The sequence below is a fragment of the Brevundimonas sp. GW460-12-10-14-LB2 genome, from assembly GCF_001636925.1.
In the GTDB taxonomy this organism is placed as follows: Bacteria; Pseudomonadota; Alphaproteobacteria; order Caulobacterales; family Caulobacteraceae; genus Brevundimonas; species Brevundimonas vesicularis.
In genome coordinates, this window is sequence record NZ_CP015511.1 from 733,708 (window position 1) to 791,378 (window position 57,671).

Sequence of the window (57,671 nt, forward strand, 5' to 3'; positions counted from 1 at the left end):
GAAAACCTTGGCGAGGTCATCGAAGTCGGCTCTGCCGTAGATCGCATCAAGAAGGGCGATCGCGTGTGCATGCCGTTCAACGTCGGTTGCGGTTTCTGCGAAAATTGCGAACGCGGGTTGACGGGTTTTTGCCTCACGACCAACCCTGGAACCGCTGGCGCAGCGTATGGCTTTGCCGAGATGGGTCCGTGGCAAGGTGGTCAGGCCGAGTTTATGCGCGTTCCTTATGCGGACTTCAATTGTCTGAAGCTGCCTGAGGACGCTGAGGAGAAGGAGGATGACTATGTCATGCTCTCCGACATCTTCCCGACGGGTTGGCATGGCGTCGAACTGTCAGGTTTCCTGCCTGGCGAAAGCATCGCGATCTACGGCGCCGGTCCGGTCGGTTTAATGGCCGCGCACTCAGCCGAAATCCGCGGCGCCTCTCAGATCTTCGTGGTCGATTCTCACGATGACCGCCTGAAACTGGCCGAGGCCATGGGCGCCATTCCGATCGACATGCGAAAGGGCGATCCCGCCCAGCAGATCCTTGACGCGACCGGCGGCCTCGGGACCGACCGGGGGGTTGAGGCGGTCGGGTATCAGTGTTGCGATCGCCACGGCAAGGAGCGCAGCAATTACACGATGAACTGCCTCGTCAAAAGCACGAAGGCCACCGGCGGAATCGGCGTCGTCGGCGTGTTCATTCCGGAAGACCCGAACGCGCCCGACGATCTCCAGAAGGAAGGCAAGATGGCGTTCGACTTCGGCAACTTCTGGTTCAAGGGCCAGAAGATCGGCACCGGCCAGTGCAATGTAAAGCACTACAACCGGCGACTGATGAAGCTTATCGAGCAAGACCGGGCCAATCCTGCCCAAATCATCTCGCACCGACTGCCGCTTGATCAGGCACCAGACGCCTACAAGCATTTCGACGAGCGCGATGCTGGTTGGACGAAGGTCGTGCTCAAGCCGGGCGCCTGACCTTAGTTTTCGACGGAATAGGAAATAAATTATGACTTTGGAAGGCAAATCAGTTGCCATTCTGATCGCACCCCGCGGGACGGAAGAACCAGAATTCTCGAAGCCCAAGCAAGCTGTCGAGGACGCTGGTGGCAAAGTGACCGTGGTCAGTTTTGAGCCGGGCAAGGCTCGCACAGTCAATAGCGATCTTGACGAGGGCGGCAGCTATACTATCGACAAGACGTTTTCCGAGGTCAAAGCCGACGATTTCGACGGACTTGTTGTGCCCGGAGGGACTGTCGGTGCCGACAAGCTGCGCGGCAGCGTCGAGGCAATTGGTTTCATCCGGGCTTTCTTCGATCAGAAAAAACCTGTTGCGGCTATATGCCATGCACCCTGGACATTGATCGAGGCGGGCGTGCTTAAGGGTCGCACCTTGACGTCCTACCCGACGCTGAAGGTCGATATCGAGAACGCCGGCGGTGCATGGACCAATGAGGAAGTCGTGGTCGACAACGGCCTTGTTACCAGCCGCGATCCCAATGATTTGCCCGCCTTCTGTGCCAAACTCGTTGAGGAGATCGCAGAAGGTGTGGCCGCGGCGCTCGCAGCAGGGAATTAAGACGGGGCGTTTCGACGAACCATGTGAGGGCCCTCTCCTTGGAGAAGGTCCGCACAAAGCAAGCGTGGCGGATGGCCAGCGATGGCCGTCCGCCACGCCGCGTATCGCACGAACACGGCACACCTGACGGGCACTCAAACCCTAAGCCGCGTCAACCGCGGTGACACATCGCCGGCTCCCGCTTCCAGATTCGACCCATTCCAACGTGTGGTTGAGATGCACCTGATCGAACGTGCATTCCGCCAGATTTACGACTACAGCGCCGCCTTGAGATAGCGGGCGGTGAGACTGCCTTCCGCTTCCGCAACGACGCCAGGGACGCCGCTGGCAACGATACGGCCCCCATCTTCCCCGGCCCCCGGTCCCAGGTCGATGATCCAGTCCGCCTGTGTGATGGCGCGCATGTCATGTTCGACGACTACGACGGTATTGCCGGCGTCTACGAGGCCCTGCAGGTGTTGCATGAGCCGGTCGCCATCGGAGGGGTGAAGCCCCGAAGTTGGCTCGTCGAGGATGTAGATCGTGTTGCCGCGTTGAGCGCGTTGCAGTTCAGTCGCCAGCTTGATGCGCTGCGCCTCCCCGCCAGACAGCTCGGTCGCCGGCTGACCGAGCCTCAGATAGCCAAGACCGATCTCCCGCAACACGTCGAGGGAGCGCATCACAGATGCCTCGCCAGCGAAGAAATCGCACGCATCGTCGACCGTCAGTTCGAGCACCTGGGCGATATTGCGCCCGTTCCATTCGACTTCGAGCGTTTGCGGGTTGTAGCGAGAGCCATGACAGGTCGAGCAGGGGGCAAAAACGCTCGGCAGGAACAGCAGCTCCACCATGACGTATCCCTCGCCCTCGCACACAGGGCAGCGGCCTTGCGCGACGTTGAACGAGAACCTTCCCGGGCTGTAGTGCCGCCGGCGGGCGAGCGGCGTATCAGCGAATATCCGTCGCACATGGTCGAACATGCCGCTGTAGGTGGATAGGTTCGAGCGCGGCGTGCGGCCGATCGGTTTCTGATCGACCCGGACCAGCCTGCGAACATGCTCCATGCCTGCGACAATGCGTCCTTCAGTGTCGTTCTGCGCAACATCGAGCAGCGGGTCGATATCCTCCTCCTCGGCCACGGGGGAGCCGCCGAGGTGTTCCGTGACGAGCTCGGGCAGCGCCTGACTGACAAGACTGGATTTACCCGATCCCGAAACGCCGGTGACAGCGGTGAAGCAGCCGATGGGAAACTCGACGTCGAGACCATGGAGATTGTTCCGTCTGATCCCTTCCAGGCGTAGCCATGCCTTGGGATCGCGCGGTGTGCGCTCACTGCGGAGCGGCTCTGCGAACAGGTAGCGGCGGGTGATCGAATTCTCGACGTCGGCAAGCCCCTCTATCGGCCCGCTGTAGAGGACTTCACCGCCCTTTTCCCCGGCTCCTGGCCCGACATCGACGAGCCATTCCGCGCGGCGGATCACGTCGAGATCATGTTCGACGACGAACAGGGAGTTGCCCGCCGCCTTGAGACGCTCGAGGATGGTGAGCAAGGCTTCGCCATCTGCCGGGTGCAACCCTGCCGAAGGCTCGTCAAGCACATAGACCACGCCGAAAAGCTGTGACGACAATTGCGTGGCAAGCCGCAAGCGCTGCAGCTCTCCGGAGGAGAGCGTCGGCGTGCTGCGGTCGAGCGAAATGTAGCCAAGGCCAAGATCGATGAGCGGCTCTAGCCGCTCGATCAATTCGCAGGCAAGGCGTTGGGCGGCGATCCGCTTCTCGTCGGAGAGATTGGGCGTGCGGCGTACGTCGGGCGCGCTCTTGTGCGCCGAGCCGCCCGCCGCAACCCGTTGTTCGACCGCTGCATCGCGGGCCGCTTTTTCCAGAACATGGCCCTTTGAGGGGGCGGAGACCGCCCCATACGCGCCATGCGCGACGGGGATCAGCAAGTCTTTCAGCTTGAGCACCGTCAGGTCGCCGAACTCGGCAATGTCGAGGCCGGCGAATTTGACCGACAGGGCTTCGCGCTTCAGGCGCTTGCCGTCGCAGGTCGGGCAATCGCGGCCGATGATATATTGCGAGACGCGCTTCTTCATCAGCGCGCTTTTCGTGTTGGCGAAGGTCTCCAGCACATAGCGGCGGGCGCCGGTGAAGGTGCCCTGATAGCTCGGTTCCATGCGGCGCTTCAGCGCCACGCGGGTCTGTTCGGGCGTCAGACCCGCATAGACCGGCACCGTCGGCGCCTCTTCAGTGAAGAGGATCCAGTCGCGATCCTTTTTCGGCAGGTCGCGCCACGGCGTATCGACGTCATAGCCGAGTGACACGAGGATATCGCGCAGGTTCTGGCCATGCCATGCCGCCGGCCAGGCGGCGACTGCGCGTTCCCGGATCGTCAGCGTGTCGTCGGGCACCATCGTTTCTTCGGTCGCGTCATAGACGCGCCCGATGCCGTGACAGGTCGGGCAGGCCCCCGCGACCGTGTTGGGGGAGAAATCCTCCGCATAGAGCATCGGCTGATGGCGCGGATATTCGCCGACGCGCGAATAGAGCATCCGCACCAGGCTGGAGAGCGTCGTCACGCTGCCGACCGAGGATCGCGCGTTGGCCGAGCCGCGCTGCTGCTGCAACGCGACCGCAGGCGGCAAACCGTCGATCGCGTCGACCTCCGGCACGCCGGCCTGGTCGATCAGGCGACGGGCATAGGGCGCAACCGATTCCAGATAACGCCGCTGGGCTTCGGCATAAAGGGTGCCGAACGCGAGCGATGACTTGCCCGAGCCCGATATGCCGGTGAACACCACGAAGGCGTCGCGCGGTACATCGACGTCAATATTTTTGAGGTTATTCTGGCGCGCGCCGCGAACCTGCACGCAAGCGGGCGGCCCCGTATGCCCATGATCGGTGGCCGGCGTCGTCGCGTGAATATCCTTGCTCTTCAATACAGTCTTCCTGCCCTATACGCCCGTGCGGCCCGTGGTTCATCACAGCCGGGTAACAGATGAATGCATTTCCGACTCAATACATCCAACGGCCAGGCTGGCCCGATGTTCGGTACCTTTGAAATATTTTTCCAGCATTAGACCAAAACCATTTTCCCGTTGGGTCGCGCGACGAGGCCAGACACACTCCGCTGGTAAGCGCCTGGGCCAGGCGGCCCTGGTCCGTGCCGCTATCGGCATGTAACGACCGCACTTCGGCGCTTGTTACCGCATCGCGACGCGTTGCCCATTTGCCAGAGCGCGCTTCATCATGGCAGGGGTCGGGACATGATGACGGCCGAGTTGTCGATCCGAGCGCCTCGCGCCGCTTCGGATCGGCGGGTCAGTAGTGAATGACCGTGCGGATCGACTTGCCTTCGTGCATCAGTGCGAAGCCCTCGTTGATCTCCTCCAAACCCATCGTGTGGGTTACGAATGGGGCCAGATCGATATCGCCTCTCATCGCGTCCTCGACCATGCCGTCAACTCCTCGCCCGGTTCCGGTCGGTCGCTTGTGGAGTGGCTACGCAGAAGCCGCTGTGCCGACCTATTCGTGCGAATCCGGCAAACCTCTCGGCTAGCCTGGACCGCAGAATACACTCCATCATGGTGGAGAAGCTCCAAGTTGATACTGATGTCGTTTGGGTCAAAGATGTCGTCGAAGGTCACAACAGACTGCGAAAGGCCTCGACATCACGAAAATTTTATTGATTAGAATTTCACCAATGTTTTCAATACCTCGAGATTTGTTCGGTCTACGGATCGGTTTCCTATCGATGTCGAACAAAAAATCCAAAACATTCAATGTTCTGGTCCGGCTTCAGTAATCGAGTGGGAATAGGGCAGGACGTCCGTCGGTTCTTTCAAGTGGCAGGTATTCTTCGAAACCGCACAGTGCGCCGGCGTGCAGGTTGCAACTACTTTCCCGCTTAACCCACGCTCTTCGACGAGATTACAAATCCACCATCAGGATCGTCGCCTGCTTGCGAGTCGCGGTCGAATATGACTAAACATGAATGACACCGGTAGCAGTCAAACGGCCAACTCGTTTTGACACCGGTGTCTCCCGTCAGCAGCGGGAGGCGTGAACGAGGGCGTTCGATCCTTGATGCGCAACACTTGGGAGGAGAAACTAGAATGATCCAACGCCACAAATTTGCGCGCCACGCCCTGGTCGCCACCGCGTCGCTGGGAGCCCTAGCTCTCGCAATGATGGCGCATGACGCTGCCGCTCAAACGGTCGAGGTCGCTGCGCCTCAGACGGGTGACGCTGCAGAAGTCGATGACATCGTCGTCACGGGCTTCCGGGCCAGCCTTCAGAACTCCTTGAACATCAAACGCCGCGAAGCCGGCGTCGTCGACGCCATTTCGGCGGAAGACATCGCGGATTTCCCCGACACCAATCTGGCCGAGTCGATCCAGCGCATTCCCGGCGTCTCGATCGACCGCGATGCGGGCGAGGGCCGGTCGATCACCGTCCGCGGGCTCAGCTCGGAATTTACCCGCACGCGGATCAACGGCATCGAGGCCCAGGCATCGACCGGCGCCACCGACTCGTCGGGCGGGGTGAATCGCGGTCGTGGCTTCGACTTCAACGTCTTCGCCTCAGAGCTCTTCAACAATATCACGGTGCGCAAGACCGCCTCGGCCGAGACGGAAGAGGGGTCGCTGGGGGCGACCGTCGATCTGCGCACCAGTCGTCCGTTCGACAAGACCGGCTTCCAAGGCGCGCTGTCGGGCCAGTATGGCTATAACGACCTGTCGCAGGACTGGAGCCCGCGCTTCGCCGGTCTGATTTCGAACACCTGGGCGGATGACCAGATCGGCGCTCTGTTCTCGATCGCCTACAGCGAGCGCGACAGTCTGGAGGAAGGTTTCAGCTCGGTGCGCTGGGGACCTGCCAGCGCCGACGGCGGTTTCCAGAATGGCGCTGTCCTGCCTAACGCCGCGCGCACCTACCACCCTCGCATCCCGCGCTATGGCAGCCTGGAGCACAGCCAGGAACGTCTGGGCGCGACGCTGTCGGTGCAAGCCCGGCCCGGCAACGGTCCGACCCTGTTCACGATGGACATGCTGTACTCAAAGCTGGATTCGACGCGCAGCGAAAACTTCCTGCAAGCCTGGTCGCTCAGCCGTGGCGCCGATCAGGGCGGCAAGCCGCAGGTCGACATCATGAGCTTTGAGATCGATCCCGACACGGGCGAGATGATCTATGCCCAGCTCGACGACATGGACATCCGCAGCGAGCAGCGGTTCGACGAGCTGGAAACCGAATTCAAGCAGATGACCTTTGGGGTCGAGCACGAGTTTTCGGATCGGCTGCGGTTCGACGGCTTGATCGGTCGCGCGGAATCCAGCTTCGCCAACCCGGTCCAGGTCAGCGCCATCATCGATCGCCAGAACGTCGACGGCTATTCCTATGACTTCCGTCAGAATCGCAATCTGCCGGCGATCAACTGGGGCTTCAATGTCGCCGACCCCACACAGTGGAGCGTCGTCGGGCCTACGGGCGCGCAACCTCGCTCGGAGCTGCGCATCAGCTCCAACTTCCAGGAAAACGTTTATACGACGGGTGAGGCCAACTTCGCCTTCGACGTAAGCGATTGGCTCACACTGAAAGCGGGGGTCAGCCGCAAGGAATATGAGTCGAGCAGCCGCGCCTTCGCGCGCCCAAACAACGCCAACGGTTCGCCAGCGCTGCCGGCGGGCACGAGCATGGCTTCGGTCACCAATCTGCTAAGCGGGTTCGGTCGCAATCTCGATCTGCCGTCGGGCGCTGCGACCAGCTGGGTTCGGCCGGATCTGGCTGCGTTGCAAACAGTCTGGAGCTACAACTGCAACTGCGACACGGGCGTAGCAGGCGGTGATTTCCGGCTGATCGGCCTTAATGGCAATCCGTCTACCTATGGCAACTGGCGTGACGTGACCGAGACCGACACCGGCGCCTATGTGCAAGCCGACTGGGACACGGAAATCATGGGCGTGCCGTTCCGAGGCAACGTCGGTGTACGTCAGGTCAAGACCGAGGTCGACGCCTTGGGTTATTCGAACGTCGGTGGTGTTGCGACGCCGGTTCGGGGCGAGAACGAATATGACGACACCCTGCCGTCGCTGAACGTCTCGATCGAGCCGATGAAGGATCTGATCGTGCGCGTGGGCGCCGCCAAGGTCATGGCGCGACCGCCTGTCACCAGCCTCGTTCCGGTCTTCACGCTGAGCGCAGCCGGGGCGGCGACAAATACGGCCTCGCTGGGCAATGTCGAGTTGGAACCCTATCGGGCGACGACCTACGACCTGTCGGTTGAATATTACTTCGCGCCTGAAGCTCTGCTGTCCTTCGCCTACTTCTACAAGGACATCTCGACCTATGTGCAGACGACCACCGAACCGCTGTCGTACAGCCAACTGACAGCCTTGAACCCTGTGGCCTTCCCGGCGGGCGGTCGTCCTGCCGGCGACATCTATCAGTTCAGCACGCCCACCAACACGCCGGGCGGCCCGCTGAAAGGCTTCGAGATCAGCTATCAGCAGACGTTCTCCTTCCTGCCCAGCCTGCTGTCGAATATCGGTACGCAGCTGAACTATACGCACGTTGAATCCGAGATTCAGTATTGCGTCACAGCAACCTGCGCTGCCTTCGTAACGGCTGATCTGGTCAATCTGTCGCCAAACGCCTGGAACGCGACGCTTTATTATGACGACGGCAAGTTCAATGCGCGTGTGTCGGCGGCCTATCGCGACACCTATTTCCAGAACGTGCCGGGTTCGAACGGCGCCACGGGTCTGATCCCCTATCAGGGCAAGACCGAAACCACGACGATCGACGCTTCCGCATCGTATAACCTGACCGATAACCTCAGTGTTTCGGTCGAAGGGCTGAATCTGACCGACGAAGCCAACCGTCAGAACCACGGCGACATCGGCCTGCCGCGTGACAGCACCTATGTCTATCACCACACTGGCCGCCAGGTTTACATCGGTGCGCGATATCGCTTCTGATCCCAACAGATCGGCGAAATAAGACAGGCGGCGTCGGTATAACCGGCGCCGCCTTTCTTTTGACATCGGCCGAACTGCGCGACGCGGCGAGAGAATTTTCGCCTGCTGACTAGTTGCCTTGGCGGAAGTCGAACCTTTGGTTTGCGACGAAATCTTCCCAGGCGCTGCGCGTGGCGAAGTCCAGGCCGCGATCCCACGCCGATCCCATGTAGTAGGTGAACGACTGACCCGGCGTGACCCGCACCAGGATCAGATAGTTGTCGGCGTCTTCGGTGAAGCCTTCGACCGTTGCGGGATCAACCGCCAGAGCGATGCCGAGCGAGCCATGCTCGGGGTTTTCAGGCTCCCAGAACATCAGACGCCCGTGTGCGGCGTCGCGCGTGACGAAGCCTCGTCCGTTGTCGTTGCTGCGCTTCGAAATGCCGATCGCGACGATCAGCGGTGCGTCGGAGTTCGAGGTCAGAGTGGAAGTCATTCGCGTAAAGTTGGAGCCTAACGGAAGGCTGAACTCACGCCTTTCTGAAACCGTGCGCACGACATCGACAGGCCAAGGACGGTAGGTCACGCTAAACCGCGCCTCATCGCCGCCGGTTTTGTCGATCTGGTAGGTGGAGAAGTTGCGACTGGTCCAGAGCTTGTTGTCGTACCAGATGCCCAGACCCCCGGCGCCTCTGCCGCGTCCCACATCGTAATAATCCAGGCCTTCACCGCGATCGACGTGATAGTTCGGGAACTTCAACTGGCGGTCCATGAAGGGATAGCGGACACGTTTGGCCCACACATCGATGCCCGAGCCAGAGGGCGCCTCGCGCGCTTCAAGCGTGGGACCGTAAATGCGATGCGCGACGCGATCGTTTTCCCATAGCAGATCATCCAAACGATCCGGCGCGAAGCGGGCGACGGCGCGCGGTCGCCGCTGATCTTCCGGCGGCGGCTCCAGCGGTTCGATGGTCGAGGGTCGATTCAGAGCGGATGGATCGTAGGAGAGCGCCGAGGTCGCACGCATTTCGGCGTCTCGGCGGCGTATTTCTTCGGCGCCGACGACCGTCACGGGGGCGGGCGGGACGGGCGTGGTCGCAGCGATCACTTCGGCCGTGTCGCGCGTGGGTTCCGCCAATGGCAGAGAGCGAACTGGGTCATTCAGCGACGCGACTTCCAGCCCGGCCAGAATATAGGTTCCTGAAGCATAGAGGCCGACGTCCTCAGGGTCGGTCGACACGGGCTGATCGCCGGTCTTCTGCGCTGCGCCCACCAAGCCGTTCGCAAGGACATGGCGGTTCAGGCCGGCCCAACCCTTCAACACATGCGGCAGGTAGGTGTCGCGATCCAAAAGGCCGTGATTGATCCCCCAGGCCAGGGCGTAGACATAGAAGACCGAACCTGAGGTTTCAGCCTCGGGATAGGCTTCGGGGTCCAGAAGGCTGGCGCGCCACAGTCCGTCCTCTTGCTGGAGACCTGCGATCCTGCCGGCCATCTTCTGGAAGAGGTCGACATAGAAGGCGCGCCCTGCGAAATCGACAGGCACGGACTCCAGCCATCGTACCAAACCGCCCATGACCCAGCCATTGGCCCGCGACCAGTAGATGCGGTCGCCGTCGGCGTCACGATGGTTCTCGTCCTTGAACCGTTCGTCGCGCAGGAACAGCTTTTCGTCCTCGACCCACAGCCGCGCCGCTGTGCGTCGCCATTCCTTATCTGCGGCGGTCAGATATTTTGGATCGCCCGTGATCGCGGTCATCCGGGCGAAGACCGGGGGCGCCATATAGAGCGCGTCGGCCCACCACCAGACGAGCGCGGGTGTGTCTTCCGCCCGGGCCAGATAGGGGACCTGCCAGTCCAGCCGCTGACGCAGCGGCATCAGCACGCCCTCCTGTCCACGACGCGCGTAGAGTTCTTCGTAGAGATCGCCGATCGCGATATCGTCGGCGTTCAGCATCGTCTTGCCCGACCGCGCGCCACGTACACTGTAGTTGTAGTGATCGGCCACGGCGCTCAAGAAACGCAGCGTCCGCGTATCGTCCGACACGCGCGCAAGCCGCGAAGCGCCGACGTAAAAGGTGGCTGCGACCCAGTTCGACGACATCTGCGTCAGGTTGCTGCCCGTCGATAAGGCGAGCGGCTCGGCGGCCATGGCTGCGATTTGCGAGGAGGCGACATATTCGACAGCCGCCATCGTGCTCTCGCGAGACGGCACGCCTGCCACGTCGGTGTATAGCGCGGGGCGGTCGCGTTGAGCCAGCCATTCAGCCTCGACGCCCGGCGGCAAGGCTGCGACCGTTTGCGCTAGAACGGGGCCGGACATGGCGGCCGAGCTCATCAGAACTGCAATCAGGCCAAGGCAGGGTCGGGTTGGCAGGGCCATGTTTTCCTCCGGCGCTGCTCCGGGCGGCGCATGATGGTTGGTGGCCCACTTCGACGGCGAGCCGCAACGTAACCGGTGTCAATTTCTGACGATCAGCTGTCAGTATCTCTTGCCAGCCTTATATCGTCCACTATTGTGAGACGAAAGAACAGAATGTGGGAAATCGAGATGCGCGCTGATCGCCGCATGCTGCTGCAACTGGGTGTCGTCAGCGCCTTGACGCAAGCGACGCCGGCGTTTGCACCATCGAGCCGCTTGCGCACGTTCGACGCGTCCGACTATGGCGCGGTGGGTGATGGGGTCGCCGTCAACACTCGTCCTATCCAAGCCGCCATCGACGCAGCGGCAGGGCAGGGCGGAGGAGTCGTGGTCCTGAAGCCCGGTCTGTACCTGTCAGGCTCGTTATTCGTGAAGTCGGGGGTGACCCTGTCGATCGAACGCGGCACCACCCTGCGCGGCGTTCAAGATCTGGCCGCCTATCCGATGGTTCGCACGCGTGTTGCAGGCGTTGAGATGGACTGGCCCGCCGGCTTGCTGAATGTCTATCAGCAACAGAACGCCAGGATCACGGGCGAGGGTCTGGTCGATGGAGACGGCAAGGTCTTCTGGGATTCCTATTGGGCGCTGCGACGCGATTATGATCCGCGCGACCTGCGATGGGCGGCCGACTACGACTGCCGCCGTCCGCGTCTGATCCACATTTACGATTCACAGCAGGTCGAGGTTTCCGGTCTGAATCTGGCGCGATCGGGCTTCTGGACCGTCCACGTCTGCTATTCGCGGGACGTTAAGGTCGCCGACCTAATCATCAGGAATAACATCGGCGGACGCGGCCCCTCGACGGACGGCATCGATATCGACTCATCGGAGCGGGTGTTGGTCGAGAGATGCGACCTGTCGGTCAACGACGACGCGATCTGCATCAAGGCGGGACGCGACTGGGACGGACTGCGGGTGGGTCGGCCATGCCGTGAGGTGAAAATCCGCGACTGCATCGTCCGTGACGCCCTGGCCGGGATGACCTTCGGATCGGAGACATCTGGCGGATTTGACGACATCGAAGTCTCTGGGCTGAGGATCGAGTATCCGGTGCCGCTGGGGATCTTCTTCAAATCAGGCCACACACGCGGCGGCGTGATCTCCAACATCCGCCTGCGCGACATCCATCTGCAGGACGTGCGCACATTGATGCAGGTGAACCTGAACTGGTACCCAAACTACAGCTACGCCCAGATCCCGGACGGCATCGCGGACGTGCCGGATTACTGGCGCGCGCTCGCCACGCCCGTGCCGCGCGAACAGGGCATTCCCCGTATCCACGATGTTCGCCTGTCGAACATCAAGGCCGTCGGCGGCAAAGTCGGATTCGCCGCCGCCGCCTATCCTGAAGCGCCGCTGAAAGACTTCATTTTCGAACGGTTGGACTGGGATGTGCAGGATGCGGGCGCCATCGCCAATGCCGAGAACTGGCGCTTCCGCGACTGCAACATCGACACCCTGGACCGCCAAGGCCCCAAGGTGACCGAGTCGTCCGGCGTCACAGGCCTTCGATCCAGACAAGCATGAAAAACCAAAAAGTTGTGGGAGTTAGCGCGATGAAAATCCTTTCCGCCTGTTCGATGCTGGCATTTGGCGCGGTCGCGCTTGTGGGGGGCGTCTCCGGCGCCGCTCAGGCAGAAGTCCTGCGGCTGAACACGCCGGCGGTGGGCCTGACCAGCGATAGGATCGGCGCCTTGCCCGACGCGGAGCGTGATCCGTGGGCCGAGTATCTGGCACGCTCTCAAGCCCAGCATCTGGCCGACCGCGCTGCGCTCGCGGCCGAACTTCCCGCCGGAGTTGCTACGCCGCCGCCGCCCAAGGCCGTCGGACCCGCCCACTACAACATGCCGCTGGACCGGCCTGCCGAATGGTACGCCACAGTCGACGCCCGGGCCGTCGCGGATGCGATCGTCAGTTTCCAGACCCCCGCCGGCGGATGGAGCAAAAACCAGGATCGCAGCATTGCGCGCCTGCCGGGCCAGCGGTTCTCCAACGATGCCGAAACCATGGAGCAGAACCCGGCGAACTTCGATGCGCCGGCGGATCGCTTCTGGACCTTCGTTGGCACGTTGGACAACGAGGCGACGTGGTCGGAAATGCGTTTCCTGGCCAAGGTCGCCGCCTACGCGCCGGGACGCGACGGCGACGCCTGGCGCGCCAGCGTGATCCGAGGCGTGCGGTATCTTCTGAACGCGCAGTATCCCAATGGCGGCTGGCCTCAGATCTGGCCGCTTGAAGGCGGCTTCCACGACTCAATCACATTCAATGACAATGCGGTGGCGAACGCGGCCATGCTGCTCCGTGATGTCGCCCATGGCGCTGAGGGCTTCGACTTCGTGCCGGCTGACTTGGAGACACAGGCGGCCGAGGCGACCCAAAAGGCGATCGAGGTGATCCTCGCGGCCCAGGTGCGTCAAGGGGATCGCCTGTTGGGCTGGCCACAGCAGGTCGAGCCCATGCGGCTGGTGCCAACAAGCGCTCGGAACTACGAGCCGCGATCCATCGCAAGCGGCGAAACAACCGATATCCTGATCTTTCTGATGGGCGAGGAGAACCCGTCGCCGGAGATCAAGGCCGCCGTTCGCGGCGCCGCCGAATGGCTTCAGGCGGTGCGTGTCTATGACAAATCTTTCGAAATGACCGACGACGGACGCAAGCTGATCGACAAGGCCGGGGCGGGTCCGATCTGGTCTCGCAACTACGATCTGGTGACCGGGCGTCCGATCTTCGGCGACAAGGATCAGACCATCCATGACGATGTAAATGAAATCTCTGTCGGAAGGCGCAACGGCTATTCCTGGTGGATTTCATCGCCGCAGAAGGCGCTGGACCTCTACGCCGATTGGTCCAATCGGACCGGGTGAATCCGGGACGCTGATCGGCATTGTTGACGCGGTCTGGCGGCGCGTCTGCAACATTGGTTTGTGAGCCACTTACGGTGAGAACGCGCCCCTGGCTCCGGCGCTATTGGGTCAGCACGGCGAAAGCCGGTGAACCATTTTCCGTTCAGACGGTTAGCCAAGCCAGACTTTACGGAGAGGGCTGGCATGAGCACCCATGGACTGAAGGATGCGGTCGTTCGACCGTTGCATTGGCTATTGCTGGCGTTTCCGATCGCGCTGTTCACCTTCGCCCTGTTCACCGACATCGCCTATCTGAAGACAGCCGAGGTCCAGTGGACGAACTTCTCGGCCTGGCTGATCACCGGAGCGCTGGTGTTCGGCGGCCTCGCTGGCCTGTTTTCGATCTTTGATTTCGTCGTCGGTCTGCGCCACGGACGGTCTCGGCGGGCGACGGTGCATCTGGTCGCGCTCGCGCTGGCCTGGGTGCTGGGTTTGGTGAACGCCTTCAAACACAGTCAGGACGCCTGGAGCTCTGTCGGAGCTTTCGGTCTGATCCTGTCCATCCTCTGCACAATCCTGGTCCTGGTCGCCGGCTGGACCGCCTATGCCGCGCGGGAGAGCGTCCGATGAACAAGAATCTGCTCGCCGCAAGCGCCGCCACCCTGGCCATGGCCTTGACGGTCGCATCGTGCGGCAACGCCAGCGATCCGAAACTCAATCAGACCGGCGCGACGCCCGACCTGCCAAAGGTCAACGAGACGCTGGTGCCGCCGATGAAGATCAGCCCGCCGGCAGGCTGGAACGGCGAGACGCCGACGGTGCCGCAAGGCTTTACGATCAGCGCCTTCGCCACGGATCTCAAAATCCCGCGTCAGATGCTGGTCCTCCCCAACGGCGATGTCCTGATCGCCGAGGGGCGCGGCGGCCATGCACCCGCCATGCGGCCCAAGGACGTGATCGCCGGCGTCATCAAAAAGCAGGGCAACACCAAAATCAAAGGCGGCAACCGCATCACCCTGGTGCGCGACGCGAACAACGACGGCACGCCCGAACTGCGGACCGTTCTGGTAGATAACCTCGATGCGCCCTACGGCTTGGCCTATGTCGACGGCTATCTCTATGTCGCCGAACAGGGGGCGCTGGTTCGCTTCGCCTTCCAGCCGGGCCAGACCGGTATCGCCACGCCCGCCGAGCGGGTGACGGAACTGCCCTCGCGCATCAACCACCACTGGACCAAGTCCCTGACCGCCAGCGCGGACGGATCGAAGCTGTATGTCGGCACCGGCTCGAACTCGAATATCGGCGAGCGCGGCATGGCGGTCGAAGAAGAGCGCGCCACGGTTTGGGAGATCGACCGGGCGACCGGCGCGCGGCGCACCATCGCGACCGGCATTCGCAATCCAACGGCCCTGGCCATCGAGCCGACCACCAATCTGTTGTGGTCGGTCGTCAATGAGCGCGACGAACTGGGGCCGCAACTGGTCCCGGACTATCTGACCCAGGTACGTGACGGGGCCTTCTACGGCTGGCCTTACAGCTATTGGGGCCAGAACCGCGATCCGCGCGTGATGCCGCAGAACCCCGAGATGGTCGCCAAGGCCATCCGGCCGGACTACGCCCTAGGATCGCACGTCGCCGCCCTGGGCCTGGATTTCGCCCGCAATGGCGGCTTTGGCGGGTCGTTCGCCAACGGCGCCTTCATCGGCATGCACGGCAGTTGGAACCGTCAGGACCCGTCCGGATACAAGGTCGTCTGGGTGCCCTTCAACGCCGGTCGTCCTGCGGGTCAGCCCGTGGACTTCGCCACAGGCTTCCTGAAAGACGGCAAGGCGCGCGGGCGTCCTGTCGGCGTCGCGTTCGATGGGAACAAGCGTGTGCTGTTCGTCGCCGACGACCTGTCGAACACGGTGTGGCGCATCGCGCCTGCGCGATAAGCCGGCTTCTCCCTCGCCCGGCAAGGGCGAGGGAAGTCGCTATTGTCCTCGACACATAGCCGAATAAGAAAAATCCCCGGCTGCGAGCAACCGGGGACCTTTCATATGGGGCTTAGCTGTGGCCTACGGCGTGAAGTCGATGGTGCGTTCGAAGGGGGCGTCGACAGGGTGGCCGCGATCCATGATCGGCGTGACCTCGGCGCCATTCATTAGGGCCAAGGCGGCTTCGCCAAAGCCCATGCCCGGGCGGCTTTCTTCCAGCACGACGCAGTCGGTGACGTGGCCCGACGCCAAGGCGGTGCAACGTAGCCGCACGCTGAAGCGGTCGGTGCTCTCGGCCTTGGGCGCGACGGCGCGTTCGATGGCGGGTTGAGGCGCGCTGTACAGGGCCGCGTCCTTGAGCAGCGGTCCAGTCGGGGCGCCCATCAGGGCCGTCATCAATGTCAGGCTGAAGGTCAGTGTCATGGCAGGCCTCGTTCGTCTTCTATTAAGATTTGAACGAGATCTCTGTTCCCCGAACTTTCAAAAACGCGCGGGTGTGTGCGGCGCACCACACTTCGATTTCTCTGCTGAGGTCAGAATGGCCTCAAGCTGGACTGTTGTTCTTGGCACAGGGTCTTCAGCCACGAACGCACGGTGCGCAAACGCGCGGTGTCGTGGACATCGCGGTGGGTGGCCAGCCAGAAGCGACGTTCGATCAGGATCGACGGCAGCACGCGCACCAGACCCTCGGCCAGGAAGCACGGCAGGACGCCGACGCCGCCCCCGGCGGCGATGATCTCCCGCTGCGCCCGGATCGAAGACGAGGCGACGTGGGGCGCGAGGCCTGGCTGGACCTCGTCAAGATAGCGGAGCTCGGGCGCGTAGATCAGATCGTCGATATAGCCGACGATGTCGAAGCGGCTCAGGTCATCGACGGTCTTCGGAACGCCGTTGCGGTGAAGGTGATCGGGCGAGGCGTAGAGGGCCAGCTGATACGGCGTCAGCGGCTCGACGATCAGGCGTGCGGCGTGCGGCGCGGCCAGGGTGATGGCCATATCGACCTCTCGGCGCGTGGGGGACAGGAAGCCGGAGGTGGCCGCCAGTTCGATCCTGAGGCCCGGATGGGCCAGGCGCAGCGCGGGCAGGGCGGGGGCCATCAAGGTGACGCCAAACCCCTCGGACGCGCTGACGCGCACGACGCCGGCGGGCGCGTCGGGCTGGGTCACGCGGCCGACAGCCTCCATCGCGCTTTCGGCCTCCAGACCGATATCGAGCAGTTGGGCGCCGGCGGCGGTCAGCTGAAGCCCGGTGGTCGAGCGGACAACCAGGGTGGATTTCAGCGCGCTTTCCAGCCGGGCGACCCGACGCCCGACCGTGGCGGCGTCGACGCCCAACCGCTGCGCCGCGCCGCCCAGCGAGCCTGCGCGCGCCGCGGCGATGAAGATGCGCAGATCGTCCCAGTCGTACATGGCCCGTAGTTGTCTTGCAAAAACGCAGAATGTTGCCTGCAACTTTGCATTATCGACCCGCGCGCAGGGGTGATAGCCATAGCCGCAACAAATGAACCAACAGGGACACCCAGGCCATGCGCGACATTCGCCACTTCATCGACGGTGCGGCTTTCGACGGCGCGTCCGGACGATTCAGCGACGTGTTCAATCCCAACACCGGGGATGTACAGGCTCGCGTGCAACTGGCGACGACAGGTGAGGTCGATCGTGCGGTCCAGGCGGCGCAGAACGCCTTTGACGGTTGGGCTTCGACCAATCCCCAGCGCCGCGCCCGCGTCATGTTCGACTTCAAACGCCTGGTCGAGGCGCGGATGGACGAACTGGCCGAACTGCTGTCCAGCGAGCACGGCAAGGTCATCGCGGACTCCAAGGGCGACATCCAGCGCGGCTTGGAAGTGATCGAGTTCGCGTGCGGCATCCCGCACGCGCTGAAGGGCGAATACACCCAAGGCGCCGGCCCCGGCATCGACGTCTATTCGATGCGCCAGCCGCTGGGCGTGGTGGCGGGCATCACCCCGTTCAACTTCCCGGCCATGATCCCGATGTGGATGTTCGGCGTGGCCATCGCCGTGGGCAATACTTTCGTGCTGAAGCCGTCCGAGCGCGATCCGTCGGTGCCGGTGCGTCTGGCCGAACTGATGCTGGAAGCGGGGGCGCCGAATGGCGTGCTGAACGTGGTGCACGGCGACAAGGCAGCGGTCGACGCCATCCTGACCCATCCGCTGGTTCACGCTGTCAGCTTCGTCGGTTCATCCGACATCGCCCACTATGTCTATCAGACGGGCGCCGCCAACCATAAGCGCGTCCAGGCCATGGGCGGCGCCAAGAACCACGGCATCGTCCTGCCCGACGCCGACATGGATCAGGTGATCAAGGATCTGTCCGGCGCGGCCTATGGCTCGGCGGGCGAACGCTGCATGGCGCTGCCGGTCGTGGTGCCGGTCGGCAAGAAAACCGCCGACGAACTGCGCGAGCGGATGGTCACCGAGATCCCCTCGATGCGGGTCGGCGTCTCGACCGATGCGGGCGCCCACTATGGCCCCGTCGTCACGGCTCAGCATCGCGAGCGTGTCGCGGGTTGGATCGAAAAGGGCGTTCAGGAAGGCGCTGAACTGGTCGTCGACGGCCGCGACTTCAGCCTGCAAGGGCACGAAAAGGGCTACTTCATCGGCCCGTCGCTGTTCGACCATGTGAAGCCCGAGATGTCGTCCTATCAGGAGGAAATCTTCGGTCCGGTGCTGCAGATCGTGCGGGCCGAGACGTTCGAGGAGGCGCTGGCCCTGCCGTCGAACCACCAATACGGCAACGGCGTCGCCATCTTCACCCAGAACGGCCGCGCGGCGCGCGACTTCGCCGCCCGGGTCAATGTCGGCATGGTCGGGATCAACGTGCCAATCCCGGTGCCGGTCGCCTACCATACCTTCGGCGGCTGGAAACGTTCGGCCTTCGGCGACATCAATCAGCACGGCATGGAGGGCGTCCGCTTCTGGACCAAGACCAAGACCGTGACGGCCCGCTGGCCGGACTCGGCGCTGGAGCATTCGGACAGCTCGTTCGTCATCCCGACGATGCGCTGAGGCCGTCATGGATTTCGCTCTCAACGACGATCAGCGCGCCATTCAGGACGCCGCCCGCGCCTTCGCCGAGGCCGAGCTGGCGCCCCATTCGGCCCGCTGGGACGAGGACAAGCATTTCCCCGTCGAGGTAATGAAACAGGCGGCCGAGATGGGCTTCTGCGGCATCTACACCGGCGAGGAGCACGGCGGCATGGCGCTCGGCCGGGTCGAGGCGGCGGTGATTTTCGAAGAGCTGTCGCGAGGCGACGTGGCGACGGCGGCCTTCATCTCGATCCACAATATGGCGACCTGGATGATCGACCGGTTCGGGTCGGACGATCTGCGCGCCCGGTTCGTGCCGGATCTGGTCGGCATGGAGAAGATCGCCTCCTATTGCCTGACGGAGCCGGGATCGGGGTCTGATGCGGCGGCGCTGCGGACCACAGCCGTGCGCGACGGCGACCACTATGTGCTGAACGGGTCAAAGGCTTTCATCTCGGGCGCAGGGACTTCTGACGTCTATGTCGTCATGGTCCGCACGGGCGGCGAGGGGGCGAAGGGCGTCAGCGCGATCGTGGTCGAGGCCGGCACGCCCGGCCTGTCGTTCGGCGCGCAGGAAAAGAAGATGGGCTGGAATGCCCAGCCGACCGCCATCGTCCAGTTCGACGACTGTCGCGTGCCGGTCGCCAATCTGCTGGGCGAAGAGGGGGCGGGCTTCCGCTACGCCATGGCCGGTCTGGACGGCGGTCGCCTGAACATCGCCGCCTGTTCGCTGGGCGGGGCGCGGCTGGCGCTGGAGACGGCGCAGGACTACGTCGCCACCCGCAAACAGTTCGGCCGTCCGATCGGCGAGTTCCAGGCGCTGCAGTTCCGGCTGGCGGACATGGCCACGGACCTGGAGGCGGCTCGGCTGATGGTGCTGCGCGGCGCCTGGGCCATCGACACCGACCATCCGGAAAAGACGAAGTGGTGCGCCATGGCCAAGCGTCTAGCCACCGACGCCTGTTTCCAGATCGCCGACGAGGCCCTGCAACTGCACGGCGGCTATGGCTATCTGAAAGACTACCCGCTGGAACGGATCGTGCGCGACCTGCGGGTTCACCGCATTCTGGAAGGCACCAACGAGATCATGCGGGTGATCATTGCGCGGGAGATGACCAAGTGAGCGAGGCCGAGGTCGTCACCCGCATCGAAAACGGCGTCGGTCGCATCACCCTGAATCGACCCAAGGCGATCCATGCGCTGAACCGGGCGATGTGCGAGGCGATGACAGAGGCGCTGCTGGCCTGGCGCAGCGACGCGGCCGTTCAGTCCGTGCTGATCGACCACGCCGGCGAGCGGGGATTTTGCGCGGGCGGCGACATTCGCATGATCGCCGAAAGCGGTGCGGGCGATGCGTCGGAGGCCAAGGTCTTCTTCCTGGCCGAGTACCGGTTGAACCACCTGATGTTCGACTATCCAAAGCCGATCATCGCTATCGTGGACGGCATCGTCATGGGCGGCGGGGTCGGCATTTCCGAGCCGGCCGACATTCGTGTGGCGACCGAGCGCACCACCTACGCCATGCCCGAGACCGGGATCGGCCTGTTCCCCGACGTTGGCGGCGGCTGGTTCCTGCCGCGCCTGCCGGGCCAGACCGGCGTCTGGCTGGCGCTGACAGGCGCGCGGCTGAAGGCGGCGGATACGGTGGCCCTGGGCATCCATACTCACTTCGTGCCCGCAGATCGTGTCGAGGCGCTAAAGGCCGATTTGATGGGCGAGGCCGCCGATCCATCGTCGGTCGTGGCGCGCCACGCCGGGGACGCGGTGCCTGCGCCGCTGTCGGCCCACCGCGAGGCCATCGACCGGCTGTTCGCCTTCGACACGGTTGAGGAGATTTTCCAGGCGCTTGAGGCGGACGGCTCGGACTGGGCGCTGCAGCAGCTCGAAACCCTGAAGACCAAGTCGCCACAGTCGATGAAGGTCTCGCTGCGCCAGATCCGCACGGGCGCAACGCTGAATAGCTTCGCCGACAATATGGCGATGGAATACGCCCTGGGCGGCCGCGTCGTGCGCACCCACGACTTTCAGGAAGGCGTGCGGGCCGTGATCGTGGACAAGGACAATGCGCCGAAATGGTCCCCGGCGGACCTGTCGGGCGTTACCGACGAGACGCTGGATGCGCTGTTCGCGCCGTTGCCGGATAATGAAAAATGGACGCCGCTGGCCTGACCACGGCGCCGACAAAGGGAGAGACACCATGACCAAGATCGCCTTCATCGGCTTGGGCAATATGGGCGGCGGCATGGCCGCGAACCAGGCCAAGGCGGGCCATGCAGTCGCCGCCTTCGATCTGTCGGCGCAGGCGCTGGAACGGGCCGGAGCGGCGGGTTGCGTCCCGGCCGGATCGGTCGCCGAGGCGGTCAAGGACGCCGAGGTCGTGATCACCATGCTGCCCGCCGGGCCGCACGTGCTGAAGGTCTATTCCGAACAGATCATCGGCGCGGCTCCGTCGACCGCCCTGCTGCTCGACTGTTCGACCATCGATGTCGAGACGGCGCGCAAGGTCGCCGGTCTTGCCAAATCGGCCGGCTACTCCTTTGCGGACGCGCCCGTGTCAGGCGGCACGGCGGCGGCGGATGCGGGCACGCTGGCCTTCATGGTCGGTTGCGACGAGGGCGACTTCGCCCGCGTCGAGGCGGCGCTGGAGCCCATGAGCCGCATCACCATTCGCGCGGGCGATCATGGGGCGGGGCAGGCGGCCAAGATCTGCAACAACATGCTGCTGGGCATCTCCATGCTGGGCACGTGCGAGGCCATCGCCCTGGCCGAGAAGCTGGGGCTGGATCCCGAACGGTTCTTCGAGATCGCGTCCAAGTCTTCGGGTCAGTGCTGGAGCGTGACCAGCTACTATCCTTGGCCGGGTCCGGTGCCGACCGCGCCGTCCAACCGCGACTATCAGGGCGGGTTCGCCACGGCCATGATGTTGAAGGACCTGAAGCTCGCCCAAGACGCAGCGGCGAAATCCGGCGCCTCGACGCCGCTGGGCGCACAGGCCGAGGCGCTTTACGCCCTGTTCGACGGGATCGGGCACGGCGGCCGCGATTTCTCCGCCATGCTGCAGATGCTGCGCGGCAAGCTGGATGAGCTTAACCCGGCATAGATTCGTCTTTCGCATCGTGATTGCGGCCCGCGCAGCTTCGGCGGCGCGGGCCTTTTCGTATGAGGCCGCGTTCGCGACTCGGGTCGCCGGCTGTTGGTGCGACCAAGGCGCGCGCCCGGCGCGTTCGCCTTATTCCGTTCGTCGGAGTGCGCCTGTGAAGAGCGCAGTCAAAGCAACGACTTAGCTATCCTTACGCCGTGCGCCTTCTCTGCCAGAGATCGAAAATCGCCTGAAATGTGGCTGAACGGCGCTTGCGGGGCACATTGCTCCTGTGTCATGTAACCGCTTACATCGCTTATCGACGGATCTTCGAAAAGGGGCCGGGACGATAGGGAGCAGGGAGAATTCGATTGGACATGGCCGCGCCTAGCGCTGCGTCTGCACGGCAGGAGGGCCAGCCCTTCGCCAAGGCCGCCACCATGCGCGACGTGGCTGAACGCGCCAATGTGTCGGTTGCTTCTGTCTCTCGTGTGTTGAACGGCTTGGGCGTGACCTCGGACGCGACGCGCCAGCGCGTGCTCGATGCAGTCGAGGACCTTCGCTATGTCCCGCACTTCGGCGCCCGCAGCCTGTCGACGAGCAAGAACGACACGATCGGCGTCATCCTGCCCGATCTGTTCGGCGAGTTCTTCTCCGAGCTGATCCGGGGCATGGACCTGGCCGCCCGCGCCCACGGCAAGCATCTGATCGTCTCCAGTTCGCATGACGGCGCGGAAGACACCCTGGCGGCCGTGCGTTCGATGCGCGGGCGCGTGGACGGCATGATCGTGCTGTCGCCGCATCTGGGCGCGGCGAACCTGTCGTCAGAGTTCGCCGGTCGGATGCCGGTCCTTCTGATGAACGGCGGCGCGGCCGAGCCGGGCCGGGCGTCCATCATGATCGACAACCATGGCGGCGCCGTCGGCGCGGTCCAGCATCTGCGGTCCACCGGCCGCAAGCGCATCGCTCACATTCGCGGCGCCGCCGGCAACATCGAGGCGGACACGCGTGCGGCCGGATACACGGCGGCGCTCGAGGGCCATGACCCGATCGTCGTCGAGGGCGACTTCTCTCAGGCCTCGGGCCATCGCGCGGCGACCCAGCTTCTGGCCATGACAGAGCGGCCCGACGCCGTTTTCGCCGCCAATGACATGATGGCCGTCGGCGCCCTGTTGGCCTTCCAGGAGGCCGGCGTGCGCTGTCCTGAAGACATCGCCGTCGTCGGCTTCGATGACGTGCCTATCGCCGCCCTGATGCGGCCTGCGCTGACCACCATGCGCGTCAACATCGCGGAAATCGGCCGAAGGGGCGTCGAACGCCTGATCGGCCTGGTCCAGGTCGGCGCGACCGCCGACGCCACGGACACCGCTTGCGAAATCGTTCGGCCGATCCTGGTCGAACGCCAGTCCACCGCGGCGGCCTCGTCCGCCAGGTTCAACAAAGGGTAGGCCAGCCATGTCGCTGAAAACCGATCCCATCAGGAGGGGAGAGCTCAGGATGACCCAGTTCAACACGCGTAAGGCCGCTTTGGCCGCCGCATCGGCGCTTGCCATCAGCATGGCGGTGGTGGGCGGCGCGCAGGCGCAGGTCGCGACCTCGACGATCCGAGGCAGTGTGACGGATGGCGCGACGGTCGAGGCCGGCGCCACCATCGTCGCCCGCAACGTCGCCTCCGGCTTCACCAGCCGCACCACAGCGAACGCGCAGGGTGGCTATACGCTGTCGGGCCTGCGTCCCGGCACCTATGAGATCACGGCGACGACGGCCGAAAATGAGACGGCGTCGGACACGGTCTCCATCGGCGTCGGCCAGGTCGGCAACCTGGATCTGGCCGTGGCAGGCGCAGCGGCCGGCGCGGCTGATGCCAATGCGGCCAACCTGGGCGACATCGTCGTGACCGGGCGTCGCTTGGTCGAGGTGCGCACGCCTGAGAACGCCACCAACGTCACGACCCAGCAAATCCAAACCCTGCCACAGATCAACCGCAACTTCCTAAACTTCGCGGCTCTGGCGCCGGGCGTGCGGGTCGGAACCAACGAGTCCGAAGTTCAGATCACCGCCGGTGGTCAGCGGGCGGAATCCGTCAACGCCTTCATCGACGGCGCCAGCCTGAAGTCGAACATTATCGCCGGGGGCATCGTCGGTCAGGACGACAGCCGCGGCAATCCGTTCCCGCAGGCGGCCGTCCAGGAATTCCGCGTTGTCAGCCAGAACTTCAAGGCTGAATACGAGCAGGCCTCGTCAGCCATCATCACGGCCGTGACGCGCTCCGGCACCAACGAGTTCCACGGCGAAATCTTCGGCACTTATCGGGACCAAGATTTCATCAAGCAAGACGAGTTTTCGCGTGCGGCAGGCCGTGAAAAGCCCGCGCTCGAAGTTCAGCAATACGGCGCCGCTCTGGGCGGGCCGATCATTCAAGACAAGCTGCACTTCTTCGGCAGCTATGAGCACAAGCAAGAAAATCGCGCAGCTGCCGTGACGCTAGGCCGTCAGAACCCGGCCTATGTCGGTCAGTTCGGTCAATATATCGGCACCTTCGCCACGCCGTTCGAGGAAGACCTTTACTTCGGCAAACTGAGCTTCCAGCCGGCAGAGGGGCATCTCATTGATCTGAGCGTCACCTATCGAGACGAAGCAGATGTGACGGGCGTCGGCGGCGCAAACTCCATCGAACGCGCAAGCGGTCTGCAGCAGACGACCAAGAGCGCCAATCTACGTTATCAATGGCAGGGCGACGGCTTCCTGAACGAGTTGGCAGTCGATTACCGCAATTATAATTACAACCCGACCGCTGTGAACTTCGACCAGATCGGCCGGAGCTATCGCATCTTCGAAAACGGCTATGATCCGTTCGGCGGCGTCTCCATCTTGAACATTGGTGGATCCGGCAGCCGTCAGGACATCAGCGACAACGCGCTGACCATCCGCAACGATCTGACGTTCAACGACATCCAGTTCAACGGTAATCACACGATCAAGCTGGGCGCCAAGGTCAGCCGCCAAGACTATGAGGTCGTCAAAGAGTTCGGCCGTAATCCCGAGTTCTTCTATGACCTAAACGGCACAGCCAGCGGCAATGCCGCCGTCCCGTATCGTGTTCAACTGGGCAACGAATTCCCCACGGTTGACCTGACCAACACCGTCATCGGCCTGTACGCGCAGGACGACTGGCAGATCACGGACAAGCTTGAACTGAATTTGGGTCTGCGCTGGGACTACGAGACCAACGCCGATAACAAGAAGTATGTCACGCCCGCTTCGGTGGTCGCAGGGCTCAACCAGTGGATCGCTTCGACCGATGGCGGCAAGCCTGCCGGCTATGCGCCGAGCTGGTTCAACATCAACGACTACATCTCGACCGGCGACAATCGTGACCCGTTCAAAAAGGCCTTCCAGCCTCGCATTGGCTTCTCGTATGATGTCTTCGGCGATCGCAGCACAGTTCTGTTCGGCGGCGCCGGTCGCTATTATGATCGCGTGCAGTTCAACTTCGCCTTCGACGAACTGGCCAAGCCTTTCGACTTCACGCAAAACGTCTTCTTCTCGACTACAGGGCGCCCGGCCGGCGTGGCGGACGGAAGCTCGGCAGATCCGATCCTGTGGAATGCGTCCTACGAGACCACGGCTGGACTTGACGCCATCCTGGCGAACATCCCGGCCAAGGGTGAAGCCTTTCTGCTCAAGAACGACTTCGAACCGCCCCGCACGGATCAGTTCAACCTAGGTGTGCGTCAAAGGGTCGGCGATTGGCAGACCGAGTTCACCCTCGCCTACGGCAAGACCGAAAACGAGTTCACCTGGCAGTATCTGAACCGCTGCCGTGAACCAACGCGCGGCAATGACGGCAATGGTTTCGGCGACAACGGCGGCTTCTGCGGCCCGGGCGGCACGAACCCCTACCGCTCATATCTGGTGTCCGATCACAACAAGGAGCGGACGTTTAAGGCGCTCTACGTCAAGCTGGACAAGGGCTACACGCGTGACTCCGGTTGGGGCGTCAACATCGCCTATACGCTGTCCAAAGCGGAACAGAACGGCGGCAATGACAACTTCTGCTTCGACTGCTTCTCGGTGGAAAGCTCGCCGATGCGTTCGTCGGCAAACGACGAACGTCATCGTATCGTGGCCAACGGCATCGTTGATCTGCCGCTCGATTTCCAGCTGTCCGGCATTCTGACCTTGGGTTCCGGCACGCCCTTTGATGTGTTTGACGGACGTGGTGCCAACTTCGTTTATCGCCCTTATGGCGCCTATCCGGAGAAGGAGCAGTTCTTCCTGCCGAACGCCTTCGCCTATCGGAACCTCGATCTCCGTTTGACGAAGAACTTCGACGTGCCGGGCGCTGGTGAGCTGTCGGTCTATGTGGACGCCATCAACGTGTTCAACTTCAAGAACTACAATGGCTTTGACGGCGGCACGGGTTCGGCGACGAACCCGAACCCGAACTTTGGCCGCCCGAGTTCAGTGCTGTTCCCGACGCGGACGTTCCAGATCGGCGCCCGCTACGCCTTCTAAATCCTGAGCCTGGGCCGCCTCGTGCTTGTTGCGAGGCGGCCTTTCTTTTTCGATTGAGACCCAGTGAGCGTGCCCATGAATCGTCGAAACTTCCTGATGCGGACCACCACAGGCGCGGCGGCTCTGGCCGTTGGATTTCCGGTGATGGCGGCGGCGCAGCAGGCGGCGGCGACGGGGGCGGTCAATGGGACGCAGAGACGGCCGATGCGGCTGGATCAGGAGATCGAGGAGCTTCAGGAGCGGACGTTCCGGTGGTTCGAGAAGGTCACGGATCGCAAGACCGGCCTGACGCCGGATCGCTGGCCGACGCCGTCCTTCTGTTCGGTGGCGGCTGTCGGGTTCGCCCTGACCTGCTGGCCGGTGGGCGTCGAGCGCGGCTGGATGAGCCGTGCCGAGGCGCGTGAGCGGACCCTGACGACGCTGCGCTTCTTCCATGATCTGCCGCAAGGTCCGGAGGCCAGCGGCACGGCGGGATACAAGGGCTTCTTCTACCACTTCCTGGATATGGAGACGGGGCTTCGCTACCGGACCAACGAACTTTCGACGGTCGATACGGCCCTGCTGATCGGCGGCATGTTGTTCGCCGCCCGCTACTTCGACAGCCGGCATGCGGACGAGGCGGAAATCCGTCAGAAGGCCCAGGCGATCTACGAACGGATCGAATGGCCGTGGGCCGTTATCCGCGACAACCGCATCACCATGGGCTGGCACCCCGAGAGCGGCTTCATACCGTCCGACTGGCATGTCTATAACGAGGGCATGCTGGTGCTGCTGCTGGCCATCGGCAGCCCGACCCATCCGGTGTCAGTCAATGTCTGGCACGAATGGGCGGCCAGCTACGACGAGAGCTGGACCGATCGCTGGGGCAGCTGGCACCTGAACTTTGCGCCCATCTTCGGGCACCAGTACAGCCACATGTTCATCGACTTCCGCGGCATTCAGGACGCCTGGATGCGCGGGCAGTCTGCCCAACTGGGCGAATACCTCGACTATTTCGAAAACAGTCGCCGCGCCGTCTACGCCCAGCAGAAATACGCCCACGACAACCCTGGCGGCTGGGCGGGCTATTCATCTGAGGTCTGGGGCCTGACGGCCTGCGACGGGCCGGGCGATTTCAAACAAGTCATCGACGGCAAGGAGCGCGAGTTCTTCAGCTATTCCGCGCGCGGTCCGGGCGAGCGCGACGACGGCACCATCGCGCCGACGGCGGCGGCCAGCTCCATCGCCTTCGCGCCCGAGATCGTCGTGCCCTGCGTCAAGGCGATGAAGCAGAAATACGGTTCAGGCATCTATACCGAGTGGGGCTTCCTCGACAGCTTCAACCCGACACTGACAGTGCGCGAAGGGCCGCTGCAGCACGGCAAGATCGTGGACGGCGTGGGTTGGGTGGACGGCGACTATCTGGGCATCGACCAGGGGCCGATCGTCATTATGACCGAGAATCACAGGTCCGAGTTCGTCTGGCGCTATATGCGCGGCGAGCCCAATATCCGCCGCGCGCTCGACATCGCGGGCTTCACCGGCGGCTGGATGAACGGATGAGTTTGACGGCGCTCAGGTCCCATCTTGATAGACGTGGCGCGCTGGCCCTGATGGCGGGAGGGGCGGCTGCGGCCTGTACCCCGCGCCGTGATGGCGAGACCGTGCTGCGCTTCTGGGCCATGGGCAATGAGGGTGGGACGGTGGGCCAATTGATGCCCGAGTTCGAGCGCCGCAATCCGGGCGTCCGCGTCTCGGTCCAGCCCCTGCCGTGGACGGCCGCGCATGAGAAGCTGCTGACCGCCTATGCCGGGGCCTCGTTGCCGGACGTCAGCCAGATCGGCAATACCTGGGTGGCGGAGCTGACCGCCATCGGCGCCCTGTCGCCGACCCCGGCCGAGGCCGCGAACCTGCTGACCGACCAGTTTCCGGCGGTGCTAGAGACCAACGAAATCGCCGGCCGCGCCATGACCACACCCTGGTATGTCGACACACGGCTTTTGTTCTATCGCAAGGATCTGCTGGCGCGGGCCGGCTTCGACGCCCCGCCCGAAGACTGGGCCGAATGGAAGCGGGCCATGCATGCGATCAAGCGTGTGGCGGGCGGCGACAACTACGCCATCCTGCTGCCGTTGAACGAGTTCGAGCAGCTTCTGACCTTCGGGCTTCAGATCGATGAGCCGCTGCTGAGGGATCGGGATACGCGCGGAAACTTTTCCGACCCCGGCTTCGTCTCAGCCTTGGCCTTCTACCGCAGCCTGTTCGACGAGCAGTTGGCGCCGCTGGCCTCGTCGACGCAGATCTCCAACGTCTGGACCGAGTTCGCCAGGGGCTATTTCAGCTTCTACTTCTCGGGCCCGTGGAGCGTGGGCGATTTCCGCAGCAAGCTGCCCGCGTCGTTCCAGCCGAACTGGGCCACGGCGGGCGTGCCGGGACCGAATGGCCTGGGCGCCTCGGCGCCGGGCGGGTCCAGCCTGGCGGTCTTCAAATCCTCCCCGCACCAGGAGGCGGCCTGGGCCCTGGTCCGCTATCTGTCCGAACCGGCGGTGCAGGCCCGGTTCAACACCATCGTCGGCGATCTGCCCGCACGCCAGAGCGCCTGGGACATCGCGGGCGTGGAGCGCGACCCCATGCTGGCGCCGTTTCGTGGCCAGCTGGCGCGCGCCAAGGCCGTGCCCAAGGTGCCGGAATGGGAGCGGATCGTCACGGAGATGCAGATCGTCGCCGAACGGATGGTGCGCGGCGAATATACGCCTGAGACCGCCGCCGCCGAGATCGACCGTCGGGCCGACCGCCTGCTGGAGAAGCGTCGCTGGATGATGGAACAGGGCAGGGCCGTATGACCGTCGTCGATCCCACTTTGACCAAGGCGGGGACGAAGGTCAGGGCGTCGCGCGGGCGCGGCGCCCGCGAGCGTGCCGCATGGGCCTTCGTCGCCCCGGCCATGCTCGCCATCGGCCTGTTCTTCGCCATTCCGGTGATCGCGGCCCTGCTGCTCAGCCTGACCGACTTCGACATCTATGCCCTGGCGAACCTCGACAATCTGCGTTTCGTCGGCCTGCAGAACTATGAGCGGCTGCTGACCAATCCCCTGTTTTGGGGGGCGATGAAGAACACCTTGACCTTCGCGGTCCTCGGCGTGCCCCTGTCCATCGTCGCGTCCCTGGCGGCGGCGGTGATCCTGAACGCGCGGGTCGTGAAGTGGCGGCCGATCTGGCGAGTGATGTTCTTCGCTCCCTATGTCACGACCCTGGTCGCGACGGCGGTGGTATGGCGCTATCTGCTGCACACCCGCTACGGCGTCATCAACTGGGGGCTGGAAAGCATCGGCATGCCGGCCGTGGACTGGCTGGGCGACCCGTCGACCTCCATTCCGGCGATCCTGATGTTCGTGGTCTGGAAGATCTTTGGCTACAATATGCTGATCTTCCTGGCGGTGCTTCAGACCGTGCCGGACGATCTGTATGAGGCCGCACGCATCGACGGCGCCGGCCCGTGGAAGCAGTTTCGCCATGTGACCCTGCCAGCCATCGCGCCGACCATGCTGCTGGTTTCGATCATCTCGGTCGCCAGCTTCTTCCAGCTGTTCGCCGAACCCTATGTGATGACGCAGGGCGGACCGGCCCAGAGCACGGTGACGGTGCTCTACTTCATGTACGAGGAAGGCTTCAAATGGTGGACCCTGGGCTCCGCCAGCGCCGTCGCCTTCATCCTGTTCCTGTGTATCCTCGCGATCACCCTGGTCCAGCTGGCGGTCGCCAAGCGGGTGGGGGCGTATCAATGAAACTCCGCGCCATTCTGCTCAATCTGGCCGTCGGCCTCATCGCCATTATCGTCCTGTTCCCGCTGGTCTGGATGGTGTCGGTCAGTTTCATGGCGACCGGCGAGGCGGCCGTCTTCCCGCCACCGCTGCTGCCTTCGCATTGGACGCTGGAGCATTATCGCGATCTGTTCCTGAACCAGGGCATGGGGCGGTATCTGTGGAACAGCTTCGCCCTAGCGACACTGGCGACGATCCTGGCGCTCGGCTTCACGGTTCCGGCCGGCTACGCCTTCGCCAAGCTGAAGTTCGCCGGGCGCGAGCGGCTGTTCCAGTTCCTGGTCGCCGCCTTGGTGGTGCCGGCCCAGATCGGCACTCTGCCGCTGTTCCTGATGCTGAAGTCGATGGAGCTGGTGAACACCTATGCCGGGGCGCTGGTGCCGTGGCTGGCGTCCATCTTCGGCCTGTTCCTGGTGCGCCAATATGCGCTGAGCATTCCCGAAGAGATGCTGGAGGCCGCGCGGATCGACGGGGCCAGCGAGGGCCAGATCTTCCGCCGCGTCGTCCTGCCGACCTTGCAGCCCATCATCGTGACCCTGGGCCTGTTCGTATTCCTAGGCAGCTGGAACGACTTCCTGTGGCCCCTGATCATCCTGACGGACCAGTCGAACTACACCCTGCCGGTCGCCTTGGCAGCCCTGTCGCGCGAGCACGTGCAGGACATTGAACTGATGATGGCCGGCGCCGTCGTCACGGTCGCGCCCGTGCTGATCCTCTTCCTCTCCCTGCAACGCTACTACATCCGCGGCATGCTCGCGGGCAGCGTGAAGGGCTGACCAGAACTGCGAGTTTCGATGCGTAACCTCCTGCTGGCCGCCGCCTCGGTCCTGACCCTCGCTCTGGCCGCGCCCGCCATCGCCCAGGAAACGCGCGTTCTCGACAGCATGGACGATGCGACGCGGTGGGAGGCCAGCGCCTCGACCGACGTTCACGCCGCCGTCTCCGCCGTCGCCGGCCATGACGGGCGAGCGGTACGGCTCGACTACGATTTCGACGGCAAGGCGGGCTATGCGGTGCTCAGCCGGCCGCTGCCGTTCGACCTGCCCGAGAATTACGAGATCAGCTTCTGGGTGCGCGGCGCCGGGCCGACCAATACCTTCGAGGTCAAGCTGACCGACGCCTCGGCCGACAATGTCTGGTGGAAGCAGACGGCGCGCTACGACTTTCCCGACGGCTGGACCCGGTTCGTGATTAAACGCCGTCAGGTCTCCAAAGCCTGGGGACCAAGCCCTGAAACCATCCTGCGTCGCGCCGAGCGGGTCGAATTCGTCGTGGTCGCGGCCGAGGGCGGCAAGGGCTCGGTCGAGATCGACCAACTGACCCTGCGCGCCCTGCCGGTCGAACCGCCGGTTCCGCCCCAGCCGATCGCCAGCGATCGACGAACGGCGTCGACCGCCTCCAACGCCGTCGATCTCGACCCAAAAACCGCCTGGACCCCGCCGGTGGGGGAGGCGTCGGCCCTGACATTGGACCTGGGCTACGAGCGCGAGTTCGGCGGCCTGACCCTGCGCTGGGGCGAGCGGGGCGCGGCGAGCGACTATCGCGTTTCGGCCTCCCTGGATGGGCGCGACTGGCGGTCGCTGACGACGGTCACGGGCGGCAATGGCGGCGTCGACTGGCTGAGGATGCCCGAGGCGACGGCGCGCTGGCTGAGGCTGGAGCCGCTGAAGCCCGTTCCAGCGCCCGACGTGGTCGGTTCGTCCGGCGCAGGCCAGCGGCTGGGCGCGGCCCAGGCAACGACCTATGCGCTGAACGAGATCGAGGTCGAACCGCTGACGTTTGGCGCGGACCGCACCGTGTTTCTGGAAGCCGTGGCCAAGGAAAACCGCCGCGGCCTTTATCCGCGCGGCTTCTCCGGCGAGCAGTCCTACTGGACCCTGGTCGGGGTCGATGGAGGCGGGGAGAGCGGCCTGATCGGCGAGGATGGCGCCATCGAGCTCCGCCGCGCCGGACCCAGTATCGAACCCTTCGTGGTCGATAACGGGCGGCTGATCACTTGGGCCGACGTCAATATCGAACAGGGGCTGAGGGACGGCGATCTGCCGATCCCGTCGGTGACCTGGACCGCCGACGACTGGACGCTGAAGATCACCAGCTTCGCCGACGGACCGGCCGATCAGGCGCAGCTGTGGGGCCGTTACGACTTGACCAACACCTCCAGCCGGCCGCGCACCCTGACCCTGGCCCTGGCCGCGCGCGCGATGCAGGTGAATGCGCCGCGTCAGTTCCTCGCCATTCCCGGCGGTGTCAGCCCGGTGGAGACGATCGGCTGGGACGGCGCCGAACTGAAGTTGAACGACACGGTGCGGGTTCAGCCGCTGGCGGCACCGGATCAGGTCGCGCTGGCGACCTTCGATGCCGGCAGCGATCCGCAGTCCCTGATCCTGCCGTCTGCGCGGCGACCGGCCGTCGAGCTCATGACGACGACCGACGCCACGGGTCTGGCCGCCGGCGCCCTGACCTACGAGGTGACGCTGCAACCCGGAAAGACGCGCACGGTGGGTTGGGTGTCGCAGCTATCCGGCGACGCCTTGGCGCCCGAGCCGGTGGGTCAGGCGGCGGTTGTGCTGGGTGCGGTCGAGACCCGGCTGGCGGCCGAATGGCGCGCGAAGCTGGATCGGGTGGAGCTGACCCTGCCGCCAGCCGCCCAGCGGATCGAGGACGCGCTGAAATCGTCTCTGGCCCATATGCTGATGTCGCGTCAGGGGCCGATCCTTCAGCCGGGCACACGCAGCTACAACCGCTCGTGGATCCGCGACGGGGCCATGATGGCCGAGGGGCTGAACCGGCTGGGCATGGCCGAGCATTCGGCCGACTATCTGCGCTGGTACGCACCCTATGTGTTCGAGAACGGCAAGGTCCCGTGCTGCGTCGACGCGCGCGGCGCTGATCCGGTGCCCGAGAACGACAGCCACGGCGAGTTCGTCTTCCTGGCCGCCGAAACCTATCGCTACACCAAGGACGAAGCCCTGCTGCGCCAGGTCTGGCCGCAGGTGCAAAAGGCGATCGCCTATATGGACGACCTGCGCGCCTCGACCCGGACGGCGGCCTTCCAGGCGCCGGACCAGCGTCACCTATATGGCCTGCTGCCGCCGACGATCAGCCACGAGGGCTATTCGGACAAGGCCGCCTATTCCTATTGGGACGATTTCTGGGGGCTGCTGGGCTACAAGGACGCGGTCTTCATCGCCGAAACCTTGGGCGATGCGGACGCCGCCGCTCGCTATGCGGCGGCGCGGGATCAGTTCGCCGCCGACATCCGCGCGTCGATCACGGCGACGGCGGCTCATCATGGCATTGACTGGATCGCTGGCGCTGCGGACCGGGGCGATTTCGACGCCACCTCGACCACCATCGCCCTGTCGCCGGCGGGAGAACAGGATAATCTTCCGCCTGAGCTTATGGCGCGAACCTTCGATCGCTACTGGGAAAACTTCCAGAACCGTCTGATTAACCGCACGGCGTGGAAGGACTACACCCCCTACGAATGGCGGCTAGTCGGCGCCTATGTGCGGCTGGGTCAGAAGGACCGGGCGCTGGATGTGCTGGACTTCCTGATGGCCGACCGCAGGCCCGAGGCCTGGAACGGCTGGGCCGAGGTGGTGGGGCGCGAAAAGCGCGAGCCGCGCTTCATCGGCGACATGCCGCACGCCTGGATCAGCTCCGACTATATCCGCTCGGCGCTGGATCTGTTCGCGTATGAGCGGGACCGCGATCACGCCCTGGTGCTGGCGGCCGGCGTGCCGGAGGCGTGGCTGGACACCGCCGAGGGGGTCGGTGTGCGGGATCTGCGCACCGCCTATGGGCCGCTGACCTACGCCTACCGCAAGGAACGGCAGGGCTATGTGCTCACCCTGGGTGACGGCGCGACGCCGCCGGGCGGTTTCGTTCTGCAATGGCCGGAGGGGCAGGGGCGGCCGGAGCGCGTTCGTATCGACGGCCGCTCAGCGACGTGGTCGAGTGATGAACTGGTCATTCCGGCAGGGGCGCGGCGGGTTGTTCTGAACTGAGCCTTTTTGCTTGAGGCGAAGGGGTCAGAGGCGCTTGAAGGCTTTCCCGTCCGCGCCGAACAGGTGGGCCTGTTTTGCGGGCACGTGCAGCGTGAGGCGCTCGCCCGCCTTGGCGCGGAGTTCACCCGCCAGCTGAACCGTCAGCGTGTCTTCGGACGCTGGATGCTTCAGGTGCGCCATGGTCGTCGCACCCAGGGTTTCCACGAACATGACCTCGGCGGTCAGCGCATCGCCGTCGCCGGTCGTGGTCAGATACTCGGGACGGACGCCCAGGGTGACGGCATCGCCCGGCTTGGCCGAGGCGGCGTCAACCGACACCCTGATCGTCTCGCCTGCGGACGTCTTCACCTTAGCTCCAGCAGCCGAGGCTTCCACGATCTCAGCGGCCAGCAGGTTCATCTTGGGGCTGCCTATGAAGCCGGCGACGAACAGATTAGCAGGGTGTTCGTACAGGTCCATGGGCGCGCCGACCTGCTCGATCCGGCCGGCGTTCAGCACCACGATCCGGTCGGCCAGGGTCATGGCCTCGACTTGGTCGTGGGTGACGTAGATCATCGTGGTCTTCAGCTCGGCGTGCAGCCGCGCGAACTCATAGCGCATCCTCACGCGCAGGGCCGCGTCCAAGTTGGACAGGGGCTCGTCGAAGAGGAAGACCTCGGGCTCGCGCACGATGGCGCGGCCGATGGCGACGCGCTGGCGCTGGCCGCCCGACATGGCCTTGGGCTTGCGATCCAGATAGTCGGTGATGCTGAGCGCCTCGGCGGCGGCGCGGACGCGTCGGTCGATCTCGCCCTTATCCGTCTTGGCCAGCTTCAGTCCGAAAGCCATGTTCTCATAGGCCGTCATATGCGGATAGAGCGCATAGGACTGGAACACCATGGCGATGCCGCGATCCGACGGCGAAAGGTCGTTGACCACCCGGTCCCCGATCAGAACCTGGCCCGTCGTCGCCTCTTCCAGGCCGGCGATGGTGCGCAGCAGGGTGGACTTGCCGCAGCCCGAGGGACCGACGAAGACGACAAATTCGCCGTCGGCGATCTCCAGATCGACGCCCTTCAGAACCTCAACGGCGCCGAACGCCTTCTTCACGTCGACCAGACGGACGTTCGCCATGCTTCCTGCTTCTTTGAACCGTTTCTGTTTTGCCCCACCGTAACCGGTTACATCGCAGGATCAATGGCGCGAGACGTCTCAGTCGCGGTCAGGGGCTCCCAGCGGGAAATAGTCGCGATAGGGTCGGGCTTCGTCCACGCAGCGGGCGAAGGACGGACGGGCCAGCAGCCGGGCGCGATAGGCCTTGAGCGTCTCGAACCGTTCCGGGATCGGGTGTGTCCAGTTGGCGTAGAAGAGGGCGGGCGCGGCGGCGCAATCGGCCAGGCTGAACCCATGATCGGTCGCCCATTCACGTCCAGTCAGACGCTGATCCAGCCAGGCGTAGGTCGTTTCCAGCATCCTGCGGGCCTCGGCGTCGCCCAGCGAGTCGCGGTCGGCCTCAGCTCGCATGGAGTTGAAGACGATCCGGCCTTGGGGCGTCGAGACGTAGTTGTCGAACACCCGATCCATCATCCGCACCTCGACGGCGGCTGCGGCGTCGTCGGGGATCAGGCGAACTGGACCGGGATAATGCGCCTGTAAATGTTCGATGATGGAAGCGGATTCAAGCACCGTCGTCTCGCCGTCCTGCAAGACCGGGAAACGCTTGAGCGGCCATAGGGCACGCAGTTCCGCATTGGCCGACGGATCTTCCAGCGTGCGGTATTCGAAGGCGATGTCGTTCTCGTAGAAGGCGATCAGCGCCTTCTGGCAGAAGGAGGAGAAAGGGTGGGCGTAGAGTTTCATCGCGTCCTCCAGACCAGTCGTCCTATGCGACTTTCACCCGGCATAATTAGGAGTCAATTTGCAAATCTGCAAAATTACGCTTTCGCAAGATGGAGGCGCTGGATAGAAGCCCGCCACAGATCGCGGGGACCATGACATGACGCAGCGCAAAATCCTGATGGCGACGGCTTCGTTGGCCTGGCTGGCGACGGCTGCGGCCGCCCAAGCCCAGGAGGCGTCGCGCGTGGACGATGTGGTGGTCACCGGCTCCCGGATCGCGGGCGGCGAGCGGATCGCCCCGGTAGAGACTGTGGCCCGCGAAACAATCGCCGCCGCCGGCATCGCAGATGCCTCTCAGCTGGTCCGGCTGGTCACGGCCAACTCAGGCTCGGAGGCCCAAGTCGATCAGCTGAACCAGCCGCAGAGTTCGGGCACGGCCCAGTTCAACCTGCGCAATCTCGGCCTCGGCTCGACCTTGGTCCTGGTGGACGGACAGCGCTGGACCAACAGCGCCGTGGTGGCGACGGACGGCTCGGGCTTCGTCGATATCAACTCGCTGGTTCCGATGATCGCGCTTCAGCGGGTCGAAGTGGTCAAGGACGGCGCCTCGGCGGTCTATGGCTCGGACGCGGTGGCGGGCGTGGTCAACTTCATCACCCGGCGGGGCGTGGAGCGCCCAGAGGTCAGCGCCAAATACGCCGTCGCCGACGGCTCGGAGGAGAGCGTGATCGAGGCCATTGGCGAGGTTCGCCTGCTGGGCGGCGAGCTGACGCTGGCGGCCTCGCATTTCCACCGTTCGGCCTTGGGCTCGGACGAGCGGGACTTCACCCAGGCCGAACGCTATGGCCGCGCCGCCTGGACGGCCGTCACCAGCTATGGCCAGCCGGGTTCCTATTTCCGACCCAGCCGCAATGGGTTTTCGCCCGATCCGGCGTGCGGCAATCCGGCGTTCCGCAGCGCCTATCGAAACTCGCCCACGGACGCCTTCTGCCGGCTCGACTATTCGGACTTCTTCGACCTGGTTCCTGAGGAGACGCGCACGCAGCTGTTCGCGGACTACCGGCGGCCTGTGGGCGACATGACCCTGTCGCTGCAAGGGGCTTGGTCGGCGACAAACACCATCGCGCGCCAGTCGCCGTCGCTGCCGATCCTGGCGCGGTCCCTGACGGTGCCGGCGAGCCATCCCGACAATCCGTTCGGCGAGGCGGTGCTGTTCCGAGGGCGGCTGCTGGGGGCGGAGGCCGGCGCGTCGCAGGCCGAGTTCGACTATCGCACATGGCGTGTGGCGGCCGGGCTGGATGGCCGCTTCGGCAATGGCTGGACCTGGAACCTATCGGCGACCAGCAGCCGTCAGCATGTCGCCTACGACAAACCCGACACCATCGGCAGCGCCTTGCAGATTGCGCTGAATGGCCTGGGCGGGGCGGGCTGCAATCCCGCGACGGGGAGGCCCGGCGTCGGGTCCTGCCAGTATTTCAACCCGTTCGGCAGCGCCTATCTGGGGACCGGGACGGCGAACAGCGCCGCCCTGATCGACAGTTTGATCGGCTCGACCGGCCTGCGGGGCGCGGCGACCCTGACGACGGCGGACGCCTCGACCAGCGGCGAGGCCCTGGCCTGGGCCGGCGGGTCGGTCGATGTCGCCGTGGGCGCCCAGTATCGCCGCAGCGGCTTCCGTCACGACTGGAGCGATCTGGTGAACCGGGGCGACCTGCTGACGGCGGGCGTGTCGCCGGACTTCGAGGGCGATCAGGAGGCCTTGGCCGCCTTTGCCGAAGCCCGCCTCCATCTGGGCGACCGGATCGAGGCGCAACTGGCCGGGCGCTACGAGTCCTACGACGGCAACGAGGGCCGGTTCAGCCCCAAGGTCGCGATCCGGTGGGACGTCACCGACGCCCTGGCCCTGCGCGCGTCGTGGGGGCAGGGGTTCCGGGCGCCGTCGGTCTATGCCCAGTCGGGAGCGCAGGCGTCGCAGCCGTCGGTGTTCGACCGGGGGGCGTTCGTCTTCGTCAACACCCTGACCTCGGGCCGAGCCGACCTGAAGCCCGAGAAGTCCGAGAGCCTGAACCTGGGCGCACTCTGGACGCCGATCGAGGGGCTGGAACTGGGCGTGGACGCCTGGCGGTTCGACTATGCCGATCAGGTGGTCAAGGAATCGGCCCAGGCCCTCATCAACCAGGCGGCGGCCGATACGGCGGCGGGGCGGACCGGTACGGAGGCGCAGAGCCGCATCACCCGTTCGCCCAGCGGCGCCCTGACTTTCGTGCAGCTGTATTTCGTAAACGCTTCGTCCATTGAGACCCAAGGGATCGACCTGTCGGCCCGCTATCGGCGCGGCCTGTGGGGCGGGGAGGCGACGGCCTCGGCGAACTGGACCTATGTGGACGCCTATGACATCCGGCTGGACGCGTCGGCCGCGAAGGTATCGGGCGTCGGTTCGACCAACCTGAACAACATCGGCCGGTCCCTGCCACGCAATCGCGGGGAATTCGGCCTGGGTTGGAGCGGCGGGCCGAACGCGTTGACGGCCCTGGTCCACTATACCGACGGATACGCCAACGACCGCAGCGGCATCACCGACGCCAGCATCGCCAGCCAGACGACGGTCGACCTGCTCTACAGCCGCACGATCGGCGCTGACCTGGATCTGTCGGTCGGGGTGGTCAATGTGGCCGATAAGGCCCCGCCGCTGGCGCAGTTCGCCCTGGGCTATGACCCGGTCGCGGCCGATCCGCGCGGACGGGTGGTCAGCATCGGCCTGAGCAAGCGGTTCTGACCAAGCGGTTCTGATCGGCGGTTGCGCGGTCAACCGGGCGGTGTATGCATCCCCTTGGGGGAGAATCCGATGACCGACGGCGAGACGACCCGCAAGCAGGCGTTCAAGGACCTTTCCGAGGACGCGCTGGGCTTTGGCGGCGCGGAGGTGCGGACCGCGCGCGACCTGCTGGTGCGGCCCCGGTTGGTGCTGCAGGCCTGGATGATCGAGGGGCCGACCGGGGGCGGGCGTTACGCCAAGCCGTTGAAGCTGTATCTGGCGCTGAACGCGATCCTGATGCTGATCGTCTTTCTGCGCGGCGGCTTGAGCTTCTACCTGGAAGGCATGCCGGCCGAAGCGCTGAACCCCCTGCTTCAGGAAGCGGGCAAGTCGCGCGACGCCTTCATGTCGGACGCCGACGGCTGGATGTCGCTGGTGACCGTGCCGATCATGGCGCCCCTCTACGCCCTGGCGGCCATGCCGCTGTTTCGCCTGTGGGACGCCGAGGACCTGGGCCTGAGATGCGGATTCCGCGCGGCCTTCGCCTATCTGAACGCCTGGACCGTGCCGATGCTGCCGCTGGCCTGGTTCATGTTTAGCCCCGGCCCGCTGGCTGCGGCGTGCAGCCTTTTGACGCTGGTGCTGGGCATCGTGGCCTTCATGCGGATGGGGCGGGGACGGTGGTATCGGGGCGTGGTTCCCGGCCTGGCCAAGGGCTTGATCGTGATGACAGCCATCGGTTTGTCCAGCGTCGTTGCGACTTTTATCGTGATGGTCATCGGCGTCTTCGCCGGGTTCGCGGCCTAGACGGTCGCCTGACAAAAACACCGTCTAATTCGTCTAATTCGTCTGAAATCAGCGACCGAGCGAAATTGCACGGCGCCGGAAAAAGGCGTGCAAAGTGCAAGGTGGTGCAATTCCTGAGCGCTGCTGTTTTCAAAGACCCGTCGACATCATAGTCCCGTTCGGGGGTGCGTCAGGTCGATTGACGAAGGCCGTCTCTAAGCGCCCGACATTAAAAGGGATTTGTCGGCGAACAATGACGGCAAGGCTGCGCCTTTGTGCGTGGATCGGTCGTCGGCCCTCATCTGTCTCGAAACCTCATTTTCGGTAGTTGCCTTGTCGACAGGGGCGCGAGCGAGGGCGACAGTGTTCGTCGAAGCCTCAAACGGTCCGCCAATGTCTCTGCGTTTACAGGCCGCTCAGGTCGCTTGGCTGAATACGAAGCTGACCCTCGATTTCATCGCCGCATCCCGCACCTGGATCGACGAGGATCTGATATCCGCCCTGCTGACGGCGGGCGTCGTGGATGCAAACGTCAGAGGCGCCGACGACGAAGGTGCGGCACGCGACTCTTCCATTGGAGCCGGCATTTTGCCGAACGCCCTGCGGCGGCCTGTAAATGCAATCAGCATCGCCATGTCCCTGGGCGTGCCGCGCGAGAGCGCACGTACCAAACTGGCGGGATTGGTGGAGCGGGGCGTGCTGGTGCGGACCGACGGCGGCTTCGTCTTGCGCGCCGAGGTGTCGCAGTCGAAACCGTTCAAGTCCGCGATGGAAGCCTTCCTTCTGGCCACGGTGGAGTTCGTCGATGGGCTGGCGATGCTGAACGCATGCGGCGCCCGCGACGGCGACCGGGTCGTCACGCCAGCCTGGCCAGTCGCAGGCTTGGCGACGCGGCTGATGACGGCGCACGTCCTGAAAGGCATCCAGCACGCCCGGTCGCTGAAGCCCGAAATCAGTCTGACGACGCACTACGTCCTGCTTTGGCTGTCGCATCTCACTGGAAGCGCCTTGAGGGTTGTTCAGGAGCCGGACGCCGGCCGTCTTGGCCCCTTGAACCCGCCGTTCGGGCCGGTGAGCGTGATCGAGGTCGCCAAGGCCGCCAGAATGGACGATGAAACGGTTCGCCGGCACCTGGGTCAGCTTGAAAAGGCAGGCTTGGTCATCCGGGTCGCGGGCAAGAGAGACATCAATCTGCCGGATCAGACCCTGGTCGCGAACTGGCTCGATTTCCAAAGCCGGACGATCCTCGGCACGCAACAGTTGGTGCGCAAACTCTATGTCGCGGGCGTAATCGTCGATCGGCCAAGCGAAACCATTCGATTGTTCTGAACGACGATGATGAGGTTCGCATCACAGATTGATGCTGGGGCTGCATTCGTCGGTTGCTCGTCGAATGCCGTCTTCAACAGGGGCCGCGCCGATGCCAGCCCTTATTGATGCGTTCGACTGGGCGACGACGCCCCTGGGGCCAAAGCGCGATTGGTCGCCCGCGCTGAGCATTACCTATGAAATGATGATGGGAATGGGTTTCGCGGCCAGCGTCATGTGGGGCCCGGAGCGCACCTTGCTCTACAACGGCGCCTATATTCCGCTGCTCGGACAAAAGCACCCGAGCGCCCTGGGCCGTCCTCTGGACCAAGTCTGGCATGAGGTGTGGGACGATTTGCGCCCTCTGACGGAGCGCGCGCTGGCAGGCGAAACCGTCTTTCTGGAAGACCTGCCGCTGACGATGGTTCGAAACGGCTATTCGGAAGACACCTGCTGGGTGCTGTCCTACAGCCCCGTGCGGGACGGCGACGCGATCGTCGGCATTCTCAATATCGCCATCGAAACGACCGAGCGGGTGCGGGGCGAGCAACACCGGCAGATGCTGGTCGACGAATGCGGCCACCGGGTGAAGAACACGCTCGCGCTGGTTCAAGCGGTCGCCCGCAGCACCTTGTCGGGCGTCGATCGCGATGTGCTGGAGCGTTTTGACGAGCGACTGAACGCCATCGCCAAGACCCAGCAGACGTTGGATGAAAAGGCGTGGAATGGCGGCGACCTCGGCGAAATCGTTCGCGACGCGGTGGGTAATCTGGTGCGCAGGCCGGTTTCCATCTCGGGGCCCTCGGTGCATCTGTCGCCGCGTGTGGCGCAGACGGTCGCCTTGATCATCCACGAACTGACGACGAACGCGTTCAAGCATGGCGCCCTCGCGAAGCCCGGCGGCCGCGTTTCGGTCGATTGGCGGCTGGATGAGGGTGAACTCGTTCTGACGTGGATCGAAGGCGGGGGCGCGCCGGCCCATCCGCCGCTCAAGACCGGCTTTGGCGTCAAACTGCTCGCGAGAGGCCTGCTGGGGTGCGGCGGCGCGGATCTTCGTTATGGCGTAGAGGGGTTCTCGGCGACGTTCACAGCGCCGGCGTCGCGTCTGACCGACAGTTGACGATGCCCTGCGAGGGGGCGAAAGCGGCTGCATTCGCTTGATCCCCGACCTCCGAGAAACCCATGACCTACACCCTCTATGGCATTCCCAACTGCGACACGGTGAAGAAGGCCCGGGTCTGGCTGGAGCAGCAGGGGGTCGACTATGTCTTCCACGACTACAAGAAGGCCGGGGTGGATGCGGGGCGGCTGGGCCAGTGGATCGACGAGCACGGTTGGGAGACGGTGCTGAACCGGGCCGGGACGACATTCAGGAAACTGCCCGAAGCCGACAAGGCGGACATCGACAAGGCGAAGGCAATCGCGCTGATGACCGCTCAGCCATCGATGATCAAACGGCCGGTGCTGGATCTGGGGGATCGGCGGCTGGTGGGGTTCAAGCCCGAGGCCTACGCGGCCGCGCTTACCTGAGCCGGACGGTCGCGGCGACGCCGAAGTGGTCGGACGGGTATTCGCCGTTGGTCGGCGTATCGCCGAAGCGGCGGGCCTCGCCGGGCGTGAAGGCGGCCTGTTCGACGAAGATGTGGTCGATGACGCGCTCGGGGTGACCCTTGGCCGGGTTCAGGGTGGTCGTGACCGCGCCGCGGGGCAGGGCGCTGAAGAAGCGGGGGCCCGTCAGGGTCGCAAGGCCGGAATCCTCCTGCGTCGCATTGAAGTCGCCCATGACGATCAAGGGAGTGCCGTCCTGCGGCAGCCAGCCTAGCAGGGATGCGATCTGGCGGGCGCGGACCGGGCCGGCGTCCTGTTGCCACGCCAGATGGGTGACGACGACATCGACCGGGCGACCCTGGACGGCGACGCAAAGGCGAAGCGCGGTGCGGAAATCGTCGAGCGGCTCAAGCCTGGTCGAGGCCTCGGCCAGAACCGGCAGGCGGGTCAGCAGGGCGTTGCCATAGCGACGCGGGGCGCCCTCGGCGTCGGTCGAGACGAAGGCGACATGATAGCCGCCCAGCTCGCGCGCCAGCATCCGGGCCTGGTTCTCCAGCCCGACATTGGCGTCCTCCAGCACCTCCTGAAGGGCGATGACGTCGGCGTCCTGGGCCTTCAGAGCAGCGACCAGCAGCGGACGGCGGGCGGCCCAGTCGCCCATGTTGTGCCAGATGTTGAAGGTGATGATCTTCAGTTCGGTGGGCGTCTTAGCGTTTGGGGCCGTGGCGCAGCCTGCCAGCGGCGCGAGAGCTGCGGCGGCCAGCAGGGTGCGACGGTGGATCATCTCGGCCTCAGCCCTCGACGTCCGTCGAGGGGCGGTCGTGGCCGTCGGCGCTTTCGGTGACCCATTCGCCGGCGGCGGTCTCGTATTCGATGGCGGCGGTCTGGTCCGGCAAACGCTGCTCGCGCGCGACGCGCACGGCGGCGGCCTTGGCGTCGTCGTGGCTGGTGAAGGTTTCGGAATAGGTGTCGCCGGACTTGTAGGCCCAGCCGCCGTCATGTTCGACGATGCGATAGGTGACATGGGCCATGGGACGCGCTCCTGAGATTGATGAAACCGGACCCTAGACCGAACCGACGGCGGCCGAAACGGCGACCTTACGAAGATTTCACCTAACGCCGCGCATCCGTTGAGGCGTCGGCCAGCCTCTTGTGATCAGAAGGCCGCCGCATCAGGCTGCTGCAACGGTTCAAGGGATACTCGACATGGAAGACTTCATTCCGATCTTCGCCATCTTCGCCGTCTTCGGCACGATTACGGCCATCGTCTTCGGCCCCACCTTCCTGAAGTACCGCGAAAAGCGCGACATGCAGGAGACCGTGCGTCTCGCCGTCGACAAGGGTCAGGAGCTGCCGCCCGAACTGCTCGATGTGATGACCAAGGATGTGCAGAAGGGGCTGCCGTCGCGCAGCAAGGACATTCGCAAGGGCGTGCTCAGCCTGGCGAGCGGCATCGGCATCGCCGGGTTCGGCATCGTCGTTCAGGGCACTACGCACGTCTGGGGCGGCAATGGCCAGGGCGCGTTGCTGGGCATCGCCTGTATTCCCGCAGCCATCGGCGTCGCCTTCATCATCCTGGGCTTCTTCAACCCGAACAAAGACTGACGTCCGCCGGAAGGGGGAAACGTCATGGTCAAATCATTGAGAGACTTCCACGATGTGGAGCTGGCCGCCCAGGCGGCGGCCGGCGGTCGGCGGGAGTATGGCGAGCTGGTGCGTCGGCACGGGTCGGCGGTGCGGGGGCTGCTGCGCCGGATGGGGGCGACGCCGTCCCTGTCCGACGACGTGGCGCAGGACGCCTTTCTGCAAGGGTTCCAGCGGTGCGCGGAGTTTCGCGGGCAGGGGACGTTTGCGGGCTGGATCAAGAAGATCGCCGCGCGGCTCTATCTGAAGCGGGTGGCCAAGGAGGCGCGCTACGTCGCCGAGATCGAGGCCGACCAGGCGGATGTGGTCGTCGATCGCGGCGGTCTGATGGACCTGGACGAGGCGTTGAAGACGCTCAGCGAAACAGAGCGTGTCTGCGTCTCCCTGTGCCACGGCGCGGGGATGTCGCATCCGGAAATCGCGGCAGCCATGAATTTGCCGCTTGGCACGGTGAAATCGCATGTCAAACGTGGTCTGGATAAACTCCGTGCGCGGCTTCAGCCGGCGCACGGCTCAGGCGGGAGGTCGGTCCATGTCGGCTGACGAATTCGATCCAATGATCGAAAGGCTGTTCGCCCAGGCGCCGAGCCTGCCGGACGAGGCCCTGTTTCTGGCGACGGTCCAGGCACGCATGGAGACGCGGTCGCGCTGGCGCGCCCTGACCCTGACGGCGGCAGGACTGATCGGCGGCGTGCTGGCGGTGCGTGAGGGGGTGAACATCAACTTCACCGCCGACGGCGATACGACCTTGGCGCAAGGCCTCAGGGCCGCAGCCGCTACGGCGCAGGGCGCAGCGCAATCGGGTCTGGATGGATTGGGCCTGCAAGGTCTGGGCGTCGGGTCTCTGGATGTGATGAACGGCTCGGGCATGATGGCCTTCTGGATCGTCGCCGGGGCCCTGGTCGCCCTGATGGCGGCGGGCGTGGCGAAGCTGTCGCAGGACGTGTGAGCGCGGCTGCAAGGGTGACACCGGCGGGGCAGGGGCCTATCTGACCCCTTCACGTCAGGAGGCCCGGCGATGTCCGTCCATACCCAAGAGAGCGTCAAACGCATCACCGTGCCCGATATCGCGGGGCGCAAGGGCGGCGAGCCGATCGTCTGCCTGACGGCCTATGACGCGCCGATGGCGGCCCTGCTGGATCCGCACTGCGACGTGCTGCTGGTCGGCGACAGCCTGGGGATGGCGGTGCACGGCCTGCCCAATACCGTGGGTGTCACACTGGAGATGATGATCCTGCACGGGCAGGCCGTCATGCGCGGCGCCAAGCGGGCCATGGTGGTCGTGGATATGCCGTTCGGCTCCTACGAAGGCGGCAAGGAGGTCGCCTACGCCAACTGCGTGCGGGTGATGAAGGAGACGGGCGCCCAGGCGGTGAAGCTGGAAACGAGCATCGAAATGGCCGAGATCGTCGCCTTCCTGGTCAAGCGCGGCATTCCGGTCATGGGCCATGTCGGCTTGCGCCCCCAGGCGATCCTGGCCGAAGGCGGGTTCAAGGCCAAGGGCCGGACCGAGAGCGAGCGTGATCGGGTGCTGGCCGAGGCCAAGGCCGTCGCCGAGGCCGGCGCCTTCTGCATCGTCATTGAGGGCGTCGCCGAATCGCTGGCGCGCGAGATCACCGAGACGATCGACGCGCCCACCATCGGCATCGGCGCCTCGGCCGCCTGCGACGGCCAGGTGCTGGTGGTCAACGACATGCTGGGCATGTTCGACTGGACCCCGAAGTTCGTGCGCAAATACGCCGATCTGCGCACCGAGATCGACCGCGCCGCCTCTGCTTTCGCCAGCGATGTGAAAACCCGCCGTTTTCCTGCCGAAGTCGAGACCTACTTCTCGAAAAAGCCGGCTTCGCAGTAACGGACGACGTTGCGGGCGGGGAGCCGACCTTCTAGGGTCCGCGCCGGTTTGCATTTCGCGATTTTGGGGCGACGTTTCAGTGGTTGATGTCTTCGAGCAGGTCGAGGAGGAGCTTCGCTCCGACAAGTTGAAGCGCCTGGCCAAGACCTGGCTGCCCGTTTTCGGCGTGGTGCTGGTCGTCGCCCTGATCGGCGCCCTGGGCTGGTGGGGCTGGGACAGCCTGAACTCCAACAAGGCCGCCAAGGCCGCCGAAGCCTATGATCGCGGCATGGAGGCCCTGCGCGCCGACAAGCCGATGGACGCCCGCGCCGCCTTCGAGGAAGCGATCAAGGAAGGCAATGGCGCCTATAAGGTCCTGGCCCTGCAGCAGCAGGCCGGCCTGGCCGTCAGCGCCAACAAGTTCCAGGACGCGGTTCGCCTGTTCGACGAGGCCGCCAAGGCGTCCAGCGATCCGATCCTGTCGGACCCGCCCGCCCTGAAGGCGGCCTTCCTGGTCATGGACACCGCGCCGCTGGCCGAGATCGAAAAGCGTCTGACGCCGCTGGCCGAAGACAAGCGCCCGCTGCACGCCTTCGCCCAGGAAGCCCTGGCCCTGGCGCGCCTGCAACACGGCAAGACCAAGGAAGCGCGTGAGGCCTTCGTGCTGCTGCAACTGCGTCAGGACGTGCCGGACTCGATCCGTCAGCGCGCCCAGATCGCCGTGGAATCCATCGACGCCGGCACCGCCGCCGCCATCAAGCCCATCATCGACGCCGCCGCCAAGGCGACGCCGCCGGCCGCCGGCGCTGCGAACGCGATGACGCCCTCGGCCGCCCAGGCTGCACCGGCCCAGGCCGCACCGGCCCAAGCTGCTCCCGCCGCCGCGCCGGCCGCCCAATAGTGACGACCCCTTACAGGACGCCCCCGATGAACCGAGTTCTGAAAGTCGCGCTGATCTGCGGCGTCGCCGCAACGATGGCGTCCTGCGGCACCGTGCGCCGCAACCTGCCGTTCGGTCTGGGCGGCGGCAAGGAAGACGCCGGCGCGACCGCCTCGGCCGGCCAGCGCATCTCGGTGCTGGAGTTCGAACAGAGCCTGTCGCCGTCGGCCGCCCTGTCCGGCCGCGACTTCTTCCTGCCGGGTCCGCAGGCCGTGACGGCCTGGACGCAGCCGGGCGGCACGTCCGAGAACCTGGTCGAGCACGTCATTGCGGCGCCGAACTTCCAGATCGCGTGGAAGCGGGGCGTCGGCTCAGGATCGGCTCACGTCGGCAACGTCATGGCCCCGATCGTGGCCGCCGACGGCAAGATCTTCGTGCTGGACGGCGAATCGACCGTTTCGGCGGTTTCGGCCGACACCGGCGCGATCCTGTGGAGGGCCAACGTCAAGAACGCCGATCGTGACCGCAACGGCGGCTTCGGCGGCGGCGTCGCGGTCGGCGGCGGCAAGGTCTTCGTCTCGTCCGGCTATCGTTCGATGACGGCGCTGGACGCCAACACCGGCGCGGTGGTCTGGACCCAGCAGGTGGACGCCCCGATCCACGGCGCCCCGACCGTCTCGGGCAACAGGGTCTTCGTCGTGGACGTGGACAGCCAGCTGTTCGCCTTTGACGCCAACACCGGCGCGCAGGACTGGACCTATCGCGGCATCGCCGAGCCGGCGCGCGTCATGCGCGCCTCCAGCCCCGCCGTCAGCGGCACGACCGTCGTCGCCCCGTTCGCCTCGGGCCAGCTGGTCGCGCTGAGCGCCCTGAACGGCCAGGCGGTGTGGGAAGAGACCCTGTCGCGCACCAGCCGCACCAGCGCCCTGTCTGAGGTTCGCGACGTGGCGGGCCGTCCGGTCATCAGCCGCGGCATGGTCTATGGCGTCAGCCATTCGGGCGTGATGTCGGCGCTGGACCTGCGTTCGGGCCAGCCCAAGTGGCAACTGCCGGTGACGGGGGTGAACGCGCCTCTGCCGGTCGGCGACGCCGTCTTCGTGGTGTCCAAGTCGGGTCAACTGATCACGGCCAACCGTGACACGGGCCAGATCTATTGGACGCGTGAACTGAACGAGGGGCGCGAGCGCCGCGAGGGCGGTTTCCTGACCTTCGGCCGTCGCACCATCCGCCCGCAATGGTCGGGGCCGCTGCTGGCCTCCAACCGCCTGGTGATGGTCAACTCGTTCGGAGAGGCCGTCGCCTTCGATCCGAAGACCGGCGTGGCGCAGACGACGCTGAAGCTGGGCGCGCCAGCCTATATCGCGCCCGCCGCCTATAACGGCGCGCTCTATGTGCTGACCGACAACGGCCAACTGATCTGCATCCGCTGATTTTCAGCCCAAACTAAGCTAGAAGGCCGACATGGCTCTGAAGGTCGCCATCGTCGGCCGCCCCAATGTGGGCAAATCGACACTGTTCAACCGCCTCGTCGGCAAGCGCCTGGCGCTCGTCGACGATCGCCCCGGCGTGACCCGCGACCGGCGCTACGCCGACGGCAACATCGGCGACATGGACCTGACGCTGATCGACACGGCGGGGTACGAGGACGTCACAGACGACAGCCTGGAAGCCCGGATGCGCGAGCAGACCGAGGCCGCGCTGGACGACGCCGAACTGGTCATGTTCATGATGGACGCCCGCGAGGGCGTGACGTCGCTGGACCGGATCTTCGCGGAGCGCCTGCGCCGGGTGCACAAGCCGGTCATCCTCTTGGCCAACAAGTCCGAGAGCCGCGAGAGCGGCGGCGGCGTCGGCGAGGCGCACGCCTTGGGCTTTGGCGAACCCGTCGCCATCTCGGCCGAGCACGGCGAGGGGATGGCCGATCTGTACGCCGCCATCGTCGCGGCCTCGCAGGACATCTTCGTCGAGGAGATCGACGAGCCGGACAAGCCGATCCGCATCGCCGTCATCGGCCGGCCCAACGCCGGCAAATCGACGCTGATCAATCGTTTGATCGGCGACGATCGACTGCTGACCGGGCCGGAAGCGGGCATCACCCGCGATTCCATCTCGGTCGACTGGCAGTTCGAGGGCAAGAACATCCGCCTGGTCGATACGGCCGGGATGCGTCGCAAGGCGCGGGTGCAGGAAAAGCTGGAGAAGCTGTCGGTCGCCGACACCATCCGGGCCATAACCTTCGCCGAAGTCGTCATCCTGATGATGGACAAGGACGACGCCTTCGACACCCAAGACCTGCAACTGGCGGATCTGGTCGAGCGCGAGGGCCGCGCCCTGGTCTATGTCGCGTCGAAGTGGGATCTGGAGGACGAGCCCCAGTCCCGCATGGCCAAGCTGAAGGGCATGGCCGAGGACAAGCTGCCGCAACTGAAGGGTTCGCCCTTCGTAGCCCTGTCGTCGCACAGCGGGCGCGGCGTCGAACGGCTGATGCCGGCGGTGCTTCAGGCCTATGACACCTGGTCGGTCAAGGTGAAGACCAAGGACCTGAACACCTGGCTGTCCATGGCGACCCAGCGGCACCCGCCCCCCGCCGTGGACGGCAAGCGGATCAAACCCAAATACATCGCCCAGACCAAGGCCCGCCCGCCGACCTTCGTGCTGATGGCCAATCGCGCCGAGTCGATGCCGGAGCATTACAAGCGCTATCTGGTCAACTCGATCCGCGAGAGCTTTGACCTGCCGGGCACGCCGATCCGCCTGAACGTCAAGTCCAGCGGCGTGAACCCCTATGCCGAGGGCGGCGCCAAGTCCGGGCCCGAACGCTACAAGGGCGACGCCAAGACCGCGCCGCGCCGCGTCAAGAAGGCCGAGAAGGAAGAGGCCCTGTCCAAACTGCCCGGCAAGGCGCTGGAGCAGAAGAAGACCCGCAAGGCCCAGCCCAAGATTCTGGGCGGGCTGAAATCCAGCGCGTCGAAGAAGGCCGGTTCGTCCGTGGCGGTCCAGAAGGGCGCGCGCGGCGGCGCCCGCCAGGTGTCGCGCTCGGGCCGGATTCGCACGGGCCAAAAGGGCGGCGCCAAGAAGTGACGGCGTGAGCGAGGCCGAGAGCGCGCTTCCGGCCCGGCCCACCTCGCGTTGGCTGATGCTGGACGGGCAGGGGCGGGTGCTGCTGTTCCACTTCGTGTTTTCCGAAGGACCGCTCGCCGGCACGGCCTTCTGGGCGACGCCCGGCGGCGGGTGCGAGGCCGGCGAAACCTTCGAGGACGCCGCGCGCCGCGAACTGTTCGAAGAGACGGGGCTAGTCGTCGAAGACCCTGGCCCGCAAGTCGCTCAGGTCCGTGTCAGCTTCCGCCTGCCTGACGGTCGAATGGCGGACGTGGATCAGAGGTTCTTCCTTCTGCGCACCGACGACTTTGTTCTGTCGCCCAAGGGCTGGACGGACGAGGAGCAGAGGGTTCTGACCGAACACCGCTGGTGGAGTCTCGAAGACGTCCGCAATTCCAAGGAGACGATCTGGCCGGCTGAGTTGGCGGATATCGTCCAGGGTTTGCAGACGGTCGAGCGATGACGCTCACGTCAGCTTGCGACCCAGTTTTTTCAGCACGGCGTCGCGGTAGGTGCGGCTGACCACCAGTTCGGCGCCGCTGTTCATCGTCAGTCGCCAGGCGCCGTCGGCCAGGGGTTGAACCTGTCTGACGCGGGCCAGGTTGATCAGGCTGGAACGGTGGCTGCGGGTGAACAGGCGCGGATCCAGCCGTGCTTCCAGCGCCTGTAGCGTGTCGCGGATCAGGCCCTCCTTGCCGTCCCAGTTGACCACCAGATAGTTGCCGGCCGAGGCGAGCCACTCGATGTCGCCGACGGCAACCGAGGTGCGCGCCCGGCCCGTGGAGACCAGCAGGCGTTGGGTCTGCTCCGGCTCCAGCGTGCGAGCCTCGGTCAGGGCGGTGGTCAGGACGGCGATTCGGTCGCGAGCATCGCGGGCTCTGCGCCAATAGGCGGCGGCCAGACCGACAGCGACGACGGCGGTGTAGAGAAGCAGGACGACCGGCAGCCGGTCGATGGTCCGCGCCGACCATTCGCCGCCCTCGCCGGCATGGTTGAGGAAGCTTATGTCGGTGCGGGCGTTCATTGCGGCGATCAGGGGGACGGCCACCAGCATGACGGCGGCCAGCAAGCCTATCGCCCGCCACCCTGCGCCAGTTCGGCGGATCACCGCCCATGTCAGGCCCGCGACGGCCAGCCACGGCATGTAGGACAAGGCCGCCCAGAGGAGCGAGCCGCCAACCGATAGGTCCGCCGATCCCCGCCTGAGATACCAGGCGACTACGAGCACGGTCGCAACATAGCTATAGGCCGTGAACAGGCCGACGACCGCCGTGATGGACAGGTGCCTCAGCCGATGCACGGGGTGCAACGGCGTTTGCGGATCAGCAAGGTCGCGATCCACACCACGATCAGGCATTGGAACAGCACGGTCGGCCAGAGTTGGCTCCACGGGGCGGGCAGGGCGGTCAGGAAGTTGCCGGAAAAGGCGCTCAGGACCGCAGAATAGGCGCCCAGCATCTTTGTCAGATGCTCATAGGTCCAGAGGTCAGGTGAAAAGGGCCAGGATCTGGGCGCGCTGAATCGCCAAAGGTCCCACGCTCCCATCGTCAGGGCGCTGGCGGCCAAAGCGGCCGAGACTGTGGCGGGGCCGTCGGATCGGCCTTTGGCCAGAAGGATGAGAACCCACAGGCCGATTCCGATTACGCCCAGGGTCGCGGCCCAATCCAGCGGACGGGCCCGATCGGCGGTGTTCAGGTCGGGTCGTTTGCGTCTCAACGCCCTGACGCCCGAAAACAGGCTCAGGGTCGCGGTCGCCGACAGGACCAGGAAATAGATGTTGAACCGCAACGCTGTCATCGCCCAGGCGCAGACCAGCAGGACGGTCATCAGGCCGGCGAACAGCCGCCCCCAGAAACGATGGGCTTGGCCGCCCTTGCGGGTGACGATGGGCATGACGCCGACCAGCACGGCGCAAAGTCCGGTCGAGACGTGGATGATCAGGAAGGCTGAAAACAGGGTCATGGCCCCGGTCTTGTCGGCGCCCGCCCTCTGCCGCCACGAGCCTGGGACGAATGTCAGCCGGTAGGGACGAAATCCTCAGATCAAGGCATCGACGGAGGGGCCGGCGGTCCAATCGCGGAACTTGATGGTCAGCGGAGGCGTAGCGGCGCCGTTCGACAGTTCGACGACCAGAGGGCCGATCTCGGACGGGTGGGGCAGGACGGAGGGGTCTTCGCCTGGATAGGCCTGGGCGCGCATGGCGGTGCGCATGCGGCCGGGATCGATGATGCTGACGCGGACGGGCGTGCTCTCGATCTCGTCGGCCCAGGCCTTCACCAAGGCCTCGGCGCCGGCCTTGGTCGCGGCGTACATGCCCCAGAAGGCCTTGGGCGCGCTGGCGACGCTGGTGGTGAAATGGATGGCGCGGCCGGCGTCCGACGCGCGCAGCAGCGGCTCTAGCGAGCGGATCAGGCGATAGACGGCGGTGAAGTTGGTCTTTTCGACTTTGGCGAACTCGCGCGGGTCGGCGTGCGACACCGGCGTCAGGCCCGAAGGGCCCATGGTGGCGGCGCAGTGGACCCAGATGTCCAGCTTCTTGAACCGTTCGAAGATGGCGCCGCCGAGCCGGTCGATGGCCCCGCCGTCCACCAGATCAAACGGAATCAGGGTCGCATGGCGGCCGGTGGCGGCGAAGATGGCGTCGTCCAGCTCTTCCAGACCGCCCTGGGTGCGCGCCGTCGCAATGACGTGGGCGCCCGCTTTGGCCAGCGCCAGGGCGCTCTCATAACCGATGCCGCGCGAGGCGCCGACGACGAGGGCGATACGGTCGTTCAGGGGAAGTTCGGACATGGCCGCTGATAGCGCGGCCTCGACCCTCAAGCCAAGGCCCGCGCGCTCAGGTTTCGCCCTAGGCGCTGACCAGCAAGGACAGCTGTTTGGCGCCGAACTCGCGGCCGCCTTCTTCAATCTCGCGATCCAAGAGGCGAGTGGGGTAGTCGCCGGTAAAATAGTGGTCGGTGAACTGCGGGGCGGCGGGGTTGCGGCCGGTCTCGCCCATGGCGCGATAGAGGCCGTCGATGGACAGGAAGCCGAGCGAATCGACCTCCAGCATGTCTCGCATCTCTTCCAGCGTCTTGTTGGCGGCCAGCAGTTGGGCGCGCTCGGGCATATCGATGCCGTAGAAGTCGGGGAACAGGATCTGCGGGCTGGCCGAACGCAGGTGGACCTCGGTCGCCCCGGCGGCGCGAACGGCGCGGACCAGTTTCAGCGAGGTGGTGCCGCGCACGATGGAATCGTCGATCAGCACGACGCGCTTGCCGGCCAGGGCCGACTTGTTGGGGCTGTGCTTCATGCGCACGCCCTTTTGACGCGCGCCCTGGCTGGGCTGGATGAAGGTGCGGCCCAGATAGTGGCTACGGATGATGCCCATTTCGTAGGGGATGCCGCTTTCCTGGGCGTAGCCGAGGGCGGCCGGAACGCCGGAATCGGGCACTGGCACGACGATGTCGGCCTCGACGCCCAGTTCGCGGGCGAGGCCGCGACCCATTTCCTTGCGGACCTCATAGACGGAGCGGCCGTTCACGACCGAATCCGGGCGCGAGAAATAGACATATTCGAACAGGCAGGGACGCGCCGCGCGGGCGGGGAAGGGCTTGAGCGAGCGCAGGCCGCTGTCGTCGATGACGACGATCTCGCCGTGTTCGACATCGCGCACGAAGGTGGCGCCCATCATGTCCAGGGCGCAGGTCTCGGACGCCAGAACCCAGCCGTCGCCCAACTGGCCCAGCACCAGCGGGCGAATGCCCAGCGGGTCGCGGGCGCCGATCATCTTGGTGCGGGTCTGGGCCACCAGAGCGTAACCGCCCTCGATCCGGGCCAGGGCGTCGGTGAAGCGATCGACGATCTTGGCTTTGCGGCTGCGCGCGATCAGGTGGAGGATGACTTCGGAATCCGAGGTCGACTGGAAGATGGCGCCTTCGCTGACCAACTGGGCGTGCAGGAATTTGAAGTTGGTCAGGTTGCCGTTGTGGGCGATGGCGATGCCGCCCTGGTCCAGATCGGCGAACATCGGCTGGATGTTGCGCAGGAAGCTGCCGCCGGCGGTGGAATAGCGGGTGTGGCCCACGGCCGCGCGGCCGGGCATCCGCGTCATCAGGTCGGCGCCGCCGAAGGCCTCGCCCACCAGGCCCTGGTGGCGTTCGGTGTAGAAGCGCTCGTCCTTGACGCTGGCGATGCCGCAGGCTTCCTGGCCGCGATGCTGAAGGGCGTGAAGGCCCAGGGCGACGACGGAAGAGCCCTCGTCCTCGTCCGCGCCCCAGACACCGCAGACGCCGCATTCCAGACGGAGCTGGTCATCCTCCGGCTCGCGCCAGTGCTCGCGGTGAACGACGGGATCGGCGATATGGTGGCGCATCGTGGGGCTCCGATGACCGGGGAAACTTAAGGGGCGGCTTCGCGGCGCGAGTTAGGCTGTGATTGCGTCGGGGGCAAGGCTTCCTCGTCGGAAAAGCCCCGGCGTACGGACGAATCCACGACAGGCGTGATCGCATCGGCGCCGCGCCCGATGCTGGGCAGGACGATCTGGATCATCCGCGCGCCCATGGCGCTGACCGGATAGAGGGCCGCCTTTCCGAGCCAGACCGGGGTGCGCTCGCCTGGCAGGGCTGCGACGATGACCAGATGCACCGCGCCGATCAGGACCAGCGCACGAATGCCGCCGATGAACAGGCCGAAGATGCGGTCGATGACGCCGAGGTGCGGATGGTCCTTGGCGCTCTTGGACATCATCGAGCCGACCAGGCGCAGGCCGAAATAGACGACGAAGAAGGTCAGGACGGCGGCCAGGATCGACCCGGCCCACTCGGGATCGACGAAGGCGCGCGTGACGCCGGCGGTCCAGGGCAGGGCGATCAGGGCGACCAGGGCCGCCAAGGTCGCGCTGAGCAGCGTAATGACCTCGCGCACCCCGCCGCGCACCCAGCCGGCGGCGACGGAAAACAGGATCACCACGATGGCGAAGACGTCGTATCCGGTCACGCGTGGGGGATCCTGCGGTTGCTACGAGGGTCTAATAGCGGTTCTGCGAGATTCGTTCGACCACATCCGTCAGGCGCGTGACGGATGTCACCTTCACCCCCTTGGTCTTGGCGGTCAAAGTCGGGCTCAGAACCTGATCAAAGCCCAGTTTTTGCGCTTCGCGCAGCCGGGCCTCGGCGCGGCCGACGCTGCGGACCTCGCCCGAAAGGCCGATTTCGCCGAAGACAACGCAGCCCTGAGGCAGGGACACGCCGGTCGCCGAGCTGATCAGCGCCGCCGCCGCCGCGAGGTCCGCCGCCGGTTCGTTGATGCGTAAGCCCCCGGCGACATTCAGATAGACGTCCTGATCGCCAAATCCGAAGCCGCAGCGGGCCTCCAGCACGGCCAACACCATGGCCAGACGTCCTGTCTCCCATCCGATCACGGCGCGGCGCGGGGTGCCATAGGCGGACTTGGACACCAGGGCCTGCATCTCGACCAGGACGGGACGCGAGCCCTCGATCCCGGCGAAGACGGCGGCGCCCGGCGCGCGCTCCTTGCCCTCGCCTAGAAAGAGGGCGGAAGGGTTGGCGACCTCGCGCAGACCGGCGTCGCCCATTTCGAATACGCCGATCTCGTCGGTGGCGCCGAAGCGGTTCTTGCCGGCGCGCAGGATGCGGAACGGATAGCCGCGCTCGCCCTCGAAGGTCATGACGGCGTCGACAAGGTGTTCGACCACGCGAGGGCCGGCGACCTGGCCGTCCTTAGTGACGTGGCCGACAAGGACCACCGCGACGCCCTGCGACTTGGCCAGTCGCACCATTTCGCCGGCGCAGGCGCGGACCTGGGTGATCGAGCCGGGGCCGCTCTCGTGCACGTCGGACCACAGGGTCTGGATCGAATCGACGATGACGATGTCGAACTGTTCGCGCTTCAGTGTGCCCAGAATTTCACGCAGCGCCGTCGCGGCCGCCAGATTGACCGGCGCGTCCGCCAGACCCATCCGTTTGGCGCGGGCGCGGATCTGCTCGACGGCTTCTTCGCCCGAGATATAGGCCACGCGCGATCCGCGCAGCGCCGCCTTGGCCGCGACCTCCAGCAACAGGGTGGACTTGCCGACGCCGGGATCGCCGCTGAGCAGGATGGCCGAGCCGGGCACCACGCCGCCGCCGCAGACCCGGTCGAACTCGGCCACGCCCGTCGTGATGCGCGGCGGCTCTGGCGTGTCGGACTGAAGCGTTTCGAACTGGATGCCCCGCGTGCGGGCCGAAGCCGCCGCCGACGGCTTGATCGCACCCGGCGGAGCCGAGCGGCTTTCCTCGCTCAAGGTGTTCCACTGACCGCAGGAGCCGCATTGGCCCGACCACTTGCTGTGGACCGAGCCGCAGGACTGACAGACGTAGAGGGCGGAATCGCGAGCCATGGGCTTCCTTAGCAGATCGAACGGTCGCGCTGGACATGGCCTCGGCTCACGACAGTTTCGGTCGCAGGCGCAACCTTTGCCATACTGAAGGATTGAGAATGTGTCGCACACCCTTGCTTCTTGAAGCGACGCAACGTCAACATCCGCCCATCTTCTCTCGCCGAGGCCTGTCATGACCGATCCGACGACCCACTCCCAGCCCGCTGTCGATCCGGCCCTGGTCGCGCGGGTCAAGGGCATACTGCTGCAACCCAAGTCCGAATGGCTGAAGATCGACGGCGAGTTCGCCACGACCAAAAGCCTGTTCACCCGCTATGCGATGATCCTGGCGGCGATCGGCCCGGTCTGTTCGCTGCTCGGCGGTCAGTTGATGCCGATCATGGGCGTGAAGCTGTCGATCGTAGGCGCGATCGTCGTGGCGCTCGTCAGCTACGGCATGTCCTTGCTGGGTGTCTTTTTGCTGGGACTGATCATCAATGCACTGGCGCCGAACTTCGGCGGCACGGCCAACAAGGTTCAGGCCATGAAGTTGGCCGTCTATTCCTGGACCGCCGCCTGGCTGGCGGGGGTCTTCGGCTTGATCCCGATGCTGGGCATCCTGGCCATCCTGGGCCTCTACAGCTTCTATCTGCTGTTCGTCGGCCTGCCGATCCTGATGAAGGCGCCGGAAGACAAGAAGGTCGGCTATTTCATCGTGACGGTGATCGCCGGCGTCGTGATGTATTTCATCATCTCGGCGATCGTCGGAGCCATTTCGATGAGCTTCGTCGCCGCATCGGTCGGCATGGCCGGTCTCGCGGGAATGGGCGCCGGCTACTGAAAATAGACGCGCGGCACGCGGGGGGTGATCGAGGTCAGCAGCTCGTAGCTGATGGTCCCCGCCGCGGCCGCAGCGTCGTCCAACAGGCGGTTTGGGCCGAACAGTTCGACCGGATCGCCGACCGCGACATCCAGGCCGGAGATGTCCACCGCGCAGACATCCATCGAGACCCGACCCAGCAGCGGGCAGGTCTCGTTGGCGATCCAGACCGCGCCCTTGGGCGAATAGGATCGCAGCAATCCATCCGCATAGCCGGCGGCCACGGTCGCAACCTTGATAGGGCGTTCGGCGATATAGCCGCGCGAATAGCCGACGCTCTCGCCGGCGGGCACGTCGCGGACCTGGAGCACCTCGGCCGTCAGGGTCGCCACGGGTGCGATCCGGGGATCGGGCCGCCCCTCCGGTCCGCCGCCGTAAAGACAGATGCCCGGCCGAACGGTGTCGAAGGCGAAGTCCGGGCCCAGGAAACAGCCGCTGGAATTGGCGAACGACCGGACCACGCCCGGATAGCGGTCCAGCACGCCCGCAAAGGCGTCACGCTGGCGCCGGTTCATCGGATTGGCCGGTTCGTCGGCGCAGGCGAGGTGGGTCAGGACCAGAGCCAGGCC

Annotated in this window: 47 protein-coding genes (2 of these 47 only partly in view); 32 read left to right on the forward strand and 15 right to left on the reverse strand. The window is 65.1% G+C overall.

Translation table 11 applies throughout. From position 1 onward, the window contains the following. On the forward strand, positions 1–963 hold the 3' portion of the coding sequence (locus tag A4249_RS03525; protein WP_066551106.1) for a glutathione-independent formaldehyde dehydrogenase. 177 nt of this gene lie to the left of the window's left edge; the window shows 963 of its 1,140 coding nt (coding positions 178–1,140); the start codon falls outside the window, past its left edge; it ends in the stop codon at positions 961–963. Between the two features lie 31 nt (positions 964–994). Next, positions 995–1,564 (forward strand): type 1 glutamine amidotransferase domain-containing protein, encoded by a 570-nt coding sequence (locus A4249_RS03530; protein ID WP_066551108.1) that lies wholly within the window; start codon positions 995–997, stop codon positions 1,562–1,564. A gap of 254 nt (positions 1,565–1,818) precedes the next feature. Here the strand turns inward: A4249_RS03530 and A4249_RS17080 are convergent, their stop codons facing one another. Next, positions 1,819–4,479: an excinuclease ABC subunit UvrA gene (locus A4249_RS17080; RefSeq protein WP_269465529.1), complete on the reverse strand. Its 2,661-nt coding sequence runs from the start codon at positions 4,477–4,479 to the stop codon at positions 1,819–1,821. Between the two features lie 1,176 nt (positions 4,480–5,655). Here A4249_RS17080 and A4249_RS03540 point away from each other — a divergent pair. Further along, a complete protein-coding gene (locus tag A4249_RS03540) occupies positions 5,656–8,517 on the forward strand; it encodes a TonB-dependent receptor (protein WP_066551110.1) in 2,862 nt (953 codons plus the stop codon). 109 nt (positions 8,518–8,626) lie between these two features. On the opposite strand, the gene A4249_RS03545 is transcribed toward A4249_RS03540, so the two are convergent. After that, on the reverse strand, positions 8,627–10,879 hold the full coding sequence (locus A4249_RS03545; RefSeq protein ID WP_082854043.1) for a glycoside hydrolase family 88 protein: 2,253 nt from the start codon (positions 10,877–10,879) through the stop codon (positions 8,627–8,629). Between the two features lie 168 nt (positions 10,880–11,047). Between A4249_RS03545 and A4249_RS03550 the strand changes: the two genes are divergently transcribed. The 4 genes from A4249_RS03550 (at position 11,048) to A4249_RS03565 (ending at position 15,695) form a co-directional block, all read left to right on the forward strand. Further along, on the forward strand, positions 11,048–12,445 hold the full coding sequence (locus tag A4249_RS03550; protein WP_066554742.1) for a glycoside hydrolase family 28 protein: 1,398 nt from the start codon (positions 11,048–11,050) through the stop codon (positions 12,443–12,445). A gap of 29 nt (positions 12,446–12,474) precedes the next feature. Continuing rightward, on the forward strand, positions 12,475–13,782 hold the full coding sequence (gene pelA / locus A4249_RS03555; protein ID WP_197458449.1) for a pectate lyase: 1,308 nt from the start codon (positions 12,475–12,477) through the stop codon (positions 13,780–13,782). 183 nt (positions 13,783–13,965) lie between these two features. Next, positions 13,966–14,391, forward strand: coding sequence for a DUF2231 domain-containing protein (locus A4249_RS03560; RefSeq protein ID WP_066551114.1), 426 nt, complete (start codon positions 13,966–13,968; stop codon positions 14,389–14,391). Between the two features lie 38 nt (positions 14,392–14,429). Beyond that, positions 14,430–15,695, forward strand: coding sequence for a PQQ-dependent sugar dehydrogenase (locus A4249_RS03565; protein WP_419762270.1), 1,266 nt, complete (start codon positions 14,430–14,432; stop codon positions 15,693–15,695). Positions 15,696–15,818: 123 nt separating this feature from the next. Here A4249_RS03565 and A4249_RS03570 read toward each other — a convergent pair whose 3' ends face one another. Then, on the reverse strand, positions 15,819–16,160 hold the full coding sequence (locus A4249_RS03570) for a TonB family protein (RefSeq protein WP_066551116.1): 342 nt from the start codon (positions 16,158–16,160) through the stop codon (positions 15,819–15,821). A 110-nt stretch (positions 16,161–16,270) separates the two neighbouring features. Next, positions 16,271–17,146 carry a LysR family transcriptional regulator gene (locus A4249_RS03575; RefSeq protein WP_066551117.1) on the reverse strand — a complete coding sequence of 292 codons (876 nt, stop codon included), beginning with the start codon at positions 17,144–17,146 and terminating at the stop codon, positions 16,271–16,273. 116 nt (positions 17,147–17,262) lie between these two features. Between A4249_RS03575 and A4249_RS03580 the strand changes: the two genes are divergently transcribed. The 11 genes from A4249_RS03580 to A4249_RS03630 all read left to right on the forward strand — a co-directional run bounded on the left by A4249_RS03580 (position 17,263) and on the right by A4249_RS03630 (position 34,192). After that, a complete protein-coding gene (locus tag A4249_RS03580; protein WP_066551119.1) occupies positions 17,263–18,765 on the forward strand; it encodes a CoA-acylating methylmalonate-semialdehyde dehydrogenase in 1,503 nt (500 codons plus the stop codon). A 7-nt stretch (positions 18,766–18,772) separates the two neighbouring features. Then, positions 18,773–19,909, forward strand: a complete 1,137-nt coding sequence (locus A4249_RS03585) for an isobutyryl-CoA dehydrogenase (protein ID WP_066551121.1) — start codon at positions 18,773–18,775, stop codon at positions 19,907–19,909. Then, positions 19,906–20,955 (forward strand): enoyl-CoA hydratase/isomerase family protein, encoded by a 1,050-nt coding sequence (locus A4249_RS03590; protein ID WP_066551122.1) that lies wholly within the window; start codon positions 19,906–19,908, stop codon positions 20,953–20,955. Before A4249_RS03585 ends, A4249_RS03590 begins: the two co-directional genes overlap by 4 nt. Before the next feature lie 28 nt (positions 20,956–20,983). After that, positions 20,984–21,886 carry a 3-hydroxyisobutyrate dehydrogenase gene (gene mmsB, locus A4249_RS03595; RefSeq protein WP_066551126.1) on the forward strand — a complete coding sequence of 301 codons (903 nt, stop codon included), beginning with the start codon at positions 20,984–20,986 and terminating at the stop codon, positions 21,884–21,886. Between the two features lie 356 nt (positions 21,887–22,242). Beyond that, complete coding sequence (locus A4249_RS03600) at positions 22,243–23,313, forward strand: LacI family DNA-binding transcriptional regulator (RefSeq protein ID WP_197458450.1); 1,071 nt, start codon at positions 22,243–22,245, stop codon at positions 23,311–23,313. 49 nt (positions 23,314–23,362) lie between these two features. Beyond that, positions 23,363–26,383 (forward strand): TonB-dependent receptor, encoded by a 3,021-nt coding sequence (locus A4249_RS03605; RefSeq protein WP_066551129.1) that lies wholly within the window; start codon positions 23,363–23,365, stop codon positions 26,381–26,383. A 75-nt stretch (positions 26,384–26,458) separates the two neighbouring features. Then, the gene (locus A4249_RS03610) at positions 26,459–27,925 is read left to right on the forward strand and encodes a glucoamylase family protein (protein WP_066551131.1); all 1,467 of its coding nucleotides are present in this window, start codon (positions 26,459–26,461) and stop codon (positions 27,923–27,925) included. 101 nt (positions 27,926–28,026) lie between these two features. After that, positions 28,027–29,205 (forward strand): sugar ABC transporter substrate-binding protein, encoded by a 1,179-nt coding sequence (locus A4249_RS03615; RefSeq protein ID WP_231868762.1) that lies wholly within the window; start codon positions 28,027–28,029, stop codon positions 29,203–29,205. Further along, on the forward strand, positions 29,202–30,146 hold the full coding sequence (locus tag A4249_RS03620; protein ID WP_231868763.1) for a carbohydrate ABC transporter permease: 945 nt from the start codon (positions 29,202–29,204) through the stop codon (positions 30,144–30,146). The genes A4249_RS03615 and A4249_RS03620 overlap by 4 nt, the downstream gene beginning before the upstream one ends. Then, complete coding sequence (locus A4249_RS03625) at positions 30,143–30,958, forward strand: carbohydrate ABC transporter permease (RefSeq protein WP_066551135.1); 816 nt, start codon at positions 30,143–30,145, stop codon at positions 30,956–30,958. Before A4249_RS03620 ends, A4249_RS03625 begins: the two co-directional genes overlap by 4 nt. Before the next feature lie 18 nt (positions 30,959–30,976). Next, positions 30,977–34,192 carry a discoidin domain-containing protein gene (locus tag A4249_RS03630; RefSeq protein ID WP_066551136.1) on the forward strand — a complete coding sequence of 1,072 codons (3,216 nt, stop codon included), beginning with the start codon at positions 30,977–30,979 and terminating at the stop codon, positions 34,190–34,192. Between the two features lie 24 nt (positions 34,193–34,216). On the opposite strand, the gene A4249_RS03635 is transcribed toward A4249_RS03630, so the two are convergent. After that, complete coding sequence (locus tag A4249_RS03635) at positions 34,217–35,305, reverse strand: ABC transporter ATP-binding protein (protein ID WP_066551137.1); 1,089 nt, start codon at positions 35,303–35,305, stop codon at positions 34,217–34,219. A gap of 78 nt (positions 35,306–35,383) precedes the next feature. Then, positions 35,384–36,031: a glutathione S-transferase family protein gene (locus tag A4249_RS03640; RefSeq protein WP_066551139.1), complete on the reverse strand. Its 648-nt coding sequence runs from the start codon at positions 36,029–36,031 to the stop codon at positions 35,384–35,386. A 136-nt stretch (positions 36,032–36,167) separates the two neighbouring features. Here A4249_RS03640 and A4249_RS03645 point away from each other — a divergent pair, with 136 nt between their 5' ends. From A4249_RS03645 to A4249_RS03665, 5 genes are all read left to right on the forward strand, one after another. Further along, positions 36,168–38,786 (forward strand): TonB-dependent receptor, encoded by a 2,619-nt coding sequence (locus A4249_RS03645; protein WP_066551141.1) that lies wholly within the window; start codon positions 36,168–36,170, stop codon positions 38,784–38,786. Positions 38,787–38,855: 69 nt separating this feature from the next. Further along, complete coding sequence (locus tag A4249_RS03650; protein ID WP_066551143.1) at positions 38,856–39,572, forward strand: hypothetical protein; 717 nt, start codon at positions 38,856–38,858, stop codon at positions 39,570–39,572. Positions 39,573–39,944: 372 nt separating this feature from the next. Further along, positions 39,945–40,880, forward strand: a complete 936-nt coding sequence (locus tag A4249_RS03655) for a winged helix-turn-helix domain-containing protein (protein ID WP_066551145.1) — start codon at positions 39,945–39,947, stop codon at positions 40,878–40,880. 91 nt (positions 40,881–40,971) lie between these two features. Continuing rightward, the gene (locus A4249_RS03660) at positions 40,972–41,979 is read left to right on the forward strand and encodes a sensor histidine kinase (protein ID WP_066551147.1); all 1,008 of its coding nucleotides are present in this window, start codon (positions 40,972–40,974) and stop codon (positions 41,977–41,979) included. A gap of 62 nt (positions 41,980–42,041) precedes the next feature. Then, positions 42,042–42,389, forward strand: a complete 348-nt coding sequence (locus A4249_RS03665) for an ArsC family reductase (RefSeq protein WP_066551149.1) — start codon at positions 42,042–42,044, stop codon at positions 42,387–42,389. On the opposite strand, the gene A4249_RS03670 is transcribed toward A4249_RS03665, so the two are convergent. Both A4249_RS03670 and A4249_RS03675 read right to left on the reverse strand, forming a co-directional pair. After that, the gene (locus A4249_RS03670) at positions 42,382–43,191 is read right to left on the reverse strand and encodes an endonuclease/exonuclease/phosphatase family protein (protein WP_066551151.1); all 810 of its coding nucleotides are present in this window, start codon (positions 43,189–43,191) and stop codon (positions 42,382–42,384) included. The two genes, A4249_RS03665 and A4249_RS03670, sit on opposite strands and share 8 nt — an antisense overlap. Before the next feature lie 7 nt (positions 43,192–43,198). Then, complete coding sequence (locus A4249_RS03675; RefSeq protein ID WP_066551153.1) at positions 43,199–43,438, reverse strand: DUF2188 domain-containing protein; 240 nt, start codon at positions 43,436–43,438, stop codon at positions 43,199–43,201. A gap of 175 nt (positions 43,439–43,613) precedes the next feature. Here A4249_RS03675 and A4249_RS03680 point away from each other — a divergent pair, with 175 nt between their 5' ends. The 8 genes from A4249_RS03680 (at position 43,614) to A4249_RS03715 (ending at position 50,327) form a co-directional block, all read left to right on the forward strand. After that, the gene (locus tag A4249_RS03680; protein ID WP_055808381.1) at positions 43,614–44,012 is read left to right on the forward strand and encodes a DUF6249 domain-containing protein; all 399 of its coding nucleotides are present in this window, start codon (positions 43,614–43,616) and stop codon (positions 44,010–44,012) included. Positions 44,013–44,036: 24 nt separating this feature from the next. Beyond that, positions 44,037–44,594: an RNA polymerase sigma factor gene (locus A4249_RS03685; RefSeq protein ID WP_055808384.1), complete on the forward strand. Its 558-nt coding sequence runs from the start codon at positions 44,037–44,039 to the stop codon at positions 44,592–44,594. Next, positions 44,584–45,000 (forward strand): hypothetical protein, encoded by a 417-nt coding sequence (locus tag A4249_RS03690; protein ID WP_017506107.1) that lies wholly within the window; start codon positions 44,584–44,586, stop codon positions 44,998–45,000. The genes A4249_RS03685 and A4249_RS03690 overlap by 11 nt, the downstream gene beginning before the upstream one ends. A gap of 69 nt (positions 45,001–45,069) precedes the next feature. Then, on the forward strand, positions 45,070–45,906 hold the full coding sequence (gene panB, locus A4249_RS03695; protein WP_066551154.1) for a 3-methyl-2-oxobutanoate hydroxymethyltransferase: 837 nt from the start codon (positions 45,070–45,072) through the stop codon (positions 45,904–45,906). A gap of 79 nt (positions 45,907–45,985) precedes the next feature. Further along, entirely contained in the window at positions 45,986–46,786 is an 801-nt protein-coding gene (locus tag A4249_RS03700; RefSeq protein WP_066551155.1) for a tetratricopeptide repeat protein, read from the forward strand. A 26-nt stretch (positions 46,787–46,812) separates the two neighbouring features. Beyond that, a complete protein-coding gene (locus tag A4249_RS03705) occupies positions 46,813–48,195 on the forward strand; it encodes a PQQ-binding-like beta-propeller repeat protein (RefSeq protein WP_055808392.1) in 1,383 nt (460 codons plus the stop codon). Positions 48,196–48,226: 31 nt separating this feature from the next. Further along, a complete protein-coding gene (gene der, locus A4249_RS03710; RefSeq protein WP_045810560.1) occupies positions 48,227–49,846 on the forward strand; it encodes a ribosome biogenesis GTPase Der in 1,620 nt (539 codons plus the stop codon). A gap of 4 nt (positions 49,847–49,850) precedes the next feature. Then, a complete protein-coding gene (locus A4249_RS03715; RefSeq protein WP_082854045.1) occupies positions 49,851–50,327 on the forward strand; it encodes an NUDIX hydrolase in 477 nt (158 codons plus the stop codon). 3 nt (positions 50,328–50,330) lie between these two features. On the opposite strand, the gene A4249_RS03720 is transcribed toward A4249_RS03715, so the two are convergent. The 6 genes from A4249_RS03720 to radA all read right to left on the reverse strand — a co-directional run bounded on the left by A4249_RS03720 (position 50,331) and on the right by radA (position 56,243). Continuing rightward, positions 50,331–51,164 (reverse strand): LytR/AlgR family response regulator transcription factor, encoded by an 834-nt coding sequence (locus tag A4249_RS03720; protein WP_231868764.1) that lies wholly within the window; start codon positions 51,162–51,164, stop codon positions 50,331–50,333. Next, complete coding sequence (locus tag A4249_RS03725) at positions 51,152–51,826, reverse strand: hypothetical protein (protein WP_066551157.1); 675 nt, start codon at positions 51,824–51,826, stop codon at positions 51,152–51,154. The genes A4249_RS03720 and A4249_RS03725 overlap by 13 nt, the downstream gene beginning before the upstream one ends. Positions 51,827–51,901: 75 nt before the next feature. Beyond that, positions 51,902–52,654, reverse strand: coding sequence for an SDR family NAD(P)-dependent oxidoreductase (locus A4249_RS03730; RefSeq protein ID WP_066551159.1), 753 nt, complete (start codon positions 52,652–52,654; stop codon positions 51,902–51,904). A 58-nt stretch (positions 52,655–52,712) separates the two neighbouring features. Next, positions 52,713–54,218, reverse strand: a complete 1,506-nt coding sequence (gene purF / locus A4249_RS03735; protein ID WP_066551161.1) for an amidophosphoribosyltransferase — start codon at positions 54,216–54,218, stop codon at positions 52,713–52,715. Positions 54,219–54,244: 26 nt separating this feature from the next. Continuing rightward, positions 54,245–54,841, reverse strand: coding sequence for a CvpA family protein (locus A4249_RS03740; protein ID WP_066551163.1), 597 nt, complete (start codon positions 54,839–54,841; stop codon positions 54,245–54,247). Positions 54,842–54,872: 31 nt separating this feature from the next. Further along, positions 54,873–56,243 carry a DNA repair protein RadA gene (gene radA, locus A4249_RS03745; RefSeq protein ID WP_055754949.1) on the reverse strand — a complete coding sequence of 457 codons (1,371 nt, stop codon included), beginning with the start codon at positions 56,241–56,243 and terminating at the stop codon, positions 54,873–54,875. Positions 56,244–56,415: 172 nt separating this feature from the next. Between radA and A4249_RS03750 the strand changes: the two genes are divergently transcribed. Then, on the forward strand, positions 56,416–57,063 hold the full coding sequence (locus tag A4249_RS03750; protein WP_066551165.1) for a Yip1 family protein: 648 nt from the start codon (positions 56,416–56,418) through the stop codon (positions 57,061–57,063). Here A4249_RS03750 and alr read toward each other — a convergent pair. Then, positions 57,057–57,671 carry the 3' portion of an alanine racemase gene (gene alr / locus A4249_RS03755; protein ID WP_066554756.1) on the reverse strand. It continues 426 nt past the right edge of the window, so 615 of the gene's 1,041 nt are visible here — the last part of the coding sequence; its start codon lies beyond the right edge, outside the window; it ends in the stop codon at positions 57,057–57,059. The genes A4249_RS03750 and alr overlap by 7 nt on opposite strands.

Bases quoted from the DNA above. Each gene is read 5' to 3' on its own strand.
- A4249_RS03530 (WP_066551108.1), top strand. From the start codon at position 995: ATGACTTTGGAAGGCAAATCAGTTGCCATTCTGATCGCACCCCGCGGG.
- A4249_RS03540 (WP_066551110.1), top strand. From the start codon at position 5,656: ATGATCCAACGCCACAAATTTGCGCGCCACGCCCTGGTCGCCACCGCG.
- A4249_RS03545 (WP_082854043.1), bottom strand. From the start codon at position 10,879: ATGGCCCTGCCAACCCGACCCTGCCTTGGCCTGATTGCAGTTCTGATG.
- A4249_RS03550 (WP_066554742.1), top strand. From the start codon at position 11,048: ATGCGCGCTGATCGCCGCATGCTGCTGCAACTGGGTGTCGTCAGCGCC.
- pelA (WP_197458449.1), top strand. From the start codon at position 12,475: ATGAAAATCCTTTCCGCCTGTTCGATGCTGGCATTTGGCGCGGTCGCG.
- A4249_RS03560 (WP_066551114.1), top strand. From the start codon at position 13,966: ATGAGCACCCATGGACTGAAGGATGCGGTCGTTCGACCGTTGCATTGG.
- A4249_RS03565 (WP_419762270.1), top strand. From the start codon at position 14,430: ATGGCCTTGACGGTCGCATCGTGCGGCAACGCCAGCGATCCGAAACTC.
- A4249_RS03570 (WP_066551116.1), bottom strand. From the start codon at position 16,160: ATGACACTGACCTTCAGCCTGACATTGATGACGGCCCTGATGGGCGCC.
- A4249_RS03575 (WP_066551117.1), bottom strand. From the start codon at position 17,146: ATGTACGACTGGGACGATCTGCGCATCTTCATCGCCGCGGCGCGCGCA.
- A4249_RS03580 (WP_066551119.1), top strand. From the start codon at position 17,263: ATGCGCGACATTCGCCACTTCATCGACGGTGCGGCTTTCGACGGCGCG.
- A4249_RS03585 (WP_066551121.1), top strand. From the start codon at position 18,773: ATGGATTTCGCTCTCAACGACGATCAGCGCGCCATTCAGGACGCCGCC.
- mmsB (WP_066551126.1), top strand. From the start codon at position 20,984: ATGACCAAGATCGCCTTCATCGGCTTGGGCAATATGGGCGGCGGCATG.
- A4249_RS03600 (WP_197458450.1), top strand. From the start codon at position 22,243: ATGGCCGCGCCTAGCGCTGCGTCTGCACGGCAGGAGGGCCAGCCCTTC.
- A4249_RS03605 (WP_066551129.1), top strand. From the start codon at position 23,363: ATGACCCAGTTCAACACGCGTAAGGCCGCTTTGGCCGCCGCATCGGCG.
- A4249_RS03610 (WP_066551131.1), top strand. From the start codon at position 26,459: ATGAATCGTCGAAACTTCCTGATGCGGACCACCACAGGCGCGGCGGCT.
- A4249_RS03620 (WP_231868763.1), top strand. From the start codon at position 29,202: ATGACCGTCGTCGATCCCACTTTGACCAAGGCGGGGACGAAGGTCAGG.
- A4249_RS03625 (WP_066551135.1), top strand. From the start codon at position 30,143: ATGAAACTCCGCGCCATTCTGCTCAATCTGGCCGTCGGCCTCATCGCC.
- A4249_RS03630 (WP_066551136.1), top strand. From the start codon at position 30,977: ATGCGTAACCTCCTGCTGGCCGCCGCCTCGGTCCTGACCCTCGCTCTG.
- A4249_RS03635 (WP_066551137.1), bottom strand. From the start codon at position 35,305: ATGGCGAACGTCCGTCTGGTCGACGTGAAGAAGGCGTTCGGCGCCGTT.
- A4249_RS03640 (WP_066551139.1), bottom strand. From the start codon at position 36,031: ATGAAACTCTACGCCCACCCTTTCTCCTCCTTCTGCCAGAAGGCGCTG.
- A4249_RS03645 (WP_066551141.1), top strand. From the start codon at position 36,168: ATGACGCAGCGCAAAATCCTGATGGCGACGGCTTCGTTGGCCTGGCTG.
- A4249_RS03650 (WP_066551143.1), top strand. From the start codon at position 38,856: ATGACCGACGGCGAGACGACCCGCAAGCAGGCGTTCAAGGACCTTTCC.
- A4249_RS03655 (WP_066551145.1), top strand. From the start codon at position 39,945: ATGTCTCTGCGTTTACAGGCCGCTCAGGTCGCTTGGCTGAATACGAAG.
- A4249_RS03660 (WP_066551147.1), top strand. From the start codon at position 40,972: ATGCCAGCCCTTATTGATGCGTTCGACTGGGCGACGACGCCCCTGGGG.
- A4249_RS03665 (WP_066551149.1), top strand. From the start codon at position 42,042: ATGACCTACACCCTCTATGGCATTCCCAACTGCGACACGGTGAAGAAG.
- A4249_RS03670 (WP_066551151.1), bottom strand. From the start codon at position 43,191: ATGATCCACCGTCGCACCCTGCTGGCCGCCGCAGCTCTCGCGCCGCTG.
- A4249_RS03675 (WP_066551153.1), bottom strand. From the start codon at position 43,438: ATGGCCCATGTCACCTATCGCATCGTCGAACATGACGGCGGCTGGGCC.
- A4249_RS03680 (WP_055808381.1), top strand. From the start codon at position 43,614: ATGGAAGACTTCATTCCGATCTTCGCCATCTTCGCCGTCTTCGGCACG.
- A4249_RS03685 (WP_055808384.1), top strand. From the start codon at position 44,037: ATGGTCAAATCATTGAGAGACTTCCACGATGTGGAGCTGGCCGCCCAG.
- A4249_RS03690 (WP_017506107.1), top strand. From the start codon at position 44,584: ATGTCGGCTGACGAATTCGATCCAATGATCGAAAGGCTGTTCGCCCAG.
- panB (WP_066551154.1), top strand. From the start codon at position 45,070: ATGTCCGTCCATACCCAAGAGAGCGTCAAACGCATCACCGTGCCCGAT.
- A4249_RS03705 (WP_055808392.1), top strand. From the start codon at position 46,813: ATGAACCGAGTTCTGAAAGTCGCGCTGATCTGCGGCGTCGCCGCAACG.
- der (WP_045810560.1), top strand. From the start codon at position 48,227: ATGGCTCTGAAGGTCGCCATCGTCGGCCGCCCCAATGTGGGCAAATCG.
- A4249_RS03725 (WP_066551157.1), bottom strand. From the start codon at position 51,826: ATGACCCTGTTTTCAGCCTTCCTGATCATCCACGTCTCGACCGGACTT.
- A4249_RS03730 (WP_066551159.1), bottom strand. From the start codon at position 52,654: ATGTCCGAACTTCCCCTGAACGACCGTATCGCCCTCGTCGTCGGCGCC.
- purF (WP_066551161.1), bottom strand. From the start codon at position 54,218: ATGCGCCACCATATCGCCGATCCCGTCGTTCACCGCGAGCACTGGCGC.
- radA (WP_055754949.1), bottom strand. From the start codon at position 56,243: ATGGCTCGCGATTCCGCCCTCTACGTCTGTCAGTCCTGCGGCTCGGTC.
- A4249_RS03750 (WP_066551165.1), top strand. From the start codon at position 56,416: ATGACCGATCCGACGACCCACTCCCAGCCCGCTGTCGATCCGGCCCTG.